This is a genomic window from Bacteroides bouchesdurhonensis (genome assembly GCF_900155865.1).
Lineage (GTDB): Bacteria > Bacteroidota > Bacteroidia > Bacteroidales > Bacteroidaceae > Bacteroides > Bacteroides bouchesdurhonensis.
Window position 1 is genome coordinate 2,383,591 of record NZ_LT707006.1, and the last position, 57,671, is coordinate 2,441,261.

At 36.9% G+C, this 57,671-nt stretch carries 57 protein-coding genes and 1 pseudogene (2 of these 58 only partly in view); 38 read left to right on the top strand and 20 right to left on the bottom strand.

Going from position 1 to position 57,671, the window contains the following annotated elements:
- From CZ225_RS09645 to CZ225_RS09660, 4 genes are all read right to left on the bottom strand, one after another.
- Nucleotides 1-1,431, bottom strand: partial view of a WG repeat-containing protein gene (locus CZ225_RS09645; protein WP_077153952.1) — the 5' portion only. The gene continues 417 nt to the left of window position 1, outside the view; only the first 1,431 of its 1,848 coding nucleotides appear in the window; it begins with the start codon at nt 1,429-1,431; its stop codon lies beyond the left edge, outside the window.
- A 145-nt stretch (nt 1,432-1,576) separates the two neighbouring features.
- Nucleotides 1,577-2,497 (bottom strand): fimbrillin family protein, encoded by a 921-nt coding sequence (locus CZ225_RS09650; RefSeq protein ID WP_159441766.1) that lies wholly within the window; start codon nt 2,495-2,497, stop codon nt 1,577-1,579.
- 29 nt (nt 2,498-2,526) lie between these two features.
- Nucleotides 2,527-6,021, bottom strand: a complete 3,495-nt coding sequence (locus CZ225_RS09655) for a leucine-rich repeat protein (protein ID WP_077153954.1) — start codon at nt 6,019-6,021, stop codon at nt 2,527-2,529.
- A 12-nt stretch (nt 6,022-6,033) separates the two neighbouring features.
- A complete protein-coding gene (locus tag CZ225_RS09660; protein WP_077153955.1) occupies nt 6,034-6,699 on the bottom strand; it encodes a fimbrillin family protein in 666 nt (221 codons plus the stop codon).
- 257 nt (nt 6,700-6,956) lie between these two features.
- On the opposite strand from CZ225_RS09660, the gene CZ225_RS09665 reads away from it, so the two are divergent.
- Nucleotides 6,957-8,192: a site-specific integrase gene (locus CZ225_RS09665; protein WP_077153956.1), complete on the top strand. Its 1,236-nt coding sequence runs from the start codon at nt 6,957-6,959 to the stop codon at nt 8,190-8,192.
- Between the two features lie 7 nt (nt 8,193-8,199).
- Nucleotides 8,200-9,426: a site-specific integrase gene (locus tag CZ225_RS09670; protein ID WP_077153957.1), complete on the top strand. Its 1,227-nt coding sequence runs from the start codon at nt 8,200-8,202 to the stop codon at nt 9,424-9,426.
- 259 nt (nt 9,427-9,685) lie between these two features.
- Here the strand turns inward: CZ225_RS09670 and CZ225_RS09675 are convergent, their stop codons facing one another.
- From CZ225_RS09675 to CZ225_RS09720, 10 genes are all read right to left on the bottom strand, one after another.
- Nucleotides 9,686-10,090, bottom strand: a complete 405-nt coding sequence (locus CZ225_RS09675) for a GNAT family N-acetyltransferase (protein ID WP_077153958.1) — start codon at nt 10,088-10,090, stop codon at nt 9,686-9,688.
- Nucleotides 10,087-11,007, bottom strand: a complete 921-nt coding sequence (locus tag CZ225_RS09680; RefSeq protein WP_077153959.1) for a DUF5712 family protein — start codon at nt 11,005-11,007, stop codon at nt 10,087-10,089. The genes CZ225_RS09675 and CZ225_RS09680 overlap by 4 nt, the downstream gene beginning before the upstream one ends.
- 4 nt (nt 11,008-11,011) lie before the next feature.
- Nucleotides 11,012-11,596: a BfmA/BtgA family mobilization protein gene (locus CZ225_RS09685; RefSeq protein ID WP_077155778.1), complete on the bottom strand. Its 585-nt coding sequence runs from the start codon at nt 11,594-11,596 to the stop codon at nt 11,012-11,014.
- A gap of 254 nt (nt 11,597-11,850) precedes the next feature.
- Complete coding sequence (locus tag CZ225_RS09690) at nt 11,851-12,201, bottom strand: helix-turn-helix domain-containing protein (protein WP_077153960.1); 351 nt, start codon at nt 12,199-12,201, stop codon at nt 11,851-11,853.
- A 147-nt stretch (nt 12,202-12,348) separates the two neighbouring features.
- Nucleotides 12,349-12,762, bottom strand: a complete 414-nt coding sequence (locus tag CZ225_RS09695) for a hypothetical protein (protein ID WP_077153961.1) — start codon at nt 12,760-12,762, stop codon at nt 12,349-12,351.
- 10 nt (nt 12,763-12,772) lie between these two features.
- Nucleotides 12,773-13,000 carry a hypothetical protein gene (locus CZ225_RS09700; protein ID WP_077155779.1) on the bottom strand — a complete coding sequence of 76 codons (228 nt, stop codon included), beginning with the start codon at nt 12,998-13,000 and terminating at the stop codon, nt 12,773-12,775.
- 109 nt (nt 13,001-13,109) lie between these two features.
- Nucleotides 13,110-13,760 (bottom strand): DUF1349 domain-containing protein, encoded by a 651-nt coding sequence (locus CZ225_RS09705; RefSeq protein WP_077153962.1) that lies wholly within the window; start codon nt 13,758-13,760, stop codon nt 13,110-13,112.
- Nucleotides 13,761-13,770: 10 nt separating this feature from the next.
- Complete coding sequence (locus CZ225_RS09710) at nt 13,771-14,388, bottom strand: HAD family hydrolase (protein ID WP_077153963.1); 618 nt, start codon at nt 14,386-14,388, stop codon at nt 13,771-13,773.
- 3 nt (nt 14,389-14,391) lie between these two features.
- Entirely contained in the window at nt 14,392-14,778 is a 387-nt protein-coding gene (locus CZ225_RS09715; protein WP_077153964.1) for a VOC family protein, read from the bottom strand.
- Nucleotides 14,775-15,941 carry an MFS transporter gene (locus CZ225_RS09720; protein WP_077153965.1) on the bottom strand — a complete coding sequence of 389 codons (1,167 nt, stop codon included), beginning with the start codon at nt 15,939-15,941 and terminating at the stop codon, nt 14,775-14,777. Before CZ225_RS09720 ends, CZ225_RS09715 begins: the two co-directional genes overlap by 4 nt.
- 129 nt (nt 15,942-16,070) lie before the next feature.
- On the opposite strand from CZ225_RS09720, the gene CZ225_RS09725 reads away from it, so the two are divergent.
- On the top strand, nt 16,071-16,643 hold the full coding sequence (locus tag CZ225_RS09725) for a Crp/Fnr family transcriptional regulator (RefSeq protein ID WP_077155780.1): 573 nt from the start codon (nt 16,071-16,073) through the stop codon (nt 16,641-16,643).
- Nucleotides 16,644-16,799: 156 nt separating this feature from the next.
- Here the strand turns inward: CZ225_RS09725 and CZ225_RS09730 are convergent, their stop codons facing one another.
- The 4 genes from CZ225_RS09730 to CZ225_RS09745 form a co-directional block, all read right to left on the bottom strand.
- On the bottom strand, nt 16,800-17,105 hold the full coding sequence (locus tag CZ225_RS09730; protein ID WP_129585783.1) for a fimbrillin family protein: 306 nt from the start codon (nt 17,103-17,105) through the stop codon (nt 16,800-16,802).
- Nucleotides 17,106-17,199: 94 nt separating this feature from the next.
- Complete coding sequence (bexA, locus tag CZ225_RS09735; protein ID WP_077153967.1) at nt 17,200-18,531, bottom strand: multidrug efflux MATE transporter BexA; 1,332 nt, start codon at nt 18,529-18,531, stop codon at nt 17,200-17,202.
- A gap of 94 nt (nt 18,532-18,625) precedes the next feature.
- On the bottom strand, nt 18,626-20,476 hold the full coding sequence (yidC, locus tag CZ225_RS09740) for a membrane protein insertase YidC (RefSeq protein WP_077153968.1): 1,851 nt from the start codon (nt 20,474-20,476) through the stop codon (nt 18,626-18,628).
- Nucleotides 20,477-20,533: 57 nt separating this feature from the next.
- Nucleotides 20,534-22,147 carry a CTP synthase gene (locus CZ225_RS09745; protein WP_077153969.1) on the bottom strand — a complete coding sequence of 538 codons (1,614 nt, stop codon included), beginning with the start codon at nt 22,145-22,147 and terminating at the stop codon, nt 20,534-20,536.
- A 219-nt stretch (nt 22,148-22,366) separates the two neighbouring features.
- On the opposite strand from CZ225_RS09745, the gene CZ225_RS09750 reads away from it, so the two are divergent.
- The 12 genes from CZ225_RS09750 (at nt 22,367) to galE (ending at nt 34,387) form a co-directional block, all read left to right on the top strand.
- Complete coding sequence (locus CZ225_RS09750) at nt 22,367-23,773, top strand: DUF3078 domain-containing protein (protein WP_392387516.1); 1,407 nt, start codon at nt 22,367-22,369, stop codon at nt 23,771-23,773.
- Nucleotides 23,774-24,055: 282 nt separating this feature from the next.
- Entirely contained in the window at nt 24,056-24,256 is a 201-nt protein-coding gene (locus CZ225_RS09755; RefSeq protein WP_077153971.1) for a WecB/TagA/CpsF family glycosyltransferase, read from the top strand.
- A gap of 103 nt (nt 24,257-24,359) precedes the next feature.
- The gene (locus CZ225_RS09760) at nt 24,360-25,286 is read left to right on the top strand and encodes an Rpn family recombination-promoting nuclease/putative transposase (protein WP_394334030.1); all 927 of its coding nucleotides are present in this window, start codon (nt 24,360-24,362) and stop codon (nt 25,284-25,286) included.
- Between the two features lie 489 nt (nt 25,287-25,775).
- Nucleotides 25,776-27,269: a phage tail sheath family protein gene (locus CZ225_RS09765; protein WP_077153972.1), complete on the top strand. Its 1,494-nt coding sequence runs from the start codon at nt 25,776-25,778 to the stop codon at nt 27,267-27,269.
- A gap of 191 nt (nt 27,270-27,460) precedes the next feature.
- A complete protein-coding gene (locus CZ225_RS09770; RefSeq protein ID WP_077153973.1) occupies nt 27,461-27,883 on the top strand; it encodes a SoxR reducing system RseC family protein in 423 nt (140 codons plus the stop codon).
- Nucleotides 27,884-27,889: 6 nt separating this feature from the next.
- Complete coding sequence (locus tag CZ225_RS09775) at nt 27,890-28,849, top strand: Fe-S cluster domain-containing protein (RefSeq protein WP_077153974.1); 960 nt, start codon at nt 27,890-27,892, stop codon at nt 28,847-28,849.
- Nucleotides 28,850-28,873: 24 nt separating this feature from the next.
- Nucleotides 28,874-30,211: an electron transport complex subunit RsxC gene (gene rsxC / locus CZ225_RS09780; RefSeq protein ID WP_077153975.1), complete on the top strand. Its 1,338-nt coding sequence runs from the start codon at nt 28,874-28,876 to the stop codon at nt 30,209-30,211.
- A 6-nt stretch (nt 30,212-30,217) separates the two neighbouring features.
- The gene (locus CZ225_RS09785; RefSeq protein ID WP_077153976.1) at nt 30,218-31,210 is read left to right on the top strand and encodes an RnfABCDGE type electron transport complex subunit D; all 993 of its coding nucleotides are present in this window, start codon (nt 30,218-30,220) and stop codon (nt 31,208-31,210) included.
- On the top strand, nt 31,207-31,941 hold the full coding sequence (locus tag CZ225_RS09790; RefSeq protein ID WP_077153977.1) for an RnfABCDGE type electron transport complex subunit G: 735 nt from the start codon (nt 31,207-31,209) through the stop codon (nt 31,939-31,941). The genes CZ225_RS09785 and CZ225_RS09790 overlap by 4 nt, the downstream gene beginning before the upstream one ends.
- Nucleotides 31,942-31,955: 14 nt before the next feature.
- Entirely contained in the window at nt 31,956-32,543 is a 588-nt protein-coding gene (gene rsxE / locus CZ225_RS09795) for an electron transport complex subunit RsxE (RefSeq protein ID WP_077153978.1), read from the top strand.
- 8 nt (nt 32,544-32,551) lie between these two features.
- Entirely contained in the window at nt 32,552-33,124 is a 573-nt protein-coding gene (rsxA, locus tag CZ225_RS09800; protein ID WP_073348993.1) for an electron transport complex subunit RsxA, read from the top strand.
- A 228-nt stretch (nt 33,125-33,352) separates the two neighbouring features.
- Entirely contained in the window at nt 33,353-34,387 is a 1,035-nt protein-coding gene (galE, locus tag CZ225_RS09805) for a UDP-glucose 4-epimerase GalE (RefSeq protein WP_077153979.1), read from the top strand.
- Between the two features lie 246 nt (nt 34,388-34,633).
- Here the strand turns inward: galE and ispE are convergent, their stop codons facing one another.
- A complete protein-coding gene (gene ispE / locus CZ225_RS09810) occupies nt 34,634-35,458 on the bottom strand; it encodes a 4-(cytidine 5'-diphospho)-2-C-methyl-D-erythritol kinase (protein ID WP_077153980.1) in 825 nt (274 codons plus the stop codon).
- Between the two features lie 133 nt (nt 35,459-35,591).
- Between ispE and dnaB the strand changes: the two genes are divergently transcribed.
- Entirely contained in the window at nt 35,592-37,145 is a 1,554-nt protein-coding gene (gene dnaB / locus CZ225_RS09815; protein WP_077155782.1) for a replicative DNA helicase, read from the top strand.
- A gap of 80 nt (nt 37,146-37,225) precedes the next feature.
- Here the strand turns inward: dnaB and CZ225_RS09820 are convergent, their stop codons facing one another.
- Entirely contained in the window at nt 37,226-37,750 is a 525-nt protein-coding gene (locus tag CZ225_RS09820) for a helix-turn-helix domain-containing protein (RefSeq protein ID WP_129585785.1), read from the bottom strand.
- Nucleotides 37,751-38,079: 329 nt separating this feature from the next.
- Between CZ225_RS09820 and CZ225_RS09825 the strand changes: the two genes are divergently transcribed.
- The 22 genes and pseudogenes from CZ225_RS09825 to CZ225_RS09930 form a co-directional block, all read left to right on the top strand.
- Nucleotides 38,080-38,508, top strand: a complete 429-nt coding sequence (locus tag CZ225_RS09825) for a DUF3791 domain-containing protein (RefSeq protein ID WP_077153982.1) — start codon at nt 38,080-38,082, stop codon at nt 38,506-38,508.
- Nucleotides 38,505-38,978 (top strand): DUF3990 domain-containing protein, encoded by a 474-nt coding sequence (locus tag CZ225_RS09830; protein ID WP_077153983.1) that lies wholly within the window; start codon nt 38,505-38,507, stop codon nt 38,976-38,978. The genes CZ225_RS09825 and CZ225_RS09830 overlap by 4 nt, the downstream gene beginning before the upstream one ends.
- Nucleotides 38,975-39,196, top strand: a complete 222-nt coding sequence (locus tag CZ225_RS09835; protein WP_077153984.1) for a hypothetical protein — start codon at nt 38,975-38,977, stop codon at nt 39,194-39,196. Before CZ225_RS09830 ends, CZ225_RS09835 begins: the two co-directional genes overlap by 4 nt.
- An 18-nt stretch (nt 39,197-39,214) precedes the next feature.
- Complete coding sequence (locus CZ225_RS09840; protein ID WP_234983028.1) at nt 39,215-40,009, top strand: hypothetical protein; 795 nt, start codon at nt 39,215-39,217, stop codon at nt 40,007-40,009.
- 93 nt (nt 40,010-40,102) lie between these two features.
- Nucleotides 40,103-40,390: a hypothetical protein gene (locus tag CZ225_RS09845; RefSeq protein ID WP_077153985.1), complete on the top strand. Its 288-nt coding sequence runs from the start codon at nt 40,103-40,105 to the stop codon at nt 40,388-40,390.
- Nucleotides 40,391-40,636: 246 nt separating this feature from the next.
- Nucleotides 40,637-40,813: pseudogene (gene cas2 / locus CZ225_RS09850) on the top strand (CRISPR-associated endonuclease Cas2); the annotation flags it as partial.
- A gap of 364 nt (nt 40,814-41,177) precedes the next feature.
- On the top strand, nt 41,178-41,435 hold the full coding sequence (locus CZ225_RS09855) for a hypothetical protein (protein WP_077153986.1): 258 nt from the start codon (nt 41,178-41,180) through the stop codon (nt 41,433-41,435).
- A gap of 310 nt (nt 41,436-41,745) precedes the next feature.
- Nucleotides 41,746-42,300: a hypothetical protein gene (locus CZ225_RS09860; RefSeq protein WP_077153987.1), complete on the top strand. Its 555-nt coding sequence runs from the start codon at nt 41,746-41,748 to the stop codon at nt 42,298-42,300.
- Between the two features lie 441 nt (nt 42,301-42,741).
- A complete protein-coding gene (locus CZ225_RS09865; protein ID WP_077153988.1) occupies nt 42,742-43,785 on the top strand; it encodes a hypothetical protein in 1,044 nt (347 codons plus the stop codon).
- Nucleotides 43,786-43,943: 158 nt separating this feature from the next.
- Nucleotides 43,944-44,174: an NVEALA domain-containing protein gene (locus tag CZ225_RS09870; protein ID WP_077153989.1), complete on the top strand. Its 231-nt coding sequence runs from the start codon at nt 43,944-43,946 to the stop codon at nt 44,172-44,174.
- Nucleotides 44,140-45,219, top strand: coding sequence for a BF3164 family lipoprotein (locus tag CZ225_RS09875; RefSeq protein ID WP_077153990.1), 1,080 nt, complete (start codon nt 44,140-44,142; stop codon nt 45,217-45,219). Before CZ225_RS09870 ends, CZ225_RS09875 begins: the two co-directional genes overlap by 35 nt.
- 268 nt (nt 45,220-45,487) lie before the next feature.
- On the top strand, nt 45,488-45,757 hold the full coding sequence (locus CZ225_RS09880; protein WP_077153991.1) for a hypothetical protein: 270 nt from the start codon (nt 45,488-45,490) through the stop codon (nt 45,755-45,757).
- A 94-nt stretch (nt 45,758-45,851) separates the two neighbouring features.
- On the top strand, nt 45,852-46,976 hold the full coding sequence (locus tag CZ225_RS09885) for a 6-bladed beta-propeller (RefSeq protein WP_077153992.1): 1,125 nt from the start codon (nt 45,852-45,854) through the stop codon (nt 46,974-46,976).
- On the top strand, nt 46,973-47,548 hold the full coding sequence (locus CZ225_RS09890) for a hypothetical protein (protein ID WP_077153993.1): 576 nt from the start codon (nt 46,973-46,975) through the stop codon (nt 47,546-47,548). Before CZ225_RS09885 ends, CZ225_RS09890 begins: the two co-directional genes overlap by 4 nt.
- Nucleotides 47,549-48,535: 987 nt before the next feature.
- Nucleotides 48,536-48,847, top strand: coding sequence for a BF3164 family lipoprotein (locus tag CZ225_RS09895; protein ID WP_083714624.1), 312 nt, complete (start codon nt 48,536-48,538; stop codon nt 48,845-48,847).
- A gap of 42 nt (nt 48,848-48,889) precedes the next feature.
- The gene (locus tag CZ225_RS09900; protein WP_077153995.1) at nt 48,890-49,573 is read left to right on the top strand and encodes a hypothetical protein; all 684 of its coding nucleotides are present in this window, start codon (nt 48,890-48,892) and stop codon (nt 49,571-49,573) included.
- A gap of 67 nt (nt 49,574-49,640) precedes the next feature.
- Nucleotides 49,641-51,650: a hypothetical protein gene (locus CZ225_RS09905; RefSeq protein WP_077153996.1), complete on the top strand. Its 2,010-nt coding sequence runs from the start codon at nt 49,641-49,643 to the stop codon at nt 51,648-51,650.
- A complete protein-coding gene (locus tag CZ225_RS09910; protein ID WP_077153997.1) occupies nt 51,641-53,566 on the top strand; it encodes a DUF5127 domain-containing protein in 1,926 nt (641 codons plus the stop codon). Before CZ225_RS09905 ends, CZ225_RS09910 begins: the two co-directional genes overlap by 10 nt.
- 8 nt (nt 53,567-53,574) lie before the next feature.
- Nucleotides 53,575-54,447, top strand: a complete 873-nt coding sequence (gene lepB / locus CZ225_RS09915; RefSeq protein WP_077155783.1) for a signal peptidase I — start codon at nt 53,575-53,577, stop codon at nt 54,445-54,447.
- A gap of 468 nt (nt 54,448-54,915) precedes the next feature.
- Nucleotides 54,916-55,983, top strand: coding sequence for a 6-bladed beta-propeller (locus CZ225_RS09920; RefSeq protein WP_234983029.1), 1,068 nt, complete (start codon nt 54,916-54,918; stop codon nt 55,981-55,983).
- A 500-nt stretch (nt 55,984-56,483) separates the two neighbouring features.
- Nucleotides 56,484-57,347, top strand: a complete 864-nt coding sequence (locus tag CZ225_RS09925) for a DUF1573 domain-containing protein (RefSeq protein WP_077155784.1) — start codon at nt 56,484-56,486, stop codon at nt 57,345-57,347.
- 57 nt (nt 57,348-57,404) lie between these two features.
- On the top strand, nt 57,405-57,671 hold the 5' end (the start) of the coding sequence (locus tag CZ225_RS09930; protein ID WP_077153999.1) for an O-antigen ligase family protein. The gene runs 1,416 nt beyond the window's last position; 267 of the gene's 1,683 nt are visible here — the first part of the coding sequence; its start codon is at nt 57,405-57,407; its stop codon lies beyond the right edge, outside the window.

Here is a 57,671-nt window from a genome sequence, read left to right on the forward strand (position 1 = left end):
TAAGAAGTCGATATCTTTGGTAGTGTATGAAGTACGTAGGTGTTCTACATAATTTAAAATAACCCTTCTGTTGTCCGCATCCGTTTCGGGTAGCTTACCTGATAATATTTTGCTGGCTTCAGCGTAAAAAGGATTCTGTTTGCTGATATTCTTCCACTCCTCGTTGTTGATGGTAGAAGTTGCATTTGTTTTCTCAACTGTTTGGACTGTCTTTTGTTTTTCTTTAGGGGAGATGGAAGCTGGGGGTATAGAAATCTCTTTTTTGTTCTCCGGTTTATCTTCTGCTTTAGCACTCTTTCTAGTGAAGACTTGAGGAGCCAGTTGTAATGCTGATAGGTCTTCTGCGATACGGTAGTATTGTTTGTTGTCGAGTGGTTTTCCTTCCCGATCAATCCATAAGCTCTGGTTATCAGAGTATGCAATTGCCAGCCCTGAAGGATAGAAAAACGTTATCCGGTCATAACTCTTATCCGTTCCTTTGATGTTACCTTTGAAGTCAGCCAATTGCCATTTGTTACCGTTCCGGAGACATATTCGGTCGCTGCCAGCAATGAAACCGTCTTCGTATTCTGGAGCAATAAGTAGCTCTCCCTGTTTGTTGATGAGACCTATTCCATGGTCGCTTTGTATAATGGCGGCATTATGGTAGAAACGGAATGACTCTTTGATGCTGTCCGGCAAAAATATGTTGGTTTCTCCTTCAGGATTCAAATAACAGCATTTTCCATTCAATAAGTTGCTATATTTCATTAGTCCGCAGCTGAACTGTTGATCCAGCAGGCTGGGAGTGATTTGAATGTTAGAACAGATTTTTCCAGAAGGATCAATGAGTTGATAGCACATTTCTCCTTTATTATTTATATTTCCAACCAAAGCCATACCTTCATGAAAGTCGTATGCTTGATCGTATATAGGAGGTATAGCAATATTTCCTTGTGTATCCATAAATCCATATTTACCTTTTCGTGTACAAAACAGTGATCTTCCTTCTGCGAAATTGTGTGCTAATACAATGTCATAATGTAGGCTGATACCGATATCATTGATAATTTTTCCTTTCCGGTTGATGATTAAGATAGGCGAATCCGGAAATTCTTGTGCAAGTGTGACTTCCTCAAAGAAGTGTCCGATTTGTGCGAAACGTTGGGCACTGACAGGTTGTGTCGGATGTTCCAGTTGATAGAGCCGGTAATATCCTTCTTCATCTGGTAAACTAAACATTCCGTTTACTACTGCTGACGGTTGCCAGGTAAAACTGCCGGAATGAACTTTAATTTCTCCATTGGTCGCTATAAGTCCCCAGTTATTTCCTTCACTTTCCTGAAAGGGTAATGCGTTGATTTCGATACTACATTGGCGGCATCCGTTGCAAAGTAACATTAATAAACTTGAAAGAATGGTAGAAATAATATGAATTAGTTTGCCGTTCATTTATATATAGCTTTTGATAATCCCCTTGCAAATATACTTATTATTATAAGATCCCTATATACAGTTGTGAAAAAGATGAGGCTATATCAAAAGCGAAATAAATATTTAGCACTTTTGATATAGCCTGCAACTCGTTAAAATGATTTTATGATTCCTGTGTTGGTTCCCAATCTTCAACTTCACCTCCTATTTCGATCTTCACTTGATCCGGATTCTTAGATATAGTCAGCGAGATAGTATGCTGTATGCCTGGTTTGAAAAGGAATTTGCTTTCCATCAGATAAGATACCCCTTTCATTACCACTTCTATCAGTGGACGTCTGTTATCTATTCTCTGCGGAACAAGAATGGCTGTATAACGATGATCACCTGCCGGCTTAGCCTTTATGCTGGCTTCTGTACCATATAATGCTTTAGTAGCCACTCCCACGCTAAGATCAATAGTGGCACTCGGTACAGTATTGTGAATATACACTGTTGCATCTTCCGCCAAATCTCCTTCATAGTCTTCTCCTTTGATGAGTCGTACTATGAGTTTGCTCATACAATGTCTGAATTTCAGTGGAACGGCAGCATTGCCAGCTGTTTGTTTTTTAGTCGATGCCCACAGGAAATCACTAGCTTCATATCCTCCTAATGTATTGGCTGTCTTTGTAGTACTTTGGTCTAAAGCCACATTGAACTCTGTTTCATCTACAGATAGAATGGGAGAGAAGTGAGGATAATAAGCATATACATCATAGGTGCCATCATTCCAGTAAATAGGTTTTGCCGGGATCCATGCTTCTCCGTTATAAGTTAGCGAGGCATTGTTTACATAATTACCCGCTATCTGCAAAGGTTCATCCTGTCCGGTAACAAATAAACCGATTTGGTCGTTTGTTTCGAAAGCAGTTTCGGTAGCACGGAGAACACTCTTTGATTGTTGTGACGGATGTATGATTTGGAATTTCATGATGTTATCCGGTTCCGTCTCCTTCTGTACTGTATCTTCCTGTCCGCATCCCGTCATGCAGAATACAAATCCGATACAGGTAGTATAGATAATATGAATACTCTTTTTCATTTTACTTTCAGTTTTAGTTTTACGTTTAATCATTTCAGCGGACTGCCTTTATGAATTTTAGGAGGATATTGGAACGAATGTACGCGACCTCCCATATAAGGTGTATTCATGGCACGTGCCTTAACCTCTTGAGCCATTTTATCATTAGCGACAAATTCCTCGAATGAATAAGTTTCACCTGCATACTGTTTGATACGTTTCACGATTGATTCACGACTGATGGTACTGTAATATGGAATATCATTATTCATACAACTATTCTGTTCCGAACGGAATACACCACGATTGTGCATAAATCCGCCTTCGTAGATATCTACCCGGTCACTATATCGGTCATCAAAGATCAAATGACTCCAAGGTACTTCGTGCATTTTTCCGGTAAGGGATAGATTGTCGTACCATCCTAATGATTTAGCATATTTGAATTCAAATACGTGTTCACAACAGGTACATGTACAGAAGTCGATAAATTCATTGTGATAAATATACTCGTCACCCAGTTTACCGAATCCATGTCCTCCGGCTTCGTGTTGGATTACTCCGCGAGTGTCAAGAGGATAACCGTAGGTACTCATCGGACAGAAAGCAATTGCCGAACCATCATCCCACATTTGGCAGATACCACCATAATCGGTTGTATTAGGAGTCATAATAATCAGTGTTTGGTTCAAATTTGCTTTTGTCACTGTCGGCATCCGTAGTGCGTAGTTGAATGCTGCGTCATAATCACATCTCAGTCCTACACCTCCGGTAAAGGTTGTTTCAAATTTCGCATAGCGGACCGTGTTGATAGTACCGATACCACTTTCAGGAGAAACAGCAATAGCGGTATACACATTAAAGTAATCACGATAAGACGTATAAGGTTCTATACCGAAGAAGTTTTCAACTTGTTCTTTGATTGCTTTCATATAGTCTCCTTTGGATATATCTTCCGCATTGTATCCGTCTCCTAAAAATACAAGATTGATACCGCCATTATTTCCCTTAGTAGCTTTTTGTAAGGTTATAATTTCATCTTCACCGTATGTGTAGTCGTATTGCGAAACTGAACATTTAGTCGTGTACTCTTTATCTTTCAGTTTGAATACAATGTCACCGGTACGTCCTTCAGTTGTACCTTGTGGCATATTTTGGATGGTTAAAGTCAGCTCTGTTTTTTTCGAACCACTAGTCTGAGACAAGCTACACCATGACGGAATACTTTCCACTTCCCAGTCACTTTCTGCATTTAATGTCAGCTTGCGTGTACATTGGGTGTTGATCGCATTAGCTATGGATGGGCGGCAAACTAATTCACGGTGTGCAGAGATCCGTTTGAAATCGTTCCAACCAACTGCAGTCTTATATTGCTGAATGGCGGATTCCGGTACTTCAAGGGTGAAATTATCTTTAGCTACTCCATTAAAAGCACCAACTTGTACATAGGCTGGAATAATTCCTTTACATACGATGGAGCTGATACCGAAACAATTAGAAAAAGCACCCCCTTCATCTCCCCACATGCTTTCGAAACGGATATTTTCTATTCCCTCCGGAAACACAATCCCTTCCAGACTCCGACAGTTGGCAAATGCACCTGCACCGATGCTTTGCACATCTTCAGGGATTTCGAGTGTTCCCATGAGACGCCAATTGTTTTTGAAAGCATTATTACCAATTGTGTATATTCCTTTGGGTAGTTTTAATTCACCGGAGAAATCACAATAAGCAAAAGCATTATCATTAATGATAGTTAGATTTTGAGGTAATATTAATTCTCCTTTTAAAGCAGTTCCATTGAAAGCATCTGGACCAATTGCTATTATTCCATCATGCATAGTTAATATCCCATTTAAACCAGAACTACGAAATGTTGAATTATTTATTTCTGTAACTCCTTGGGGAATAGTAATAGAACCTGTGAGATTTTTACAGTCTGCAAATGCCTCTTCTCCTATATATGTTACTTGAGATGGAATGTTAAGATTGCCATATAGTCCACTACATCCTTGGAAACATCTCATTCCAATTTCCTCCAGATTTTCAGGCAGAATTAATTCACATACGAAGCCACATTGTTGAAATGCTCCTTGATTACCAGAGAAATCACCACCATTTATTTTTTTTAAAGTTGTCGGTAGTGATAAACTTCCGGTTAATGAGCTACAACTATAAAAAGCATTGCTACCTATATATGTCACCCCTTCCGGTATAATCAATGAACCGGATAAATATTTGCAATCTGCAAATGCTGATTGTTCTATTCTTTCTAATTTATCGGGGAGCACCATACGAAGTAAAGACATCTTTTTGTTGAAGGCACTATTGGGTATAGCTAATTCTTCTCCATTTTCATATCCACCATATTCATTAATATATGTACCTTTTTTAATCAGAACTTCTTTGAGATTGATGGCTTGTAGTTTGCTCATTTTATCTCTCATAAAATAAAAATCATTTATATCAATCTCTCCCGTAATTTTTAAATTCTGTAACTTTGTATAGTCCTTGTTGGCGTTCTTGATACATTCTTTCAGTGTTCCTGCCTTTTCGACATTAATCACGATATATTCTTTAGCTGTAGCTTCATGAGAAGCCATATCATTCTCCCAAGCAGTAATTGACTCATCAATAAGTGTAAATTCATATTTACCACTTGCTTCTTTTTTGTCCACCTTGATCGTGAAATTATGCATTTTTCCAGCTACATAAGTAAATGCTTCATTCTTCTTGAAAGTATAAGGAACACCGTCTACTGTAATACTGAACAGTATTTTCCCCCCTTCTATAATTTGTGGGACAACAATGGCACGGAACTCATTATCCTTACAAAAAGGGATGGTTCCTGTTTTGGCCACTTCTCCTGTAGCTGTGACATTACCTGTGGCAAGGTCGATTACTGAATTACACTTGGTGTTTAGAACTAGAACTTGTTTCTCCAGCTTTGTCCAAGTTTCTTCAGTAAATCCCTCGCCTTCTACCAAGGTAATGCGGGCATTACTCATTTTATGCCGCAATGGTAATCGGATCACTTTCTCCGTAGGAGCTACGTCCGTTGCCTTTCCCCATAGGAAGTCACTTGCCTCGTAACCTCCCAATTCACCATTCCCATTAGTTTTCGCTTGATCTTTTTGTACTTCAAATTCGTATGCATTCACTTCTGACGGTGTGGCGACCGGATAATATCCATAGATATCGATGTGAGTCTTATCGTCTTTCCAATAGATGTCATAAGCTGAATTCCATTTATAGGCGGTCTCATCAAATGTGTGCCGTACATTATCTCCCCGGTTACCGCTATTTTCTAGTTTTCCCGGAGTGTTACCTTTGTAATCTACCACATACACCCCCATAATATCTCCGTCACAAAATCCGTTGTCATTGACGCGAGTCACAACAACCTGATCGATTTCTCCGGATAATGAAATAATATTTGAAGTTCCATTCAGAGAGTCGTCTTTTACAACCTCATTGTCGTAACATGATGTGAAAATTAGTGCCGACAGTAATGCGGTCACATATTGATACCGTTGTTTTTTCATAAGGCTATTCGTTTACTCGGCTGTACCGCCATTATCAATTTCATCATCTTCCCAAGCACCAATATTAACGTTGATTCCATAACTCGTTTTACTCACAGTGACAGGAATACTGTAACGTCTTCCTCCGACAAAGGTAATTTCCTTTTTCAGATTGAAATCTCTTCCATCCACATAGACTGTAATAAAGTTATCTGCTGAAATGGTTTGTGGAACAATTAATGCTTTGTAGGAATAAGAATCTCCTGTTTTTAATGGGGTAATGGTTTTACCTATTCCCGTTGCCGTTGCCGTTCCTTTTATAAGGTCTATCGATGCTCCTGTACGTATATTATTTATTTTGATACTGACATTGGCTTTTGCCAGACTTTCTGTTGTAAATCCATTCCCCGGTTGAACTGTTACTACAGCACAACTAAAAATATGATTTGTTGTGATGACTACTGCTTTTTCAGTCGGAGCTACCCCTGATGTCTTTCCATACAGAAATTCGCTATCTTTATAAGCTTGTTCCGTAGACTGATCTTCTTTGATTGAAAAAGCATACGAAGTAAGATCGGATGGAGTACCGTAAGGAAAATAGCAGTAGAAATCCGCTTTAGTCTTATCATCTTTCCAATAAACATCAATAATAGGTAAGACAGGAAACGATAAACGAAGCAACTGTTTATTTGTTAGCACTTTATGTCTTTTGATGGCATGATGGTAAGACAGGGTAAAATGCCAAGAACAGACAGAAATAGTCACCGTTCCGTTACCAAGTCATTACCTATTTACCATCAGGAACGATAAGGCAGAATAGCGGATTTCACAGCTAACAGACAAAGCAGAAAGAAGCGTTTCATCATTCGTCTTTTGATGGCGTTCTTCGGCTGTAGTTTCCATTCTTCAAGTAACTCACTTAAGGAATAATTTTGTAACTAATTAAAAGTGAGCGTATGAAAGAAGAATTAAAGGTATTATTCTACCTCAAAAAGAATCAGGTAAAAGCCAATGGGCTATGTTCCGTAATGGGGCGTATAACCATCGGACGGTCAATGGCACAGTTTTCGGCAAAGATAGAAGCCGAGCCATCAAAATGGGATGCCAAAGCAGGGCGAATGACTGGAAAGAGTAACCACGCTTTACAGGTAAACCGTCAGATTGATAAAATCAATCTAAGCATTAACGCTCGTTACAAAGAGTATCTAACTAATCGGGGGAGCGTAACAGCCGAAGAACTGAAAAACGCATTTCAAGGCATTGCCACCACACAGGAAACCCTACTGAAAGTATTTGCGGAACACAACGAGGTTTACGGTAAACGTGTCGGAATAGACAGGGTGAAAAGAACCTACAAGGGATATTGTAACGCTTACAGTCATTTGGCTGACTTCCTGCAAAAGAAATACCATGTTCGGGATATGTCATTTAATCAACTCACATTCTCTTTTATAGAAGCCTATGATTTTTATTTACGGGTGGGTTTGAAGATGAAGCCGAATACTGTATTAGGTTATATTATCCCATTCAGAAAAATAGTTCGTACTGCTCTCAACAAAGGATTTATTGCCCGTGACCCATTTACGGAGTACAAACCTGAACGTGGACAGAGCGAACACCGTACCCTAACGAGCGAGGAACTGCAAAAGATAATGAACGCTACATTTGATTCTCCCAACCGTACATTTATCCGTGATTTATTCGTTTTCTCCGCTTTCACCGGATTGGCATTTGCCGACATACGAAGATTAACAGAAAAGGAACTTGTTACAACCGAAGACGGAAAACAGTGGATTGTGATTGCAAGGAAAAAGACAGGTACGATTTCCCGTATACGGCTATTAGATATTCCCTTGCAAATTATTGAGAAGTACAAAGAGGGCAGATTTTGTGAGAAACTGTTCTCTGTTCCCGGATATTCAACCGTTGATATAAACCTCAAACGCATTGCCGAAATATGCGGAATTAGAAAGAATCTGACATATCACATGAGCCGTCATACTTTCGCTTCGGAATTGTGCCTCTCGCAAGGCGTACCTATCGAAACAGTTAGCCGGATGTTGGGGCACAAGGATATACACACCACACAGATTTATGCGACCGTTTCCACCCAAAAGATAAGTGCCGATATGAAGCAGTTATCTGAACGGATGGCGGGAAAGTTCTCTTTTGTCAAATCTCAAAACCAATAATAACATCATGCGTAGCACATTCAAATACCTGTTTTATATCAACAGGAACAAAGTAAAGAAGAACGGGCTTTGTCCCGTGATGGGTCGTATCACGTTGGACGGGGAAATCGCCCAGTTCAGTACAGGGCTGGAAACCAATCCTGATTTGTGGGATGCTAAAATAGGGCGTTCAACCGGAAGAACGGCACATGAAACAGGCGTAAACAAGGAACTTAAAAGCCTTTCGACTTCCATAGAAAAGCATTATGCCTACATTGTAGAAAAAGACGGTTATGTAACAGCCGAACGGGTCAAAAATGCGGTTATGAATATAGCCCAAGAACCAACCACGCTACTAAAGGAACTGGAAGAAGCAACCGAAGAAATACGAAAAAGTATAGGCATAAACCATACGATTGCAACCTATCGGGCGTATGTAAATGCTCATTTGAACCTGTCCCGTTTTATCCGTGATAAGTACGGTAAAAGTGATATGCCGTTTTCATCTTTGGAATACTCCTTTATTGAGAATTACGATATGTATCTGAAAATAGACCATAAGATGGCAACGGGTAGTGTGATGCAACATATTGTCTTTCTCAAGAAGTTAGTTAAACGAGCCATGAACAAAGGTATTATATCACGTAATCCGTTTTTTGGTTATGTACCCGACCAACCTAAGACATCCCGCAAATGGTTGTCTTGTGAAGAAATACAAAAGGTTATGACTACTCCGATAGAGCATCCGAGCGTGGCATTTGTACGGGATATGTTTGTTTTCGGGTGTTGGACTGGTTTATCGTACACGGACATCAAGAATTTGCAGGATATAAATATCGTGACGGATAGTGAGGGTAACCAATGGATAGATATTAAGCGACAGAAAACAGGTAGTAGGTCGCTGGTTCCATTATTGGATATTCCAAAGGAAATTATTAAGAAATATAAAGGTACTGGCGAAAAAGGAAAAGTATTCAAGATGTTATGTATGAATGTTGTTTGTCAATATACTAAACGTATCGGCAAACTCTGCGGATTGGATAAGAAACTCACATTTCACATGAGCCGACACAGTTTCGGAACAAGTATTTGCCTGACACAAGGCGTTCCGATAGAAACACTTAGCCAAATGATGGGACACCGAAATATCAAAACAACTCAGATTTATGCGGAAATAACAGGTGCTAAAATCGAAGAAGATATGCAACGGCTATCCCAAAAGATTGAGAACAAATATCAGTTGGTAAAATCCTGACATCATTCCCAGACCGTTCTAACGTATCATAGGGCGGTCTTTTTCTTTTATGCCCATCACTCAAACCAACATATTTTTCCTTTTTTTCTCTGATAAACATCTTCTATATGGAGAGAATAAATAAGGCAACACTTTTGATAAATTTACTCTTTTTGTGGAGCAAAAAGGAAGAAATTTATTAAAACCCGCAGGGCTTGGTGTTGCCGTTTTAGGCTCGGAATATACCTTTGTGTTCAGAGAAAGAAAGGATTAATTAAGATTATTCCATTGAAAAATAAGAGATTAGTTTGGCTATAGCTATTGCAAAGTTTTCACCATCTATGCAGTAAAAGCCTAATTTCTCGGCTAACCTACTACTTTTAATATTGGCACATTCAATGCCGATATGGTTAAAACCGTACTTTCGGGCTATTTCTGTCAGAAATCGGATAAAGTGCGTTCCGTGCCCTATCCGTTCTTTTGAGAAACCCAATCGGGCAATAATCAGGCAATCAGGGGGAAATCGGCTTTCAACCTTTCTAATACGCAAATACAAATCTACCCGGCTGTTTCTCCGGGTGGCTATAATCTTATCTACTGTCAGGAAAACGAGCGATTTACGATACTTGAACCGTTCCATCAGATAGCGGTCTATTTCGGCTCTTAGGTCTTCATACTCAATCATCGTCTTATTCCCCTTTTCTTTTTCTTCTTGCGTTTCTGTGCCTGTAATTCTTCTGTCGGTGTAGCATTGTTATTGTTGCCATCTCCTAATGAGAAAATAGACAAAAGAGAATCACCCCTACTATTGTGCTGCTGATTGTTAGAGTGTCTATTTTCTTTCTTGTTGTCGAGATTGCAAGAAATATTGTTTTCTTTTTCACTGGATTGGAATACTTCTTTTTTCTTTTCGCCAGTAAAATTTTGATTCTGTAATTCAAGCTGTTCGGAAATAGAACCGTTTTTCATTATGTTGTGGTAGTCAAACGATTCGGATTGTTGGCGGTCGTAGCCGAACAGTTTATCAAATCCCTGTTCTGCCTTTTGGAATAGGTTCACACGGTCAAAACCACCTGTTATTACTCCGTTTTTGGTATTTTTGTGGTTGGTAAGCGGTGATAGCTTCTTTTTATTAGCTTGGTCTTTTCGGCTCACAATCAAATGGCAGTGCATATTCAGTTCGTTGTCGGAACGGCTACGGTCAAAATGTATCTTCCCGTAAAACTTTATATCCGCTTCGGATAGTCCTTTGTTGAAGTTCTTGGCATATTCAGGAATAAACATTTCCCGGATATACCGTTTCATGGATTCGGCTTGTTCCTGTTCGGTGTTACCCATCGCTTGAAGTTCACTTTCCGATGGGCTGACATGAATAGCGTAAAACTTAGCATCGGTTTTTAAGAGTTGCCCGATATTAGTATCTATATCTTTTATAACCTGTGATTTATAGATGTTATCCTCTGTCAGATTAAAAAAGCCATCAGTATAGATTCCTTTCTCCATCCGTTCCAAATCCTCATGCTCCATGTATGAAGCTAATTGGCGGCTACTTCCTGCATTGTTATATGTTCCTCCCGATGGCGGGGCAAAATCTATGTGCATGGTTCTATGTATTTATCAGATTAACGATTTCCGCTTTAAGGTTCTCTTTCCGTTTACCGTCCATCACGCCACAAGTTGATAACTCCGAATAAAGTTGTATCAGTTGGAGCAGCTTCTTATAATCCCGTTGGTGTATCTGATACAGGGCGGTGAGTTGTTTTCCCTGTTGGTTGATTACATCAGCGTGCTTGCCGAACTGCTCACTTACTTTTTGCAGTACGGCTGTTTGCCTTTCTCGACTGGCTGCCAGTTGTGAAAGGATAAGGTTTTCCAATTCCTTGCCGATAGCATCGAAGCGAACAGCAATAGAATTTGCCGTTCGTATCATGGGATTCAGCTGTTCTTCCTCGTAGTGACGGATGAAACGAATTATATCGTCCTGCCGTTTATTTATCTTCGCCAGTTCCGATTTTACGGATTCCGGTGCTTCCGATGGGTTGATACACGCTTTATCAATATAGACAAACGCCAAACGGACTATTTCCCCTTTTTTCAGTGAATAGCGTTTGCAGAGCTTATCTATTAGCTTTCCCGTTTGCCGGTCTATCCCGATGGTGGTAAGGGTAGATATATTATTGGTCTTATCCATGATTATAACTTTTTTATAAGGAAAATGAGATTCATTCAGTTGATTATAAGCGAAATACATTTTCAGGTTATAATCACTGTTATAAACGGTTACGAATGTAACCTATTAAAGCCGAAGGCTTTGCCCCGCAGGGCAAGAGGGAAGAACAGGACTTGTCCAGTTCCCTCTTGCTTCATTTAGCGAAACGAGCCGAGCCACAGGGCGAGGCGGTTTCTGCTAAATGGGGTTTGTTAGCACTGCATCAGGCGATAGCATTACCCACCTTGTTTTGCGGTGGTTTGCCTATCGAGTTGGTTTTCCTTTTTGAACCGTTCGTAGGTCTTACAATCAGCGTTTTCTTGAATAAATGCTCGGATGTCGGCTGCACGGTAATAGGTTTTATGGCTTATCGTAAAGTAAGGAAGTTTGCCACTAGCCCGATACCGTTGTAGGGTTCGGAAAGATACTTTCAGCAGGAAAGCCAAATCTTGATTGTCGAGTATCTTATCATTTTCGTCCAGTACCTTGTCGGTATTGATAAGGGATTTCAGGTCTTGCCCGATTTCAGATAGCTTTTTCGATAGTCGTTCCATCCACTTGTCGAAGTTTTCGTTGTCTATATACATTTTGCTTCAATTTTTAGTTTAACATTTTTGTTCTCAACCGATTGATGAAGCAAAATTCGGCAGAATATAGAAATTAAAATAGAGGAGCCCGGTATTGACTCCTCTATTTGTTGAATGTAATTGATTATATATCAAATTGTTATAAAATCATCTTTTTTCATCTTTGTTCTTCAATGCTTCCGCTTCTCGTTTCTTGTATTCTTTAATAAGAACAGCTTTTAAGGCGTCCAGTGTTTTGGTAAGATTGTATGGCTTACGCTTGAAAAGTTCACTTTGACGGTCATAGATACCATTGAAACTAAATCCAAAAGCCTGTTCAAACACTTCTGAAAAAGCAATGATTGCAGGCTTCTTGCCAGCATTGTCTGTGATACCACCTAATAGCATTAGGGCTGAAAGAATTTCGGTCATACCCATAATTCCAAGATTTTGGAACTTTGGTATGACCGATAAAGGGGATTCAAAAGTTAATGGTGCTTCCGAAGAGAATGATTCGGGATGCGTAATTTTGAAATTCAGTAGTTCCAATTCTGCATTAATAATCGCCAGTGCTTTTTGCAAGAATAGCTTTTTAAGTGCATTTTTCCCCCTGCCCGTAAAGAGATGTTGTTTTAAGTGAAGCTAACTCAATACGGGTAGCTACCAAAGTTCGATAAATTTTTGAATAATCTTTCTCACAACTTACGACTTCTATTTTCCCGAAAAAATCATCATAGGCATCTTGCATTTCTTCATTTGTTACTTCTTGTGAGGGTTCAGCCAATAGACTGAAAAGTCTCCCTTGTAATAATTCATCCATAAGCATAAAATTTAAAAGTAAATATTAATAGTCAGACCGAAGTCCTGTTTTATGCCGAATGATTTTGTATTAATCTTCTGGAAAGAATCTCAATACTTCTCGTCTTTATTTACTCTGCATTATCTTGCAACCATTTCAATCTGCGTTGGTCGGGTAAATGCTTTACTGAAAAATTCTCAAATTTGGCATTAAATCCATTTCCGTCAGGACATGCACCCATAAATCCAACCATAACAGGACAATTGTCCTGTAACCATGCGTTTCGCATCATGATATAGTTTTTATCATCGAAGGAATAAAATACTTCTACTGCATCCAATCGCCTTACCGCTTTTATCCATATAAACGGAATCGGTTTTTCTAATGTGATCACACTCCAATCGCTTGTCTTATGGGTTACAACTGTACTAAGATTATATTTGCCATCGACAAACTCTATTCCCGCCTTAATATAGTTCTCATGGTCTATACGCAACATCAGTCCCGATTGGTCAAAGCGGATTTTATAATCGCCCGATATTTTCACCTTCACTTCAAATTCACCGCCATAGGTACTGTAAAGAAAAGGGGCGTCATCAACCGTAAACCCATAATGGGAAATACGCCAATAATCACTTTGAGGGGTTACATACATGGAAAGGGTATTGTTTTTAATTTCCCATTTCTCCGGCTCGTTGAACCATTGCATTTTTTCTAAACTCTGCGCCATTACATTGCTTGAAATTAAAATTGTAACAACAAAAAATAATAACTTCTTCATCTACTTGCTTTTATGGATTATTATACTGTAACACTGCTGACAATTGCCCACGTACATTGACAATATTGTCGAAAAGGATTGCTTTGAAGCCTAACTCTTGCGCCGTTTTTATATTGGCGTGGTTATCGTCAATGAATACGGATTCTTCAGCATTTAGCTTATGACGGTCAAGTAGCACTTCATAAATGCGTCTGTCAGGCTTAATCAGTTTTTCTTCTCCCGACACCACAATGCCATCGAATAGCTGAAAGAAATCGTATTTACGATAAGCTATTTGTATGGTTTCTGCCGACCAGTTTGTTAATCCCCATATACGATAATCATGGTCTTTCAGTTCACGCAATAGCTTTACACCATCAGGCAAGTCGCTTTTAAGCATATCTTCCCAGTTGTCCCAAAATAGTTGGATGGCATTTCTGTATTCAGGGTGTTGGGACTGTAAAAACTTTATTCCTTCCGAAAAAGAACGTCCTTTATCCTGCTCCGCATTCCATTCGCTGGTACAAATGTTCGCAAGAAAATACTCCATTTCGTTTTCATCCCAAAAGAATGTACGGTAGAAATATCTCGGATTCCAGTCCAAAAGCACACCGCCAAAATCAAAAACGATATTCTTTATTTCTTTCATGGCTTATCCTGCAATTTCCACGTAATTTCCTTCTGGGTCTAATACCGCACTTTCATAATATCCGTCGCCTGTGGTTCTCGGTTCGCTCGCAATCGTATAACCGTCTGCACGCAATCTTTCGGTAAGAGCGTTTACAACATCTTTTCCTCCTACCGAAATAGCAAAATGCGCCAATCCTTTCAAATTACCTCTACTGGCAGGACTTTTCATGTCCGGAACGTGCATGATTTCAAGGCGTGTTTTATCGTCCCCGAAAGAAAGGAAATAGGATGTAAAATTCCGTTTCATATTTACATACTTCTCTCCACAACTCATGCTAAAATACTTCATGTAGAATTGACGAAGCAATTCTAAATCTTCTACCCAAATTGCCAAATGTTCGATTTTCATATATTTCTATTTTTAATGGTTTGAAATTTCCTTGTAAAAAATACTATTAATATTCCGAATGATGAAGCTATCCCCAAAGCAACCCGTAAATTTGTTGCCTCCGATAAAAGCCCCATAAGTGGCGGTCCAATCATAAAGCCAACAAAGCTGATAGATGATACGATAGTAATCGCCACGCTGGCAGGAATATTTTGTAATCTTCCCGATTCACTATAACAAATCGGAACTATGGATGATACCCCTAATCCTATGAGCATAAAGCCTAATGTGGCTACAATCAGGTTCGGGAAAGCTGTCGCAAGCAATAAACCAGATGTAATCAGCAGTCCGCAAAACGTCAACACTTTCGGTGCTTGATAGCGATAAACAAACCTGTCTGCAATAAAGCGTCCTAATGTCATTGTCCCCATACTGGCAATGTAGCCTAAGCGTATAAATGCTCCTTCGGGTTTGATGACGGTTGCAAAATATACGCTGCTCCAATCGAACATAGTTCCTTCACAGAACATTCCCGCGAATCCGATTAACCCCAAGAGTATTAAAGGCAAGTCAAACCGGATAAGCCGCTTACGGCTTTCTCCATCGTTGCTTTTTGCCGTTGAGCTGTCAGAAATAAGGTTTTTACCTGCTATTAGTGCCATCATTACACTAACCACAGCTATAAAGGCAAAATGTGTAAGAATGGAATATCCGGCTTGAGCCAAAACCGCACCTACGATACCTCCCAAAAATCCGCCTAAACTCCATAATCCATGAAAGGAAGCCATAATATTCCGTTGGTATAATGCTTCTAATCCGCAAGCCTGTGTATTAAGGGCGATGTTTACGATATTTGCTGCTGTTCCGAAAAAGAAAAGGACAAGAAATATAGTTCCTGAACCGTTCGGGATAGCTATCAATAGAAGGGCTATAGCATACAATAGTATAGAGAGTGGCAGTATTTTACGACTGCCGAATTTGGTTACTGCATAACCGGATATAAGCATCATTGATAATTGTCCGGTTGGTATGGCAAATAAAATCTTGCCTAAATCGCCATCGGACAGACTTAATGAGGTTTTTATATCCGGTATGCGGCTTGCCCAACTGGCAAATATCAACCCTGCAATGAAATAAAAGAAACTTATTGCAATTCGTGACCTTGATAAATTTTTACCTATCATCTTGATTTCTTGAAATAATTATCTGGCAACAAAATTAGACATGTAACATTAGACATGAAATGACCTGCGTCAATTTCGTCTATTTCAATAAAAACCAGTATCTTTGATGACATAATAGAATTGTATGCCATGAATGTTATAAAAAAGATGTTAGATAAATACAATGTGAGCTTTTCCGAAAAATCAATTGAAAAACTTACAACTATACTGGAACGTAAAGAGTACTTGAAAGATGAAATCATTCTGAATCAGGGACAAATTAGCCGTTATATGTATATTGTTGAGAAAGGAATAATCCGCCAGTTTTACTACAAAGACGGGCGGAATATTACCGAACATTTTTCCTGTGAAGGAGATATAGCCACATGTCTTGAAAGCCTATTTTTAAAAGAGCCTACCAGATTGCTGGTTGAAGCTATTGAGCCGTCCGTAATATACCTGTTGGATTATGCTAAATGGGAAATGCTTTGCGACGAGTATCCTAATGAGTTTAATAAATTGTATCGCCGTATTATGGAATACAAATTAATTGTATCGCAAAGGAAAGCAGATTCATGGCGCTTTGAAAGTTCCCATGAACGTTATGAACGTTTTTGTCGGGAATTTCCTATTGTTGCCAGACGTGCTTCCATTGCTCATATAGCTTCTTATCTCTTAATGACACCCGAAACTTTAAGCAGAGTGAGAGCGGGGATTTTGTAATTGTGAAATTTATTATATCTTTGCATAAGTTATTTGAAGTAGTGGAAAAATACAGTAGAACAAAGAAGTTCACTTGTTTCTAAGTCATTACCTATTGTCTATTTTGAGTTAGATAAATCTTTGTTTTATAGAAGAATATAAAATTATCTCATTTTCTTAATGAATATCTACATCCGGTTCCCATGTACCATTATAGGTAAATCCTATATTGTCTACATGGTTACCAGTACTTTGCAAAGTACCAGGAGCATTTCCCTTATAATTTACTACGTATAATCCGATCTTGTCCTGATTTTCATATCCATAATCTGTAGCACGGGAACTTGCAGTAATTCCACAGTTTAATGTAATAGGAATCGGATCTGCAGGTTTCTCTTGATCTTTTACATGTTCTTCTTCCCCTGAAGAACATGCACTTGTTGCCATTAACAGGCAACCAATAACCCAATGGTGTGTTTTCATCCTTGTTTGCTTTTGTTGATTATATGCTACAAAGATAAACACTCATTTGAAAGAAAACAAGTTCATAATGGTTCATAAAAAAAGGAGATGAACCTTAGATTTTCTTCTTCTGCCAGTTTCCTTTTTTCATATACATATAACAGAATAAAAGCGTAAATATGCCATACACACTTTCCGTTGTCCAAGAAAAAGCAACGTCCATGCGTAGATAGAGTATAAAATAGGTAGCATAAACCATATAGATTGCTAATACTACGAGCTCCATTGCTAATGCTGTGCGAGTATTTCCTGTACCTGATACTGATTGGAAATATACATTAGCGGGTACTAGAACCAGGTATGCACAACATAACACCCACAAGGATGGTATGGAAGCTTCCCTTAAATCGGGCATATCTGTATAGATACTCAGAATCAGATTAGGGAACAAGCAGAAAATAATTAGTATCGGTAAAACAAAAGTATATCCGATGCGGATATGTTGCCGGATAGTTCCACGTACACAGTCTTGCTCTCCCGCACCGATCAGGTTGCTTACCAAAGAACCACAGGTCGCGGCAAAAGCCATTGCAATCATGAACGGAATACCAGATACATTACGGATGATATTTGCAATTGCCAAAGAACGTTCGCCCAGATGTTCTACGAAAAGGAAGAACATGAACCAGGTAGATAGAGAAACGAAGTTCTGAATCATTGTCCAAACGGATACATTTAGAATTCGCTTTAATGTCTGTTTCTGGAACTTAGGCAGGATATTCAGTGCATACTTCTTACAGTCAATTCTCTTCCATGTATAAATAATGAAGAAAATAACAGATACAAGTTCGGACAATGAAGAACCAATAGCTGCACCTGCTATACCTAGTTGTGGGAAACCAAATTTACCAAAAATCAGGATATAGTTGAAAACTACGTTTGATAAGACCATTACTATCGAGTTCAAAGTCAGCGTTTTGGTTTGTGTTGTCCCTACAAAGAATGCCCGGAACATTACCATTACAAAAGAAAAGAAGAATCCGTAAATACGCCAGTTAATATAACTCGAAGCCGCATCGTAAATATGTTCCGAAGATATAATACTCTTTAATATATGGGGTGAGAATATTCGTGAAATCGTAAATAAGATAGCAGCCATCACTAAAAGGAAATAGATACCCTGATAAAATATCGGTCCGATTTCTTTGTAGCTTCCTTCTCCATTACGCCGCGCGATTAATATTTGTGCTCCGATACTAAAGCCGAATGCCATCATGAAAATGGCAAGGTAATAAACACCTGCAATGGCAGATGCTCCTAGTTCAATTTCACCTACACGTCCCAGAAAAGCGGTATCTGTCATACCGATCAACTGTTCCATGATCAAACTGATCAGGATTGGGTAGGAGATTGTCCATATTTGTTTATACGTATATTTTGTTTTCATAAAAAAGTTTTTAAATGTGTTTTTAGCGAAAGAAAGCCGGACAAACCTTATGGCTGCCCGGCTTCCTCAGAATATGTTTTCGGAAATAAATTCCTTATCTTTTATTCTGTTTTTGCTGCTGTAATTGTTCCTGTTGCTTTTGCATAGCTTCCAGACGTGCAGCAAATCCGGTCTTTTTCATTTGTTTAGGGTCTTTCTTTTTGGCTTCCAAAATTGCCAACAATTTAGTTTCATCCGTTGTTTTGCGCAGTAGAATCATAGTTCCCACACTAATCAACGTTGATATGAAATAATAATAGTTCAATCCGGAAGGATAGTCATTCAACACGAACAAGAACATTATCGGCATCAAATACATCATCCATTTCATAGCTGCCATTTGCGGTTGTGCTCCATTATCCTGCATAGACATCGTGTATTTTGTATTCAGAATGTTGGTTATCGTCATCAGCAAACAGAATAAGCTAAGGTGGTTACCCAAGAACGGAATGTTGAATGGGAATGTAATGAACGCATCGTAGGTCGAAAGGTCATCTGCCCATAAGAAGCTCTGCTGGCGAAGTTCGATTGCACTTGGTACGAACATAAACAATGCCATCAAAATAGGGAACTGTAACAACATTGGCAAACAACCACCCATCGGACTTACACCGTACTGGCTATATAAGCTCATCACTTCTTGTTGTTTCTTCATTGCATCTTCCTGCTTCGGATATTTTTTGCTGATTTCATCAATCTTCGGTTTCAGTACACGCATCTTTGCAGATGACATATAAGTTTTCCAAGTAGCCGGATAAACCACAACTTTCACTATGATTGTCAGTATCAGCAATACGATACCCATGCTTAATCCCCAGCCGGATAACCAGTCGAATATATTGATGGTGATAAACTGGTTAATCCAGCGAATCAATGGCCATCCCAAATATACCAGTCTGGAAAGTTCCCATTTCTCATCACGTCCCTTATCCAATGCTTTTAGTGTCTTGTAGTGGTTCGGTCCGAAGTAGAAATACATTTCCGTCGGTTGCTTTCCTGCCGGATCGAAGAAAGTACTCATGTCCGCAGAATAATCTTTGATATATCCGCTTCCTTGTTGTTCCATTTTCGATTTAACGGAAACCTTGTTGAAATCCTGATCAGCAATGAATACAGAAGAGAAGAACTGGTTTTTGAAAGCTACCCAATCAATCGGCGTACTTTCCAGATTCTTTTCATCATCTTTTGCAGCCGACAAATTATCTACATTATCACCTTTTACCTTATAAGTCAGTTCAGCAAGACGATTTTCATAAGTGAATCCCTTTTCCAATTGGCGTGCACGTTGTGTCCAGTCGATATCAATATAATTCGTATTGACCAATTTATCCGCCATACCTGTTGCTTTGATTTCAAAGTTCATCAGGTAACTGTTTGGTTTCAATGTATAGATAAAATCGATATAGCTGGCACTATCAGCAGCTAATCGCATTGTTACACTACTATCAGTCTTGTTTACTGCTTCGAAATAACAATCTTTAGTCTGGATAGCTCCCTGTTTATTATAGAAATTGAAATTCATTGAAGCATCATCGCCATCGAACAAAACGACCGGAGTCTTTTTATCTTGAGACATATAATCCTTCAACATTGCAGAGTAGACACGTCCACCTTTTGTAGAGAATGTTATTTGTGCTACATTATTCTGGATGATAATCTTTGAATCGGTTCCATGCATTGTATTGAAGAACAGAGAAGAAGAGTCCGCTTGTACAGCTGTCTTTTCATGGGCCAGTGCAGCCTCTGTTTTCGCTTTCAGTGCTTCTGCTTGCTGTTGGACCAAGGTTATAGAATCATAGTACTTCTGTTGTGCAGCAATCTCCTCTTTACTTGGGCGGCTGAAAAAACTGAATCCTACCAATAATATACCTATTAAAACGAAACCGGTGATGGTGTTTTTATCCATTCTTTGTTATTTTTGAATTATAAATTTCTGAATTACGATATTGTGTATTATCACATTTCATTTCTTTTCGTTTTTTATCGCAGCTTTAACAAATGCTACAAATAACGGATGTGGATTCAGTACCGTACTACTATATTCCGGATGGAACTGAGTTCCCACATACCATTGCAATGCAGGGATTTCTACAATCTCTACCAGGTCGGATTCCGGATTAATACCTACACACTTCATACCGGCATCTTCATACTGAGTTTTGAAATCATTATTGAATTCATAACGGTGACGATGACGTTCCTGAATATGCTCTTCTCCATAAGCTTCGAATGCTTTTGATCCTTTCTGCAATACACATTCGTAAGCACCCAGACGCATTGTGCCCCCCATATTCGTAATAGCCTTTTGCTCTTCCATGATGTCAATTACGTTGTGCGGAGTTTTTTCATCCATTTCACGGGAGTTGGCATCCGTATATCCTAATACGTTCCGTGCAAATTCGATGGCAATACATTGCATACCCAGACAAATACCGAAAGTCGGAATATCATGTGTACGGGTATACTTAATGGCAACAAACTTACCATCGATACCTCGCTGGCCAAATCCCGGACCGATCATAACGCCAGCCATACCTTTCAGAGCTTCTCCAACATTCTCATCTGTTAGTTTTTCGCTGTTAATGAAGTGTACTTCTACTTTGCGATCGTTATAAGTTCCGGCCTGTGATAATGCCTCGCGGATTGATTTGTAAGCATCTTGCAAATCATATTTTCCTACTAATGCAATATTAACCGGTGCTTTGGTTTCAGCGGCATGACGACGTTCCAAGAATTTACGCCAAGGGCCAAGTCCCGGAGTCTCTCCAACGGGCAATTCCATTTTTTGAAGAATCGTTTTGTCGAGATCTTGCGCTTGCATTAAGATAGGTACTTCATAAATAGTAGGTGCATCGATTGATTGTACTACTGCTTTTTCATCCACATTACAGAACAGAGCAACTTTTTTGCGCAATCCGTCACTCAATGAGCGTTCTGTACGCAAAACCAATATATCAGGCTGGATACCCACACTTTGTAACTCTTTTACGGAGTGTTGCGTCGGCTTGGTTTTTAATTCTCCTGCAGCAGCCAGATAAGGAACATAAGTAAGATGCACGCAAAGTGCATTTTTACCAAGTTCTCTTTTTAGCTGACGGATACTTTCGAGGTAAGGGAGCGATTCGATGTCACCCACCGTACCACCTATTTCAGTAATTACAAAATCAAATTTGTATTTATTACCCAGCAATTTCACATTACGTTTAATTTCATCTGTGATGTGAGGAATGACCTGGATTGTTTTACCTAAGTAATCTCCGCGGCGTTCTTTGTCTATTACACTTTTGTAGATACGTCCCGTAGTAATATTGTTAGCCTTTGTCGTCTGGATGCCTAAGAAACGTTCATAATGTCCTAGGTCGAGATCGGCCTCATGTCCGTCTACAGTCACATAACATTCTCCGTGCTCATAAGGATTTAGAGTTCCCGGGTCGATGTTGATATACGGGTCAAACTTTTGAATGGTTACATTATAACCTCTTGCTTGCAGCAATTTACCGATGGACGATGAAATGATACCTTTTCCTAATGAAGAGGCTACACCACCGGTGACGAAAATATACTTTGTTTCTCCCACAGCTATAACTGTTTTAATTATTGTTTACTTAGTAGTCTTTTACGAACTTAAAAACCGCAAAATTATAAAAAAAAGAGGAAGTATATCGATTTTCGTTCCAACAAATTTATTAAAAAATGCAATTTTAAAAGAATCCTATGATTTCTGAACAAAATAATGTAGATTTGCAACAAATATAAGAATTTTATGAGAGGCAAATTTGTTTTATTAGCAGCTTTAATGATGAGCTTTACTGCATCGCTTATGGCGCAGACAGAGAAGCAACCTACCATAGCAGCGACAGCTAAGGTAGTGGAAGCAGATACGCTTTCTACGTTTTTACAGAAATATTTGATGTTGCGCTTAAATATGTCCGGTGATACCCCTAAATTGGATACTGTATCCTTCTTATATAATAAGTATATTGGTCAGCTGGATTATTTGAATGATCCGTCTGTACCACCGCGTTATATTCGGCGCGATCCGGATTATTATCGTCTGTTCACTCTGCCGGCTTATTATGATGATCCGATAAAGCAATATTCCACGATGGATTGGAAGCCCGCACAATTTGATTCTTTACCTAAAAATCTGACACCTGCGGCACTTTTACCGTACGACACTTCTCCATTTACAAAGGGTGAACGGACTAAAGTGATGGTCAATGAAGCATTGATGGGGCTTTATCTCAATCATCCTGAGTTAATCGTTACTACGGAAGATAAGATAAAGAGCAGGACCCCATTTCGTGAAGAAGCAAAACCCGAAATAGCACCTAAAGCAAGGGTACTTGAATTGTTCCAGCCGGAAGAAATGAATGCGAACGTCGGTAAGGCAAAAATGAAACTCAACAAACCTAATTGGTGGGTAACCGGTGGTAACGGTTCTTTGCAAATCACTCAGAATCACATTTCAGAGAATTGGTATAAAGGGGGAGAAAGTAACTTCTCGGGATTGGCTACTCTGTTTTTGAAAGCGAACTATAATGATAATGAAAAAATTCTTTTCGAAAACCAGATGGAAGCCAAGCTTGGTATAACTTCTACTCCATCTGATAAATTTCATAATTATTTGGTTACAACGGATCAGTTTCGACTATACAATAAGCTAGGCTTGAGAGCTATTAAAAATTGGTATTATACAATTTCTTCAGAGTTTAAGACTCAGTTTTGCAATGGTTATAAAGCTAATAACGAAACTCTTGTTTCTGCCTTTATGGCTCCTGCTGATCTTGCTGTCAGTATTGGTATGGATTATAAGTTAAACAAAAAGAAATTTAATCTTTCTGTTTTTATGGCTCCTTTAACGTATAATTTGCGTTATGTCGGTAACTCGGAGGTAAATGAGACTTCATTTGGTATTGAAAAAGGTAAGCGCTCAATAAATAGTTTCGGTGCTCAAGTGCAGCCTACGTTCAATTGGAGAATTATTGCTCCAGTTTCTTTTGAGTCTCGTTTAAACTATCTGACGAACTATGAGTGGGTACGTATTGAATGGGAAAATACATTCAACTTTGTATTGAATCGTTATTTTTCTACTAAACTATACATTCATGTCCGTTATGATGATACTTCGAAACCTAAAGATGACCAAAGTTATTTTCAGTTGAAAGAGCTGCTTAGCTTTGGTATCAATTATAACTGGTAATAGAAACTGTTTGTTCATAAATTCATTAGATCTCGGATAATACTTGTTTGAGTGTATTACACTAAAGTTGTGCCACCCTATTGGCACAATTGTGCCAAAGAGATGAAACGACTGTGCCACTAGGATGGCACAGCTGTGCCAATAAGGTGGCGCAGACTCCCAGTGTAGGACTGCATGTAATTGAGAGTTATTTTTTATTCCCATAATTTGCTGTTATTAAAAAGAGTGTTAAATATGGTTATGCGCCGCTTTACCTAAATTGGGTATAATTTTGGGGTAGCATTGGGAACTCCTAAGCTGAAGATATTTATGAGCCGCATGAAGCTATATCTGAAAGGGGGCGTCGGATTCGCTTTTAAGTTTTATAGTGGTATGGATGTGAAACGTGGTCCAAAGTGGATGGTAAAGATACATCGTGAATGGATTGTGTATACGTTGCCAAAGATTCTTTATGAAGAATGGAGAAGAAAATGTAGGCAGTAAAGGATTTGTGACGGAAACAATTCCAATTATATGCTTGGATTCCAACATTTTTCTGTTTACCTTTGTTCTCATGAAAGAAAATATAAAAGAAGGGGACGAACTTATGGCAAGTAATTATATTCGTTTCGATTGGGCTATGAAACGCTTATTGCGTAATAAAGCCAATTTCGGAGTGCTGGAAGGATTTCTGACAACGCTTCTAAATGAAACTATTGTAATCCAGAAATTATTGGAGAGTGAAAGTAATCAGGAGGAAGAGTTTGATAAATATAACCGTGTGGATATACTCGCGGAGAACTCAAAAGGTGAGCTTATTTTGATAGAGGTTCAAAACAATAATGAATATGCGTATTTTCAACGAATGTTGTTCGGGACTTCTAAACTTGTGACTGAGTACATTAATCGTGGGGAAGGATATGAAAAGGTGCGTAAAGTATATAGCGTTAATATCGTATATTTCTCTTTAGGAAATGGAAAGGATGTAGTGTATCATGGTAAGACGGAATTTCGAGGTATCCACCAGGGAGATATTTTGGAATTGACTCCTTTTCAGAAACAGACTTTTAAAGTGGATGCTGTTAGTCAACTTTATCCAGAGTATTATATCCTGAAAGTCAATGATTTTAACCAGATAGCTAAAAGTCCGTTAGAGGAATGGATCTATTATCTTAATACGGGAGATATCCCTGATAGTGCTACTGCTCCCGGCTTGACGGAAGCACGCGAACGTTTGAAATTAGATCGGATGACTAAGGATGAATTGAATGCTTATTATCGGCATCTGGACAATATTGTGATTCTTCGTGATAATATTTATACCGAACGTGCGGAAGGCCGTATGGAAGGCCGTATGGAAGGTCGTGCGGAAGGTCGTATGGAGGGTCTTGTGGAAGGTCGTAAGGAAGGTCAGGCTGAAGGACGTTTAGAAGAAAAAAAAACGAGTGCATCTAAGATGAAGTCTTTGAATATTCCTTTTGATACTATTTCGCAAATAACAGGTTTGACGATAGAAGAAATAAAGAAATTGTAAAATACGAAACAAGAAAACATGTTTGAAAGATGTACGTTGCTGTACTCATATTCAAAACTTTGTCGATGAACTGAAAAACTGTTATTGGAAGATAAGTCTGTCAATATTGAATGATGAGGGGATGATAAAGAGGAGGATAGTGGAGTATCAACGGATCCAACTTTGTAAAATAAATAGTTTAGTTGAACATGAAATGAATGTATGAAGAATACGTGAAGTATTATATTGAAAGTGATTATTGCAGTGACAAGTATATAGCTAGATTGCTTGGAATACAAATAGTATCTTTGTAAATATATAGTTGGTAAAAATGAATAAATCATAGTATGAGGTTATCTCGGTGTTAAATTCGAGATAACCTCATTTTTATTGAAAAATTGATTGGATAGCTCATTGATCATATTTGATTAAAAGTTTGTTTTTGTTGAAATGAATTCTTTAATTTGCACGCAGATCGTTTCTTAAATGAAATAAAAATATAATATTTATATGGGAATAATGAATACACTAGGCGTTTATGTTGCTGAAGATAACGTCTATCCTAATTCTGCTGTAGCAGTTGCTACGGCAATACCTGCTTTCATTGGCTATACTGAGAAAATGGTTAATGGTAATGAATCGTTGCTGAATAAACCTGTTAAAATTGATTCGATGTCTGAGTTCCATTCTTATTTCGGTGGTGCTCCGATGCCAATGTTTACTTTGGCAAATATTGAAGATGATCAGAAGTTGTTTTTGGAATGCGGCAGTCAAAAAATTATAGTAAAGCGAACGGATATACCTTTTATATTATATTACCAAATGCAGATGTTTTACAGCAATGGCGGTGGACCTTGTTATATCGTTTCTATTGGCGACTATACTGTCGATAAATTAGACGTGAATGCATTTAAGAAAGGTGTTGATGCACTTTTGAAAGTACAAGAACCTACTATGGTACTTTGCCCTGATGCAGTAAATATGACCGATAGAGATTCGTATTACGACTTACAGCGGTCAATGTTATACCATTGTGGTAATCAGATGCGTAATCGTATAACTATTTTAGATGTATTTGAGGGTTATAAGGATAGAAAAGATCCGTCTGGTGATGTTATTGATGAATTTAGAAATAAAATAGGAAATTCAAATTTAAATTATGGGGTGGCATATTATCCTTGGATAAATACATCGGTTGTTACTGAAAGTGATCTTTCATTGTTGAATATAGATGCTGATGCTTTGAAAATCGTTTTAGAAGAGGAACTTGCTTCGTTGGACACTCAAAGAAGAAAGATTAATAAAAAACTGGTTGAAAAGATAAATAAACAGATGAGTGTAGCTAAAAGAAGTATGCTTCATACTATGCTGTTGGAGAATTCTTTGATGTATAGAGAGATATTAAGGGAAATGAGACAAATCTTAAATTTGTTACCTCCTTCGGCAGCAATGGCAGGCATATATACAATGGTTGATAGTACATGCGGGGTATGGAAAGCTTCTGCAAATGTTGCTATTAATCAGGTGGTTAATCCGTCTGTTAATATTTCTTCGGAGGACCAGATGGATTTAAATGCTCCTTTAACCGGAAAGGCAATTAATGTAATTCGATGTTTTACGGGAGAAGACGTAAAAGTTTGGGGAGCTCGTACATTAGATGCCAACTCATTAGAGTTGAGTCATATAAATGTATGTCGTACGATGATTATGTTGGAGCAATCAATAAAGAATGCATTACATTCATTTTCATGTGAACCGAATGATGCTCAAACATGGTTGATTGTTAGATGTATGATTGAAAGTTTCTTAACCGAGATTTGGAAACATGGAGGTTTGGTAGGGACTGCTCAGGACGAAGCTTTCAAAGTTCATGTTGGGTTAGGTGATACAATGACTAGAGATGATATTTTAGCTGGTATTTTACGTATAAGAATATTAGTTGCCATAATAAGACCGTCTGAGTTTATTGAGATCGCTTTTTCATACCAAATACAGGAAGGCTGATAGATTATTGGTTTAGAGTATATTTAAAAGAATTCTTACTATGAAATATCAGATAGTAGGAATTCTTTTTTTGTGCACGATAACGAATACATGGAAAATAATATTTTATATGCAGAAAAAATACAGTGAATGCTTCGTAGTTAACAAATAATGCTTAAATTTGCCACGATTTGTAATGTTGAGTTTGCAAAATGACTAATACAATAAAGCATCAAGGTATTGTGGAAAACATACAAGGTTCTCATTTGTCGGTGAGAATCATACAGACGTCGGCTTGCGCAGCATGTAGTGCAAAAGGACATTGTTCTTCGGCGGATAGTAAAGATAAGGTAATTGATATTACTGACACTGCGGCATCCTCTTATCAGGTAGGAGAGCAGGTGATGATAATAGGAGAAACTTCTATGGGAATGATGGCGGTTGTGTTAGCTTTTGTAATACCTTTCGTACTTTTGGTTACTTCCTTATTTATATTTATGGCATGGATGGAGAATGAGCTGTATGCTGCACTTTCTTCATTAATAATTCTTATACCTTATTATTTCATTTTGTGGTTGAATAAAGCACGACTGAAACAAAAATTTTCTTTTACTATAAAACCAATAAATATTTAAAACACTATGAATTTGATTCTGATTGCAGTAATTTCATTGGGGGCGATAGCACTTGTTTTGGCTGCTATCCTTTATGTCGCTTCCAAGAAATTTGCCGTGTATGAAGATCCGAGAATTGCTCAGGTAGGTGAGGTGTTACCTCAGGCCAATTGTGGCGGCTGTGGCTATCCCGGTTGTAGCGGATTTGCTGATGCCTGTGTCAAGGCTGGTTCGTTGGATGGTAAATTTTGTCCGGTGGGTGGACAACCTGTCATGGCGAAAGTTGCCGATATTCTCGGACTGGCGGCTGGTGAAGCTGAACCAATGGTAGCGGTAGTAAGATGTAATGGGACCTGTGCTAACCGTCCGCGCATCAATCAGTATGACGGCGCGAAGAGTTGTGCCATTGCTGCTTCATTATATGGTGGAGAGACTGGTTGTAGCTATGGTTGCCTGGGATGTGGTGACTGTGTGGCTGCTTGTCAGTTTGATGCCATCCATATGAACCCGGAAACAGGGCTTCCTGAAGTGGATGAAGCGAAGTGTACAGCTTGTGGAGCTTGTGTGAAAGCTTGTCCGAAGTCTATCATTGAAATTCGGCCACAGGGTAAGAAGTCCCGTCGTGTATACGTACAATGTGTCAATAAAGACAAGGGAGCTGTTGCGCGTAAAGCTTGTACTGTAAGTTGTATCGGATGCGGTAAATGTGTCAAGGTATGTCCGTTTGAAGCAATTACTTTAGAAAATAATCTGGCTTATATTGATCCGTACAAATGTAAATCATGCCGTAAATGTGAAGAAGTTTGTCCGCAGGGAACCATTATTGCTTTGAATTTCCCTCCACGCAAGCCGAAATCAGAGGACGCATCTGCTGCTCCCAAGGTAGCTCTTACTAAAAAGGAAACGGAAGTTCCGGTAGCAGAAGCTACAAAGGCTGTAGAAACTCTGAAGACTACAGTGGATGAAGCTACAAAAGTAACAGAATAATAACAGAATAAAATACAGAATTGTATGTTAAAGACATTTTCAATTGGTGGAGTTCATCCACACGAAAATAAATTGTCGGCACATCAACCTATCATCACTGCGGAAGTTCCTGCAAAGGCTGTCATTTTGTTGGGACAGCACATTGGTGCACCTGCCAAACCGATTGTGGCTAAGGGAGATGTGGTAAAGGTCGGTACTAAAATTGCCGAACCGGCCGGCTTTGTTTCGGCTGCAATTCACTCTTCAGTCAGTGGTAAAGTAGCTAAGATTGATACAGTAATCGATGCTAGTGGTTATGCCAAACCTGCTATTTATATTGATGTGGAAGGTGATGAATGGGAAGAATCGATTGATCGTAGCACAACTCTGGTGAAAGAATGTGACTTCTCGGCAGAAGAAATTGTGAAGAAGATCGCCGAAGCTGGTATCGTAGGTTTAGGCGGAGCTTGTTTCCCTACTCAGGTAAAACTTTGTCCTCCTCCTTCTTTTAAGGCAGAATGCGTGATCATCAATGCAGTGGAGTGTGAACCCTATCTGACTGCCGATCATCAGCTGATGCTGGAACATGCGGAAGAAATTATGGTAGGTGTTTCCATCTTGATGAAAGCCGTAAAGGTAAATAAAGCATTTATCGGAATCGAAAATAATAAGCCGGATGCTATTAAGCTGATGACAAAAGTAGCTTCCAGCTATGCCGGTATCGAAGTTGTTCCTTTGCAAGTGAAGTATCCGCAAGGAGGCGAAAAACAACTGATTGATGCAATTACTAAACGTCAGGTTGCCAGCGGTGCATTACCAATTTCTACAGGAGCGGTTGTACAGAATGTAGGTACTGCGTTTGCAGTTTATCAAGCAGTACAGAAAAATAAGCCATTGTTCGAACGGGTGATAACAGTGACAGGAAAGTCTGTTGCAAAACCATCCAACTTTTTGGCACGTGTGGGTACGCCGATGAGCCAGTTGATTGATGCTTGCGGTGGTTTGCCGGAAGATACGGGAAAGGTAATTGGTGGCGGTCCGATGATGGGTAAGGCATTGATGAATATTGATGTTCCTACTGCAAAGGGAAGTTCTGGCATTCTAATTATGAATCAGAAGGAAGCAAAACGTGGTGAAGAACAAACTTGCATCCGTTGTGCAAAATGTGTTAGTGCTTGTCCGATGGGGCTGGAGCCATATTTGCTTGGGGCTTTATCCGAGAATGCCGATTTTGAAAGAATGGAAAAAGAAAGAATCATGGATTGTATCGAATGCGGATCTTGCCAGTTCACTTGTCCTGCAAACCGTCCGTTACTTGACTATTGCCGTTTGGGTAAAGGTAAGGTAGGTGCAATGATTCGTGCACGTCAGGTTAAAAAATAACGAATTATGGAAAATAAATTAATAGTATCATTATCACCCCATGTTCATGGTGGAGACAGCGTGCAAAAGAATATGTATGGCGTGCTGATTGCACTTATACCGGCATTTTTGGTGTCTCTTTATTTCTTCGGACTGGGTGCTCTGATTGTCACGGCTACTTCCGTGGCTGCCTGTTTGTTCTTTGAATGGGCTATCGTTAAATTCTTGATGAAGAAACCTGCTACAACAATTTGTGATGGTTCTGCTGTAATCACAGGTGTGTTGTTGGCATTCAATTTACCTTCCAATCTGCCTATTTGGATTATTATTTTGGGAGCACTGTTCGCTATTGGCGTTGGTAAAATGTCTTTCGGTGGATTAGGTTGTAACCCTTTCAATCCGGCATTGGCAGGACGTGTGTTCTTGTTGCTCTCTTTTCCGGTACAGATGACAAGTTGGCCGCTAGTTGGACAACTGACTGCATATGCCGATGCTACTACTGGAGCTACTCCACTGGCATTAATGAAACAAGCTATTTATGGTGATACCCATGCGTTGAGCCAGCTTCCGGATGCGTTTAGTCTGTTTATCGGACAGAATGGAGGATGTATCGGAGAGGTAAGTGCATTGGCATTGTTGCTAGGGCTAGTTTATATGCTTTGGAAAAAGATTATCACCTGGCATATTCCCGTATCCATTTTGGTCACTGTATTTGTTTTTGCAGGAATCATGCATCTGGCCGATCCGGAGAAGTATGTATCTCCGGTATTGCAACTGCTTTCAGGAGGTCTGATGTTGGGAGCTGTATTTATGGCAACAGATTATGTGACTTCTCCGATGAGCAAGAAAGGCATGCTGATTTACGGTGTTTGTATTGGTCTGCTGACGGTAATTATCCGTTTGTTCGGTGCATATCCTGAAGGTATGTCATTTGCCATCCTGATAATGAATGCGTTTACTCCGCTGATTAATACCTATTGTAAACCTAAACGCTTTGGGGAGGTAGCGAAGAAGAAATGAAAAAGTTACAATCATCTTTGAAAAATATGTTGCTGGTACTTACAGGAGTCACTGTTGTCTCTGTTGCATTGCTGGCGTATGTGAACGAACTTACAATGGGACCCATTGCCGAAGCGAATGCAAAAACGCTGAATGAGGCTTTGAAAAAGGTTCTTCCTGAATTTACCAATAATCCGGTAGCCGAAAGTGATACAATTTTCAGCGAGAAAGACGGAAAGAAAATTGTGGATTTTATAGTTTATCCGGCAAAGAACGGTGAGAGTCAGGTTGGTACAGCTGTAGAAGCTAAATCAATGGGATTTGGTGGAGAATTGAAAGTATTGGTAGGATTTGATGCAGAAGGCAAAATATATAATTACTCTTTGCTGGCTCATGCAGAAACTCCGGGATTGGGTTCTAAAGCTGATAAATGGTTTGGTGCGTATGATCCTGCTAAAGGTGAAAAAGCAATATCACACGACGAGAGCAATAAGTCTATCTTGGGCATGAATCCGGGAAAATCTCCGCTGACTGTTAGCAAAGACGGAGGTCAGGTAGATGCTATAACTGCTTCTACTATTACTTCGCGTGCCTTTTTGAAGGCGGTAAATGCTGCTTATCAGGCTTACAAATCCGGAAACGGCAGTGATGTGAATGGAACAACAGGAGCTTCTCAGAGAGCTGCCGGTACGGATGCAGCTTCAGGAGCTACTATTAGAGTTGAAACTACTGATTCTGTCAGTGCTAAATAAGAAAGGAGACAGCTATGAATAACTTTAAAGTAATGATGAACGGGATTGTCAAAGAGAATCCTACATTTGTGCTCCTGCTTGGTATGTGTCCTACATTGGGTACTACTTCATCGGCTATCAATGGTATGGGAATGGGACTAGCCACTATGTTCGTGTTGATTTGCTCGAATGTGGTAATCTCATCCATAAAGAACCTGATACCGGATATGGTACGTATTCCGGCATTCATTGTGGTAATTGCATCGTTTGTTACCCTACTTCAGATGATAATGCAGGCTTATGTTCCCGGTTTATATGCTACGCTCGGTCTTTTTATTCCGTTGATCGTAGTAAACTGCATTGTATTGGGGCGTGCAGAAGCTTTTGCAGCTAAAAACAACCCGATTGCTTCTATGTTCGATGGTATCGGTATGGGACTTGGTTTTACTATAGCCCTGACTTTGCTGGGTGCTGTTCGTGAATTTCTCGGAACAGGTAAAATTTTCGATTTGACTATTTTACCCGAAGAATATGGTATGTTGGTATTTGTATTAGCACCGGGTGCTTTCATCGCTTTAGGATACCTTATTGCCTTGATTAATTGTTTGAAAAAGGATAAATAATTGAAGAAATGGAATATATATTGATATTTATCTCGGCAATCTTTGTAAACAACATCGTGTTGTCGCAATTCTTAGGTATCTGTCCGTTCTTGGGTGTATCTAAGAAAGTGGAAACAGCTATGGGAATGAGTGCGGCAGTAGCTTTTGTGCTGACCATTGCAACCATTGTAACGTTCCTGATTCAGAAATTTGTATTGGATGCTTTCGGATTGGCATACTTGCAGACAATTACATTTATATTGGTAATTGCCGCATTGGTTCAGATGGTGGAAATCATTCTGAAGAAAGTGTCTCCGGCATTATATCAGGCTTTAGGTGTATTCTTGCCATTGATTACAACCAACTGCTGTATATTAGGCGTAGCTATTTTGGTTATCCAGAAAGATTATGATTTGTTGACAGGAGTTGTATATGCATTTTCAACAGCAATAGGCTTTGGATTGGCATTGGTATTATTTGCCGGATTGCGTGAGCAAATGAGTTTAGTGAAAGTTCCAAAAGGAATGCAGGGAACTCCGATAGCCTTGATTACAGCCGGATTGCTGGCTATGGCGTTCATGGGATTTTCCGGAGTAGTGTGAATATTTGATAAATAGTTTTAATAGAAGAGTTGGAGACCACTTCTGTATGCAAGTATACAGATCGTGTGTTCCCGACTCTTTTTTTGTTCCTTTTCCCGAATTATTGTTTTATTATTCCCCTGAGGAAAATAAATTTATAGTTGATTATTGCATTCTAAATTTTATTTCCATACATTTGTAGCTCAAACAAATCGGAAACCAAAAGAACTAACCATATTTGTAAAGTTTATGAAAGAAAGAATTTTAGTAACGGGTGGAACCGGCTATATTGGTTCTCATACTGTTGTGGAGTTACAAAATAGTGGATATGAAGTAATCATCATCGATAATTTGTCAAATTCAAGTGCAGATGTTGTTGATAATATAGAGAAAGTATCCGGCATTCGGCCTGCTTTCGAAAAATTAGATTGCCTTGATTTAGCCGGTCTAGACGCCGTATTTACCAAATATAAAGGAATTAAAGCTATTATTCATTTTGCTGCCAGCAAAGCTGTTGGTGAATCTGTACAAAAGCCGTTGCTTTACTATCGTAATAACTTGGTCTCTTTAATCAACTTACTTGAACTGATGCCTAAACATGGAGTAGAAGGCATTGTATTCTCTTCTTCCTGTACAGTTTATGGTCAGCCGGACGAACTGCCGGTAACAGAGCAAGCTCCGATCAAGAAAGCAGAATCTCCTTACGGAAATACAAAACAGATTAATGAAGAAATTATTCGTGATACAATAACATCCGGAGCTCCGATCAATGCTATCATGTTACGCTATTTTAATCCGATTGGTGCACATCCTACAGCTTTGTTAGGTGAACTGCCCAACGGTGTTCCTCAGAACTTGATCCCATACCTCACTCAGACTGCTATGGGTATCCGTGAAAAACTGAGTGTATTTGGTGATGATTATAATACTCCTGATGGTTCTTGCATCCGCGACTTTATCAATGTTGTGGATTTGGCTAAGGCCCATGTGATAGCTATACGTCGTATCCTTGAAAAGAAACAAAAGGCGAAAGCAGAAGTATTCAACATTGGTACAGGACGTGGAGTTTCTGTATTGGAATTGATTAATGGCTTTGAAAAGGCTACAGGCGTAAAATTGAATTATGAAATTGTTGGTCGTCGTGCCGGTGATATCGAAAAAGTTTGGGCAAATCCGGATTTTGCAAATCAGGAATTGGGCTGGAAAGCTGTAGAAACATTGGAGGACACATTACGTTCTGCATGGAACTGGCAGTTGAAACTCCGTGAAAGAGGAATTCAATAATATTATATAAAATGTTATTTTGATATAACCTTAGACAATTGAAAGAAACTGTTTGTTTAATTCTTTGCAATCCACTCTGACGCTTCTTAGTGTGTATGTGAATATACCTATTTAGTACATATATCTCCCCGGTATAAACAGGTGATTGCATAGTAGTTTTGTCGTGTTTTATTTTGTGTTTGTGTTGTGACGGTACTACGACGGGAGTCGTGGTACCGTTTTTTGTACATATAGCTGAAAATACTTTTATAATCTTCCTGTGTAGCAGAATGTCCCCTCTTTAAAATTGAAATCCGGGATACAACATTCAGGTCTGAACAAACCGAACACAGAGGATCCGGAGCCACTCATGGAAGCATAGATAGCCCCTTGGTTGTAAAGTTCTTCTTTGATTTCTCCAATTATCGGATGTTGTGGAAATACACTGGCTTCAAAATCATTAACGAGTAATTCTTTCCATTCTTCAATCGGCCTTCGGATCACTTCTTTTACCGGAAATTCCGGATGATGAGGATGAATTTTAGAAAATGCTTCACGGGTAGATACAAATACATCCGGCTTAATTATGGCAATTTGATATCCTTTTAATGAAAGCGAAATAGGAGAAAAAATATTCCCAATGCCCTCAGCGAAGGTTGGCGCATTTTTGATAAAGAAGGCACAGTCAGCTCCTAAGGTAGCTGCATATACTTCCAATTGACTTTCAGTCAGTTTCAGCTGATAATACTCATTGAGCAATTTTAGCATAGAGGCAGCGTCTGCCGAACCACCTCCCAATCCTGCTCCTGAAGGAATATGTTTGTACAAATGAATTTCGATAGGAGGAAGGTGATACTCTTTGTCGAGCAATAAATAAGCTCTGACTACTAAATTATCTTCCGGATTACCGGTTATTTTTAGTCCATGCTGATATAAAGCGAACTTTTTATTTTCTTGCGAATAAGTATGAATTTCTAACGCATCTTCGAGAGCTACAGGATAAAAAACTGTTTCCAGGTTGTGATATCCGTCTGGGCGTTTTTCCGTGATAGAAAGTCCGAGGTTTATTTTTGCATTCGGAAAAGTGATCATTTTGTTGATTCATTAAGAGGTTAGTGATTCGTTAAATTACCATTGTGTGTGCAAAGTTACTAAAATCTTCATTTTTCCTTATCCATTCTTCGCGATTATGTTTTATCTTTGTCATCCCATTAACAAAGAATTCATGGCTGAGCAAAGAAAAAATACTCGAAATACTAAATCAACCAAAGTACAACCGGTCAATGATTATGGTCGTGTTCAACCTCAGGCACCCGAGCTGGAAGAAGCTGTTTTAGGTGCTTTGATGATTGAGAAGGATGCGTATTCATTGGTAAGTGAGATACTTCGTCCGGAATCTTTCTATGAACACCGACACCAATTAATTTATTCTGCGATAACAGATCTTGCTGTAAACCAGAAGCCGGTGGATATCCTGACGGTAAAAGAGCAGCTTAGTAAACGTGGAGAGCTGGAAGAAGTGGGAGGTCCTTTCTATATTACTCAGTTGAGCAGTAAGGTGGCTTCTTCGGCACATATCGAATATCATGCCCGGATCATAGCTCAGAAGTCCTTGGCTCGTGAATTGATCACCTTTACAAGTAACATTCAAAGTAAGGCCTTTGATGAAACACTTGATGTAGACGACTTGATGCAGGAAGCGGAGGGTAAGCTATTTGAGATTTCACAGCAGAATATGAAGAAAGATTATACGCAGATCAATCCGGTGATTGATGAAGCTTATAAATTGATACAGAAAGCTGCTGCGCGAACAGATGGTTTAAGTGGTCTTGAAAGTGGATATACGAAACTTGATAAGATGACTGCCGGTTGGCAGAACTCCGATCTTATTATTATAGCTGCCCGTCCTGCTATGGGTAAAACAGCTTTTGTGCTTTCCATGGCAAAAAACATAGCGGTAAATTATCGTAATCCGGTAGCGTTGTTCTCTCTTGAAATGAGCAACGTTCAGTTGGTCAATCGTTTGATCTCGAACGTTTGTGAGATTCCTAGTGATAAAATCAAGAGTGGACAGTTGGCAACTTATGAGTGGCAGCAGCTCGATTATAAATTAAAAGATTTACTGGATGCACCTTTATATGTAGATGATACTCCATCTTTGTCAGTATTCGAACTTCGTACCAAAGCGCGTCGTTTGGTTCGTGAACATGGAGTACGAATCATTATTATCGACTACCTTCAGTTGATGAATGCTAGTGGTATGGCCTTTGGTAGCCGTCAAGAAGAGGTTAGTACTATATCCCGTTCGTTGAAAGGATTGGCGAAAGAGCTGAATATTCCTATAATAGCTTTGTCACAGTTGAATCGTGGTGTAGAAAGTCGTGAAGGTATTGACGGTAAACGTCCTCAGTTGAGTGATCTTCGTGAATCGGGAGCCATCGAGCAGGATGCCGATATGGTATGTTTCATTCATCGTCCGGAATATTATAAAATTTATCAGGATGACCGTGGAAATGACCTCCGTGGTATGGCGGAAATCGTGATAGCTAAACATCGTAACGGTGCGGTAGGCGAGGTGCTTCTTCGATTCAAAGGAGAATTTACTCGTTTCTCCAATCCGGAGGATGATATGGTTATTCCTATGCCTGGAGAATCATCGGGAGCTATGTTAGGTTCTAAGGTGAATGCTGGGGCTATGCCTCCACCACCGGCACCGGATTTTGCTCCACAAACAGATAACCCGTTTGGAACACCTGCTGAGGGACCTCTGCCGTTTTAAAATTTATTTGTACCTTGCGGAATTGAAACTTCGGAGAATGATGCAATCTTAGCTTATATTGAGGTCCATATTGTTTTTCTTCATCTCTTCCACTTCTTTTGCGGAACGATATCCTTGATGTCCGTCAGAAAGATATTTGTAGTGTTCATAGAAAGGAGTGGTACTGCCTTAAAGCCCTGAATTGTAATTTCTCTATGTATTTTCCTCAGGTCTTTACCGTGCCTGTATTCATTTTCTACGTATGTGTCATATTCATAGTGTCCATTTCGTGTCTTACCTGCGCGGGGAGGCAGGCTGTCATAAGCCATGTACTTTCTGACCGTTTGCCTGGCAATCCTAAGTTGGGTTGCTATTTTATTTATCTTAAAGCCCTTGGCTTGTAGCTCTTTAACCTCTTCAAACATCACCTGTCGGGAATCAGTTCTAACAGGTTCGTTTTTTACTGATTGATTCTCATCTCCTTTTACAAGAGTATGGTAGTCGGCATAGTTTTCAGAAATAACCTTGGTCACACAGTCTGACATGTTTTTTATTAAATGGAACCGATCTGCCACTTCCGTAATATCCATACCGGATGAAAATATTTTCAACTGAGTTGTACTCATCTATATTCATTCTGTGTATATCCCGGAGTACAGTAGTATTACATAAGGGAACTCCCATAGTGCTTATAAGATCTTTAGCCTTTTTGGAGGAGCAGTATACCCCATGTTTGGCGACAAGTATTTCGCACCGCCTTGTTCTCCTGCGGTAGCGGAATACTTCATTGCCGGGCTGTTTTGCTAAAGTTCTTTTCTTGCATTCTTCATTAAGGCAAAAGAATTTCCGGCTTTCCATATGTAGGAGCAGGGCTTTTCCTAAAATCGGCAAATTATTGCTATAAAGTTGCCTAAATTGGAAACTGTTTTTTATCTTTGCAGAAAAAGAGATAACTATGAATATTGAAATTAATAAAATAGGTGCACTGATTCGGGACGAAAGAATGCGTCGTGGGATGACTCAGGAAGAACTTGGGGCAAAAGTCGGTGTAGGCAAGGCACAGATTTCTAAGATTGAGAGCGGCAAGGGACTGACTATAAAAACAGTCACTAAGGTTCTTGATGCGTTGAACCTATCGGCAAGTGTTCGTTTGGTTAGCTCTCGTAGCATCGACAAGCGTGTTATCGGTTATATTGTTGCTGTCATTAGCGAATTTGCGGGTGCATATAATATGACTATCCGGGAGGCAAGTAACTATCTGAATCGCTATAAGGGATTGGAGTTTCTTATGGAGCACTACGAAGCTGAACATCAGTTGTCGCTGGATGATAGTGTGCAGGATTTGGCTCGTGTGTGCTATAATAACGGAGGAGGTGTGTTATGAAATTATATCACGGTTCTAAGATGGACATAAAAACCATCGATTTTGCTAAATGTAAACCTTATAAGGATTTTGGGCAAGGATTTTATCTGACTGAGTTAAAGGAGCAGGCTTCCGGAATGGCAAGACGTACCGCTTCCATCTATGGAGGTGAAGCTGTTGTTACTTGTTTTGAATTTGATGAGACCGCATTGAACAACCCTTCATTATCCATTAAACGTTTCGAAAAACCGGATGAAGAATGGGCTTTATTTGTGATGGCCAACCGAAGCAGGGAACGGCAGCATCCGGTTCACGAGTACGATATTGTTATTGGTCCGGTAGCTGATGACACAATTGCAACTTTGTTCCGTAACTTCGACGATGGCATTATTGATTTGCCTATGTTAGTAAATGGACTTAAGTATAAGAAAATTTCATCTCAGTATTTCTTCCACACACCCAAAGCGGTGATATATCTGAAAGCGTTATGAATAAGAAAGTACAATATCTCGTAGAAGGCATAACCAAAGACATCATCGCTTACTTGATGCAGGATAATAATATGGATTTACTTTCGGCTGTTAACCTGTTCCATAACTCAGAAACATTTGAGAAACTTTCCGATGAATCCACAGGACTTTATATTGAGAGTTCCGCCTTTGTTTATGAAATACTTAAGTCTGAAATTAAGATGGGGAAAATATTATAAATTATAAACAGGACTGTCATGGTTATATCTCCAAAAACAATAGAAAAACTACGGAATTTAATAAATGAAGAAACTGAATATCGGTCAGGGCCAAAACTTGTTGAATTCTTTAATAAATATGGGTTTAAAGAAAGTTACCCCTATGGACGGGGAGGATTTCCTTCGAGGTGGGAATACACAGATATAAAATTAAACGCGATAAATGGTTCTCCTAATTTAGAGAAATGTATCAAAGATCTATTTGCTCCGGTCAACTTCATAGAGAGATTCGATGCCTTAGACAAATTTATCGGAGAATTTAACCAATATTTAGCGTTTGATGGATGGCAAGTCGTCCGTAAAGGGACTGAGATTACATTTGCAAAATCCACAGGTGTTGATATTGACGCTGAGATAAAAGCAACGAAAACGGAGAAAGAGACTGTTGATGATTTTCTTACCCAAGGATTTAATGACATATCTATTACTGATTTACCTATCGATGGGTCATTAACCACTTTTTTAGAAGTCAGGATAGAAGAAATTAAGAAGTGCCTAAGTGCCAAAGCCTCATTGTCCGTAATTTTTCTTGCAGGCAGCACACTTGAAGGAATTTTACTTGGAGTCGCATCAAAGAACCCTGCTGCATATAATCAGGCTAAATCTGCTCCTAAAGATAAAGCCACAGGTAGAACCAAGTCATTTAATGAGTGGACTCTCAATCATTTTATCGACACTTCATGCGAAATTGGATACCTTCGTGAAGATGTGAAGAAATTCAGTCATGCTTTACGAGATTTCAGAAATTATATTCATCCTTATCAGCAGATGTAGATAGGTTTTCATCCAGATGAGAATACTGCTAAAATCTGTTTTCAGGTATTAAAAGCCGCCATCTTTCAGATTAAACAAAAAAGATAATATATTATGAGCAATCTATTTACAAACAGAATGGGGATTTACGTCCCTGCTGCCGAAATAACTATTAGAAATGACGCTCCTGATTCTTTAAGAAACGATCTGCTCGTTATTATGAAGCAATTTTATGGACTAAAGAAAATCAGAAATGTGGTCTGTGTCGCAACCAAGGAAGCACCAGACCCTAATAATTGGGGTGAAAATGAATTTATGAATAGTGAAGTGTCCGCTCTGATGATGGATTGTCCTTGGTATAGAATATTTTATCGAAAAAGGTATTGGATGGAAATTATCTGACGGACAAATTGAAGTTCGTGGTGATGAAACATTTGAGACGGCTGTATCTGAAATAGAAACCGTTTTAGAAGAAAGAAAATTATCCACATCAAAAACAGAAATTAAAGAAGCGATTGTGGATTTATCCAGAAGACTGGTTCTTGAAGTGACAGGTGCAGTTCAACATTCCTTGGCAGCCTTGGAATGTATTTGTAGAGAAGTGACAGGAAGAGTATAAACCGTTTGAAATGTATTGGTAACTATGTTATTATTCTAGTATATGATTTTGGCGAAAAACGGGTTGCAAAGATGTTGAAACTGTGCCGTAAATATTTGAACTGGATACAAAATTCTGTTTTTGAAGGAGAAATATCAGAAGTACGTTTGAAAGAGCTTCTGAATTTAGCAAAAAGCTTTATGAATGAATCAGAAGATAGTGTGATTTATGGGGTTTATCGATAATAGTATGATTTTTTCCAAGGATACAGTTTGTCTAAATGAAACATATATAAGAAGCTTTCAAAAGATGTACAAGAGTTATCAGAAAGATGTAGAAGAGTTGTATGAAACATATAGGAGAATGATGAGAAAGATGTAATAGACTTGAGCGAAAGAAGTACTTGAAATTGAGCGGTTGATTTAGTATAATTGTACGGAAAATCTGTAAAAATTAAGCGGTTAATTCGTAGTAATTAAGCGGTAATTTTATAGAAAAAGAGCGGTTGATTGTAACAAAAGATACGGTGATTTTAATCTATTAGAAGATTGTTATTATTCTCTTAAGTGTTTGTTTTAAACATTGGGATGTTTGAAAACAAACATTGTGGTCTTTTTCTTGAAAAATACGCTTTATTTTGCAAATGAAATCACTTTTGCTTCATGTCATATTTTTCGATATCTCTCTATTTATCAGCGAAATAAAATGAACGAAGTGGATATGTTCAAGTATCTAACAGATATTATTAATCGTACGGCTAACTGGCAACCCAATACTCCAATTGAGAAATATAGAGATCTATTTCCGGATAGATGGAAAAAAGACAGACTAATGACTAATACCAATTAGTCGTTTTTTAGAGTTAAAATGTAGAATCGTAGAGACGCTTACCTACACTGAAAAGTATTAAGAAAAGATTCTTCATTATATTAAACTGTAGCATAAATAGATATACAAAAACATGAAGCTGAAGCAATGTCGTTTGCAAATGCAAAACTTACTTTAAATCCAGATTATACAAAGTATTAATTTTGATTAGACTCACATTATTTTGTAGCAAATTCTTTTTGCAGTTCTATTCTAATTTTATTAAATACCCCGATAAATATCCCCGATGCAATAAACCAATTGGTACCGTTTAGATAACGGTAGTTATATAATGAATGGCCTAATTTCAGGAGAAGGAAAAGAATATCTCTTATATAAGGATGGGGAATATACTGATTTTGGAGAGTATATAACAGATGATTATCTGGACGATATAGAACTTGCAGTTTTTAATTATAAATTAACTGCAGGTTTAAAAGGTAAAGAAGTGATTTTGGATTTTTATTTATATCGTAATTTGATTCGACAATATAATATTTACGGTGATTTACTCAAAGAAATATGCTTGGGAGGTATTGAAAAAAGAGGAAATACATTTGATGGAATTATTGACGGTAGCATTCAACCGTATAGAGGAAATGTTTTTGCTACTAATGATGAAGTGTATTCATTTTATTATGAACATGTAACAAATCATCAATTACATAATGAAAAAGATAAAGTGATTCCGGAGTTGCAAATTTGGATTTGGGAAGGATATAGTTACTTAGAAGAATTCGTTTTAATAGACCATTTCGTAAATTTACAGTTACCAATAATAAACTATATGCTTACGATAGTTATCAACTTCTTGTATAGGTTCTATGATAGAATAGAATTATTTTAAATCCTCAATGAAATGAGGTATTTTGAATAAAAGAGATAGGTGGTCGCAAATGGTCACCTATTTTTGGAGGTATCTAAGTGGTTGTTTCTTACTTTTGTTTGACAAATATTCATGTTTAAGGATTTGGTTTCATAGATATGATTAAAATAATGTGTATTTACACCTTTGATAATAATGTTATTATAAAATAGTTCTTATTGAAATTAATCGATGTGAAGTCTCAAAGTGTTGCGGCTTGAAATAAAGCTATAGTAAAAAGTGAAATTAGCTTGTTTCTTAATTTACATTATTGAATAGTTAAATACATTATTTGTATTGACTCTAATTTACTGAGTATGATTTATAATATCCGGTAAGTTGGGTTTTTGTTTGATAGTATTTGAGTGAAATCAATTACTAAGTGTTATCTTTGCGGTACAAATAGCGTAATTTTAGAACATTATGAAACATACGAAAATTATTCTGTTATCTGTAATAATCTGTATAGGAGGGATTTTCTTCTTTAGTATCGGCAGAATTACTTATGAATCTAAGAAGTCTCAGACTAAGGAAAAGGCAAGAGAAGCATTTTTTAAGGCATTAGAACAGGAATTAAAAGGTAGAAATTCTGATAGTAACAATTTGTTCTTTTTTGATATAAAACCGACTTTAAATGCAAATATTCCAGATTCTGTTTGTATTCAGGATTCAGTTGGAAAACACTGGTATAGATTAGATCCTAAAAAGCATTTTATGAATATAACTGATGATGTAAATTTACGTTTTATGCATTCTATAACATTTGATAAAAATCCGATTATTCTTGATTCATTAAATAATATTTGGAAGAAATATTTATTGAAATCTGATATTTCTCTTAAGTCTGCATTGTGTCTTTCAGTTACAGGCAGAGATGGTGAGATTAACTCAAAAATGACCTCTCATAGTGAATGGTGTAATTCTTATAATCTGATGTTTACTACTTATATAGGTTATGCCTGTGAAATTGAGATAATAGGTTATCTTGATTATTCTTTGTGGCACATATGGCACATGATATACAAAGAAATTTTATTAGATTTACTGCTATATCTTGTTATGGTATATGGTCTTTATAAGATTTCTATCATTATTATTATGAAGATAAAAGTGATGAGACAAAAGGAAATTATAATAGTACAGGGAGTAACCAATACTCCTGCTCGTTCTTATATGTTACATGATAAAATTATATTTTATGCAGAATTGCAAATAATAGAGAAGGAGGATGGGACACAAGAGAAACTTCAACATCAGACTAGTTTCTTATTAGAGTTGTTTTTAAAGGCAAAAGATGATGGATATGTTTTAGAGGATAAAATTATTAAGGATAATTTGTGGCCTGACGGAAGTGGTAATCATGTTCGACTTCATAAAGCTGTGGGACGACTACGTTCTTGCATTCATAAAATAGATTCTTCATTGGATATAAATAGGTGTGGAAGTGCATATCAATTACTCATATAGTAATTTTTGTTTCATTCATCATGATAATAATAATCGATGAAATCGCTATTTTTTTTCAAAAAAATAGCTGGTCCGAAATGGTCAGACTTTTTTCTTTGCATTCTATTCTTTGTTTTTTATTTTTGCCCCATCATTTAATTTTATAGATGAAAAATAATATGAAAAAACTGATTATTTTTATTATTTTCTTATGTGTTATTGCTGTTTGGACAACTAAAAGGTTTCACAAAGATGACATGAATCCATTAATTTTGAATAATGTGGAGGCTATAGCTAGTGATGAGAGTCCTAATATTGGGAGGTGTTATGGACAAGGCTCTATAGATTGTCCCGCGGGTAATCGTAAAGTTGAATATGTTGGTATTGGATACAGTCTTGAAATACAATAATATAAGTCTTTTATTCCTTTTATTTTTAATTTCGTGTGGTACGAATAAGAAAGAATATGCAGAGAATGTATATCCTTATTCTAACTTTCCACAAGAAAAAGAAATTAAAGGAGAAGTCATAGAACTTGACTCTGTACTGCTTCGTTATCCATTCAGGATACATGTAGAGGGGGATAAGGTCATTATCATGGATTTACATGGTCCTGATTATTATGGCCATCTATTTAAATATCCTAATTTTGAATATTTATGTTCCTTTGGAAAGCATGGTGACTCACCTACAGATATGCTTTCTATGGAAAATGTCCGGTTTGGTGAACATGCTGTGTGGACATTAGATGCAAATAAGAAAGAATTAACTAGGTTGGGGTTTTCTCCATCCTGTGATTCACTTCTTCGAGATGAAACGGTGACATTGGATGGAGATTTATTAAGACCTCTTGAATTTGCTATATATAATGATACTACTTTCATTATTCCAGACTATTTAGGTGAAAAACGTTTATGTTGGGTTCATCGTAATGGAAGACTTATAAATAAGATAGGTGAAATACCGTCAGCTAATAAAGAGGCATTGCAAGATGCACGACCTGCTTTGGCTCAAGCATGGCGAAGTTTCTTGGATTATAATCCTAATAATGGCGTATTAGCAGCTGTTACTCAATTGGGAGAAGTCGTAGAAGTCTATAATTTAAAAGATACTACTCATATTGTTCGTATAGGTGAACATGGTGAACCTGAATTTCAAGTATCAGGTGGGTATGGAATACCTACAGGAATTATGGGATTTAGTGATGTACAAGTGACAGATAGTGCTATCTATACAGTATTTAGTGGTACTACTTTTAAAGAAATAGCAAGGAGTAGTGGTGCTTTGCCTAGTGGAGGAAAGTATATATATGTATTTACTCTTAAGGGAGAACCATTATGTAAATATATACTTGATCATTATATATCTGGTATTTGGGTTGATGAGATTAATAAAACAATAATCGCAACAGATGTAAATAATGACCAACCAATAGTGAAATTTCGCTTTGGTTAAGAGTAGTAGATAATTAACTGGGTTTTTGAAAGGAGCATAATGATGAGTCATGGGTGTTGCCGGATCTATTTCACACTGTTGGCTCCTTTTTAAAGCATTGTAAATAACATGAAAATACTGATGTATAATGTTTGTCTTTTACATTAAAGTGATTGATAACTATTTATACATTCTAATTAAGAAAGTGGAATAAAAAAGGGTAGCTACGTGCTGCTTCCGGTGAAATGATATAAACGGAAACTTCATTGTTTAATTTAATTTTTTTTATATGAAACTCATATTAAAACTTACTTTTATAATAGGGCTGGCTCTATTTGCATTATTTAATGTATTTAATGCGAGAAATATTGATAGGATTTGTGATTTAACTCTTTATAATGTTGAGTCATATGCAAATCCTGAAGATGAAAAAGTTTGTAAATGGAAAGTGATTGATTGTCCTGGAATTGGAACTGGAGATTATGAAGCATGTTTGGAAAATGGGGATGGTAATAATTGTTCCTGTGGTTCAGTAACAAGAGAATGTCCTAAAGACTAGGCAAGTTTGAAAGTCCTTATAAACATAGAAATATGATATGGAATATTAATGTTTGTATCATTATTTCTATGTTTTCTTAATTTAAAATTATATTATGAAGATAAAATATTTCTTGTTATTGGTGGTTTTTGTAATGTCGTGTACTAATACTGAAACAGAGTTTACTTCTATTGTCGATGATAAATCTATAAAAATAGAAGAGGATAAAACATTAATGTCATCAGTTGTGAAAATTGACAATATTATTCCTCTTGAAACAACCGATTCTTGTTTGATAGGTCAGATTGATAAAATAGTAAAAAAGAATGGAAATATATATGTAAAATCAACAAATAAATCTCTATTTTCTTTTTCAGAGACGGGTAAGTTTTTATGTAGCATAGGGAATTTGGGAATAGGTCCTGAAGAATATTCCATAATTTTGGATTTTGATGTAGATACAGAAAATGTTTATGTTTTGACTACTCAAAAGATACAGATCTATTCTTTATCTGGTAAATTTGTTAAGTCAATACCTTTAACATTTAATGCTTCTGGTTTCCATGTTTTAGATGGTTGTATATTATTATTTGTTTTAGGTGATAATTACGTAATACATATTGTTGATTTAGATGGAAATACGATACAAAAAACATTAAAAAGAAATCAAGCTTTAAGGTTATGTAAGACTATTCCTTTTGTGAGTTATACTAATAAATATTTGTTGTTTGCTCAGGGACGCTCTAATGATATATTAACATATGATGTTGAAAAAAAGAGTTTTGGTAATATGACTTACTTCTCATCTTCTGATAATTTGTCTATACAGGATGAGAACTCATTTTTAGAATCTAATATTGGTAAAAGAATGAGACTTAATAATTATAAAACCTATTTTGATGGTCTCTCTTCTTCTGAAGAATATGTTTACTTTGCTTCAATTGATGATAATAAAGTCGTTTTATGGATTAAAGATCTTACTTCGCAGAAAGTTAATGCATACTTATTTTCTTCTTTAGTAAATGATTTGACTTTTGTTAGTGCAGATTCTTTCTTTTATGATAATATAAAAAGTGAAAAATCTTTTTTGTCTTATGTGATGCCTTATCAAATAGTCGAAGGATTGGAAAAAAATATAAGCTATGCTAATACTGATTATTATTTAGAAATGCAAAAAGTAATAGAAAGTTTAGATGTTGAAGAAGCTAACCCTATTATTATCGAATATAATTTTAAATGAAAAACTGGTTTTATATATCATTGATAATTATTTCATTAGTAATTGTTATACAAACTTCTGTTATTAAATATAAGCTTGAAGATCAGGTTTGGAAATTAAATTCAGCATTCCTAGAAAATAAATTTAGATTATCAGATATTACAGAAAATCAACTTTTAGCTTTAAATACTGAAGGCTTCTCTTTATCTGATTCTATTAGAAAAATTATTCCTGATAATGCGTGTGTATTACGATTACATACCGGAGTTTGTTTGAGTTGTTATGCAGAGAATCTATTAAGATTAAAAAAAATGTTAGATAGCCAGAAGAAAATAAAGCTATTTGTACTTGGTTCTTATAGTTTTGAAGCAACATTAAAAGAAGAGTTGTCTGCAATTAATTGCAGGAATGTTGAGTTTGTAAATATTTCAACTTTAGAAATAATTCCAGCTGATGAATCTGGACAACCATATTTGTTTGTTTTGAACGAAAATGGTCTAATAAATAATTTGTTTTTTTGTCAAAAGGCAGAATATGATTCCCTTGAAGGATTTTTGCATTCTATTGAAAGAATTAATGGATCTCAAAAATAGTTTGTTATGGGTATAAAAATAGTTTTTGGATATAGATAGATGGCATATTTCATAGATATAGTATAAGTATATTAATTTATAGTTATTTAAATATGTCGATGAAATGGGGGATTTTTAGATAAAAAGCGTTTGGTCCGAATTGGTCAGGCTTATTCTTTGGTATTCGTAATTTTATCCCCTAAATTTGCATTCATAGAAGATATGATATTCGTATAATTTAATTTCTGAGGGTATATTGAAAATTGTAAATTCTATAATTTTTTAGTTTTTTAAAGAAAAGGGGGCTGTTTGTTACCATTGATTGGGAAAGTAATGGTAGTATTCAGTTTGCTCCTTTTCTTTTGTAATTACTCCACATATGTAATATACAAACAGGAGAGAAATGCAGTTGTTATATTAAATACTTTAAGAGGATGAGTATCTACAGTTTGTAATTGAAAAGAGTTTTAGGGTAGACGGTCTATCAAAAACTTGTTCGACTACGAGGGAAAATGCAATAAAATCCGGAAAATATTCGAAGAAAGGACGATGAAAAGGAGATTTTCATCTATAAATATGGTTGGTCCGAAATGGTCAGCAACATTATTTTGCATTTTCGTTTTTATCCCCTACTTTTACCACTGAAAAAATTAAAAGTCGTTGAAGTATAGATATTGCAAGAAGGATAATTATTAAATCTGATATTGTATTATGTGGTAAAAGTGTAATTCAGTTATATAATGGATGAAGCTACAAAAATAAAAATATTAATGATCTCAATCTAAATTTCATGTGAACTAAAAAAGAGTATTAATATGATTAAAAAAGATACAGAATGATTACTTGTTTAAATCTTACTGGATTATTGGTATCACCTGTTCCAGTATCCTTATGAGAAAGGTAGAAAATAAATATAAAAAAGAGAAGTGAAAAGAATCAGACTTTATTTAAAAATAAATCAAATTTTTTTTCTTCTCTTTTTGGGATTGCCAAATATTATGCTTTTATATGAAAACAAATATATGTATATTTATTCTTGTTTGTCTTTTAGCTAGCTGCCAAGAAAAAAAGAAAGATAATCTTCAAGTACCTGTGAAAGAAATGGTGTGTGAATGCCAGAAAGAAATACAATGCTGTGATTCAGTGGAAATTTCTCAGGTTTTTCGTTTATATCATTGGAAGATTATGGATGATAAAATTGTTTTTTGTTCTAATAATTTAGATGATTTTATTTCTGTCTATTCTTATCCTCAACTAAAATTCCTATATAGTTTTGGGAAAACAGGTCAAGGACCCGGTGAATTTGTTACAAAAAATTAGGGGAATAATAAAGAACCCGGTTTTATTACTTTATATGATATAATGAAAAGTTCTTTATACAAATATAAAATTGAAAATAGTGAGTTTGCTTTAGAATGTAAATATTCGCTACTTAAAGATGACGATAATCTTTGCAGACCGTTTACAAAAATTATTCAAATGAATGATTCTGTTTTCATTATGAAAGAAGATGGAAGAGATACAAAACTCCATTTAGCTAATTTGAGGAATCAACAAGATTATGATACTTACCAGTGCACGCTTAGAGAGCAATGTGCACTTAGGAAAGGAGAAAGTGTATCATATACTGCTTTTAACTACGATTTTGATGTAATAGGAAATCATATTTTGTTAGCTTATAATTATATAGATAGATTAGAATTATTACATTTAAATGAAGGAAATAAGATAGTACCACAGCTTATTCTAGGCTCGGATGAAGATCAAATGGATTCGCCTGATCCTGATCTAAAATGTTATTTTCTAGATATAGGTTCATATGATAACTTATTTTTGTGTTTAAAGACTAAAAATGGAGTAGAGGAAGAAGGTAATGTCATCTGTATTTTTGATATAGATGGTAATTATAAGTCTCAAATTATATTAGATCAATGTGTGAGTTCAATTGATATCGATAAAATGGGAACCCTTGTTGCTTATAAAGAAAAGGTTGATTCGTCTACATTTTATCGTTATAATTTGAAAAAGATACTTAATGACATATAAGATCAGGTTACGTTCGATTTGTAGATATTAATCCGGAAAAGATATATTAGATATTGATGAGAAAAAGATGGTAAAACGGTATGGATTTCATATTGTTTTTGTAGTATTGCTAATCGTGTTGGGATGGCAAATTATGGATTTATTGACAACTGAAAAGGTTGAACCAATATCTCCATTGGAAGTTTCTTTGCAGTTGGCCGGTGATAATAGATATGAATTGGAGAAAGTACTTCGTTATTACCAAAAAAATCCGTCTGATAGTCTGAAATATAAGGCAGCTTGTTTCTTGATTGAGAATTTACCTTATTATAAGTATTCTACCGGAGAACAACTGGAGAACTATAAAATGTATTACGTCTGGTTGAAAACTTATCCCAAAAGGGCACCGGAGGAGATTGCTGATTCTGTGAAAAAGGTATTTGGACCGATTGGACAACTGGAAAAAAAATGTGATGTAATGGAAGTTGATTCCGCTTATTTGTGTAATAATATAGAATGGGCATTTAAAGTATGGCAGGAGCAGCCTTGGAACAAGCATGTGACATTTGATGCTTTTTGTGAATATATATTGCCGTATCGTATTGATGATGAACCTTTGACTTATTGGCGTGAAGAGTACTATGAGAAATATAATCCATTGCTTGATTCATTGCGTATGTCAGATAAGTTGGATAAGGAGAATCCCATTGTTGCTGCAAACTATTTGATTAGTAGGTTACCGGATAAATTTCGGCGTAACTCTACAGTTGCTCCATATCCTTTTGGACATATAGGACCGAAATTTGTTCCTAATATGACGGGCACTTGTCGGGATCGTACCGATTTTGGAATGTACCTGCTTCGGGCTTTGGGTATTCCTTGTGCAATAGATTTTATTTTAGGGTGTGATCTTGCAAATGCAGGGCATTTTTGGCTGACAGCATGGGATCAGAATGGGAGAGATTGTAAAACGGAGTTTCCGGGTTCTTTTGTGTATACTTGTAAGGATGATTGGTACAATAATGACGATGCGGTAAAAGTCTATCGTTCTACGTTTAGTGTAAATAGAGAGTTATACAATGAGATGGCCGAGCTCACTCTTGATCTATATCCTTTTTGGAAGCTTCCGAAGTTTAAAGATGTGACTTATTCTTATGCCCGGTATTATATGGGGCAACTACGAATACCATCGTCTAAAATAGATAAGGATAAAGCAAAAGGAAAAATAGCCTATTTATGTATTACCGATCGTGACAGATGGGTGCCGGTGGATTGGACAGAATATGACGCGAACAAATTGGAATTTAGAGATATTAGAAAAGGAGCAGTCCTGCGTGTCGGCACTTATGAAAAAGGGAAACTATCTTTTATCACTGATCCTTTCTATATAGATAGGATGAGCAATAAGTTACATTTTTATTCGTGTGAGGATGAAACGGAAGATGTAGTGCTATATGCAAAGTTCCCAATTGAAAAGGAGAATTTATTTAGGGAACGATTAATTGGTGGTGTGTTTGAGGGCAGCAACAAGGCTGATTTTTCAGAAAAAGATACTTTGTTTATGATTCAAAGTAAACCTAACCGGATGTATACATCTGTAAAAAGTTGGAGTAACAAGAAATATAGATATATAAGATATTACGGATATAAAAAGACACATTGCCAGATTGCTGAGATTGCTTTTTATAATGTGAACGATACTGTTCCGTTGAAAGGGAATCCTATAGGTACTAGTGGCTGCTATCAACAAGATGGCAGCCATGAATATCCTAACGCTTTTGACGGGCAAACTTGGACATGTTTTGATTATTTGGAAGAAGATGGTGGTTGGACTGGTTTGGACCTGGGTGAACCAATGCAAGTGGATAGGATTGTTTATACTCCAGCAAATCGGGATAATTACATTCGTCCCGATGATATGTTTGAATTATCTTATTGTGATGGTGACTGGAAATCGGCTGGTAAAATAAAGGCAACTACGGATTCTCTTGTTTATCGGAATGTTCCTCGAAATGCGGTTTTGTTATTGCGTAATCTCACACGTGGGGTTCAGGAAAGAATTTTTGTATATGAAAATGGTCGTCAGGCATGGAAATAAAAAGAATGACATATTATAATGGCAAATTGCTAATGATATTTGTATATATCATTGGTTTGCTGACTACCTGTGATTCGTCGGAGCGCATTGAGGTATTAAGAAATGATATATATCCGTCTCGTCATATATTGGTTCCTTTGGCTCCGACTTTCTCGGTTGAAGTGGCTGGAGATACGTTGTATCATCAATATTTGCATGTGTTTAAAGGAAAGGATTTTCCATTAATGGGTATTTTGTATGTGGATGGTAAAGGATATCGTTTCATGGGAGGAGACTCATTGCGTATCCGGGCTCTAGCTCCTTTGGCAGGAGATAGCTGTGGATGGAAAGGAAAATATTTCTTTTTGCGTCCAGAAGAAGGTTGGAATAAGGTGGGATATGATGATAGCAAGTGGCAGGAAGGGAGTGCTGCTTTTGGAACTGAAGGACTTTGGTATGCTACGAATACTATTTGGAGTGTTGATAATATTTATCTTCGTAGGCATGTAACCTTAAATAAAGAGGCGTTGGGCAACCACAAATTGTATATTCGGTTTCTATGCGATGATATTGCCACTATTTTCTGCAATGGTGATGAAGTGGTACATTCCAACTATACAAACAAGTCAGTTGGGTGTAGGCAACTACCTGATACGATTGTAGATAAAATAAAAGAAGGAGATAATTTGCTTGCTGCTCATTGTTATAATATTTCGAGTAATGCGTTGCTGGATTATGGATTGTATATAGAGAATAAGGAGTATATAGATGTTGATACTGCATTCTTTAAATCTGTAGATATACAGGCAACTCAAACACATTATTCTTTTCAATGTGGGGATGTGGAGCTTCAACTTAGTTTTGTTGCACCTTCCTTATTACAGGACCAGGAGTATATGGGATGTCCGGTGGGATTTCTTTCTTATCGGATAGTGTCTACGGACGGTCAGCAACATGATGTTGATATTTCGTTCGATATGGATATGGAATGGATGTTTGATCGAGTGAAAATAAAAGAGTCTGTAGAAAAAGATTGGAGAATAATACAGGGAGACAGTCTGTATGTGGCGGTAAAAGCGGAAGATGTACAGTCTGTATGTAAGGATGGTCGTATTATCCTGACGCAGAAGAATATGATGCGTAAAGGTGCGGATAGTGGTGTAGTGCTTTTGGGATATGAGGAAGGAGAGGTTTTACAATATTTTGGTGAGAATTTACCTTATTATTGGCAGAGAAATAAAAATGCGAGTATAAAAGAGGTCTTGAGGAATATAGGGGACAATTATCAGACATTGCAAAGGAAGTGTGATGAAACAGATATGTATTACTCGCAGAAGTTATCTCTGGAAAAGGGTAAAATAAAGGCTGAGAAGATGTTTCCATATTATCGAAACTTTCTCGCGACGCGTAGACTTTCGGTGGCTCCGGATGGTGAATTGTTATGCTATAGTAATATAGTGGGTAGAGTAAGAGATGCTTTTGATAGTTTTCCTTATCTGATGTTTTATGAACGTATGGATTGGATGAAAGGCACATTGAAACCTGTTTTTGATTTTTGTGAGAATGGTCATTGGGTTAAGCAATTTCCTCCTTTTGATATTGGATTCTTTCCGATTGCTATTCATCAGGAGAGTGTCAATGATTATGGGATCGAAATGGCAACCAATATGTTGATGATGACTTTGGCTATAGTGAAGACGGATGGAACTTTTGATTATGCGGAGAAACATTGGAGACATATATCTCAATGGGGAAATTATTTGGAAAAAATGGTGAAGAAACAGCAAGAACTTATGGCTGAGCAACGGAAAGATTCTGTTAAACAGCAAGAAACTTCTGCAGTGGAACAGATACCTGCAGCACATAAAGAAGAGGTTAAGGCTATTTTAGGTTTAAAAGCGTATCAGGAACTGATAGAATTACAAAAGCAACGATGAATATAGGAATGAATCGCATAAAGAAGTGGCTAAATACTGTCCTGAATATTGTATTCTGGGGGATTTGTTCTTGTGTTATATTGTTTCTGCTTCAACTTTTTTGTTTTGCATCCTTCAAGATTCCTTCGGATTCAATGGAGCCTACTTTGCTAGATGGTGATTATATTCTAGTAAATAAGTTGGTGCATGGAGCCCGATTATTTGATGTGTTTGCTGCATTGAGAAATGAGGAGGTACCAATTTACCGGCTTCCGGGTTTTGGAGATTTGAAGCGTAATGATGTGATAGTCTTTAACTTCCCTTACCGGAAAGAATGGAGTTGCATTCGAATGGACATCATGCGTTTTTTTGTGAAGCGTTGCATTGCACTTCCCGGAGATACACTGGAAATAAGAAACGGACTGTATGCAATACGTGGTTGTAATGAGATATTGGGAAATAGAGAGGCTCAAATCGAACTTGCCGATTTGGAGAATCCCGAGGAATGGGGAATTGTGACAAAGACTTTCCCTAATGACAAGCATTTGGACTGGAATATCCGGGAATTTGGACCACTGCCCATTCCTAAAAGAGGACAATCTGTATTACTTAATGATACTAGTTATCTTCTGTATAGGCAATTGATTGGCTGGGAACAGAAGAAAAAGTTGCGTTTCAAGAATGGGAACGTTTTATTGGGTGATAGTGTAGTACATCAATATCGGTTTATGAAGAACTATTATTTTGTATCTGGTGATAAGATGGCTAACTCTAAGGATTCTCGTTATTGGGGGATGTTACCGGAAGAGTATATTGTCGGAAAAGTGACTCGTATTTGGTACTCAAAGAATAAGAATACAGATAAAACGCGTTGGGAACGGATAATGAAGAGAATTGAGTAAGAAAATACAGATATAGCTAGGTAAACTATTTGTCTATATAAGGAAAGAATAAGAAAAGGGTGTTTCTTAAAAGCCAAAGGATTAATAAATGGAATTGCTCGTGGTGAAGGATTTCCTGAGGATCCAAATAAAGGTGAGAATTTAGGTGAATTAAAGTATGAAAGAAGAAGTGAGACACAATTTTATAATTATGAATATTATGAAATTCCTGATAAAAAAATAAATGGTGAACAAGTGTATATAGCTTATAAAACTCCTGTCACCCAAGTTATTTGTAAAGGGCATGGTAGTGTAGCTTGCTATGAAGGTATTTACCATGGAATGTCAGAGTTTATTGGAGAAGTAAAAGAAAGTGACAAAAATAATAATTACTAAATATAGATAATAATGAAATGTTTTTTGTATATATTATGTTTTATCCTTTTTATAAGTTGTAAGAATGGACAATTAGAGGATAGTATTTATAATGTGGAAATATTGACATTTAAAGAAACAGCTGGTGTGTTGGAAGATACTACTTTTTTTAAGTCAATGTTTATGGTACCATTGGAAATAAATAATTCAGCATTAATTGCTAGGATTAATCGTATATATATGGCTAATGATACTCTTTTTATCCTTGATACTAATTATCGAAGTATTACTATTTTTAATAAAGAGGGGAAATATATAAATTCAATTCAAAACTTAGGAGTAGGTCCTAAAGAATATGTTGATTTAGGAGATATTTGTTTAGATAGTAAAAATAAGGAACTGTTAGTTTTGTGTACGCGCCCTTCTAAATTGCAATTCTATAATTATCAAGGTGAATTCTTAAGAGAGAAAGGATTAGGGGATAAATATTACTCTTATGTGGCTGCAGATGGTCAATATATTTATTTACAAGATGATACAAATGTGAATAAAAGTAATAAAGAAGTAGATATTTATGACCAGCATTTAAATTTTATATCAGGTACATTAGATCATGGAGAGGTCTTTAAAAATAAAGATTTTCATACGGTAAATCATTTTGGACATGGAAATACTATGACTCAAAATTCATTCATTTATATTGCAAGAGAATTTGATAATATAATATATGAAGCGCGAGAGGGAAAGGTATATCCTAAATATCAGTTAGATTTTAAAGAACATAGTTTGCCAAAAGAATTATTAAATAGTAAAATGAAACCTTTTGATTTTTTGGATTTTTGTAAAAAGAAGCAATATGTTATCTCTTTGAAAGAAATAGTTGAAGTTGGTGGAAAAATACTATTTGTAACTAATATTGGTATTTTTATTTGTGATAAGCAAAGTGGAGACATGATTCAATATACTTTCATGTTGGATACAATGTCGGGAATGGGAAGTAGTGATATACAGGTTATTGGAAATACTAATAAAATTGCAATGATTTGGTCTGTTAATAGCTTGAAGCGAATGACAGAGATGGTTGCTAAATATTCAAATTCTAAAATTAATTTGGATTTTATTAAGAGAATAAATGCAATGGATGAGGAAGATAACCCTGTTTTATTTATTTATGAGTTTTGATTTTTCTATTTTGTAAATAACCATGAAAATGGATTTTTGTTAGATTTGGTACAGGATCATTTTTTGAATGCAATTAATTCTGTTTTTATTAATTTTGGAACTGTCCTGTTTTTTTTGATCTATTTGTCATGGATGCAAAGAAAATCTGGTTGTACTGAATTTGACGCGTGAACTAGGTTTATGTGTAAATCGTCAAACAGTGGTGGATATTCTATCAAAGACTCATTTGAATTATAGTGGAGCTAAATGTAAATCAGTCCAATTATAATTAGAAATACCATGATCAAAAGGGCATTAAGGAATAAAAATATTCTTGGTCCGAAATAGTCAGCCAATTTTTTTTGTAATTCAGCTTTAATAGCCTACTTTCGCCACCGATAAAAATATAGGGATTGTTGAGGTTTGAATCTTGAAAAGAGATGGAACTAATATGGGATTGTATTTAGGAGATCATTGCTAATAATGAACTGAAAATGCATTTAATGATAATGAAACAAATGATGAAATATAGTATTCTATTATTGTTATTCTTTTTATTTTCTTGTAGTGATAGTAAAAAGAAAAATATAGCATCCATATTGAAGGAATGGGAGCATAAGGAAATATTGTTTCCCTGTAATCCGATATTCTCGATACAAGGAAAAGATACGGTTGCTTATCCGAAGGGAGGTGAGTATAAAGTATTCTCTTATGTCGATTCAATGGGATGTATAAGCTGTAAGCTAAAATTGGATGAATGGCAGAAGTTTATAACCGATGTTGATTCTTTATGTCCTAATACTGTACAGTTTTTATTTTACTTTAATCCCAAAAAACGAAGCGAAATTTGTCGAATTTTGCAATTTGATAAGTTTAAATATCCGGTTTGTATAGATGAACAGGATTCTATTAATAAATTAAATCATTTTTCTTCGGAAACAATGTTTCAGACTTTTTTGTTAGATAGGGAGAATAAAGTGATTGCTGTTGGCAATCCGATACATAATTCAAAAGTGAAAGAGCTTTATTTAAGTGTTATTTTAGGCAAGGAATCTTCTAATGAGTCAGATAACCAGCCTCAGACAACTGCTAAGTTATCTGAGGCTCAATTGAATCTTGGAGAATTTCCATGGAAAGAGAAACAAAGACAGGATATTCTGATCACAAATACGGGAGATAATCCCTTAGCGATAAATGAAGTGGTTACGTCTTGTGGATGTACGACGGTGGAATATGATAAACAGCCTGTTTTGCCTGGTAAATCGATACCAATTAAAGTATACTATCAAGCGGGATATCCGGAGCATTTTAATAAAACAATTACGGTGCACTGTAATGCAAAGAATGCTCCATTTATGATAAAGATTAGTGGAGACGCTAAATAATATAGTAAGTTTACATGATTATTATAGGAAAACAACCATAAACCTTAGCTATAGATTATGAAAGAGAGAATATATTATGTGAATACTAGTTGGATTAAATTGAGAGTCATTGTTAGTCTAATAGTATTCGTAGGAGTGATCTCATTTCTGGGAGTAGTCTTAATTTCTCCAGATCATTTTGATACGGGAGAAATGGCATCTCAGAAAATGTGGCTTAGCCGAATGGCTGTTGTGTTTGCGGTATGTTCTCTTTTTTCTCTCAGTATTAATGATAAAAAAGAAGATCGATTTTATCATTCAGTTATTTGGAGTCTTATTTTATTA

Excerpts from the sequence above, each read along its gene's own strand:
- CZ225_RS09785 (WP_077153976.1), top strand. The coding sequence starts at position 30,218 with ATGGAAAATAAATTAATAGTATCATTATCACCCCATGTTCATGGTGGA.
- yidC (WP_077153968.1), bottom strand. The coding sequence starts at position 20,476 with ATGGATAAAAACACCATCACCGGTTTCGTTTTAATAGGTATATTATTG.
- CZ225_RS09825 (WP_077153982.1), top strand. The coding sequence starts at position 38,080 with ATGAATATTGAAATTAATAAAATAGGTGCACTGATTCGGGACGAAAGA.
- CZ225_RS09770 (WP_077153973.1), top strand. The coding sequence starts at position 27,461 with ATGACTAATACAATAAAGCATCAAGGTATTGTGGAAAACATACAAGGT.
- CZ225_RS09905 (WP_077153996.1), top strand. The coding sequence starts at position 49,641 with ATGGTAAAACGGTATGGATTTCATATTGTTTTTGTAGTATTGCTAATC.
- CZ225_RS09835 (WP_077153984.1), top strand. The coding sequence starts at position 38,975 with ATGAATAAGAAAGTACAATATCTCGTAGAAGGCATAACCAAAGACATC.
- CZ225_RS09730 (WP_129585783.1), bottom strand. The coding sequence starts at position 17,105 with ATGAAAACACACCATTGGGTTATTGGTTGCCTGTTAATGGCAACAAGT.
- CZ225_RS09685 (WP_077155778.1), bottom strand. The coding sequence starts at position 11,596 with ATGGATAAGACCAATAATATATCTACCCTTACCACCATCGGGATAGAC.
- CZ225_RS09910 (WP_077153997.1), top strand. The coding sequence starts at position 51,641 with ATGGAAATAAAAAGAATGACATATTATAATGGCAAATTGCTAATGATA.
- CZ225_RS09720 (WP_077153965.1), bottom strand. The coding sequence starts at position 15,941 with ATGATAGGTAAAAATTTATCAAGGTCACGAATTGCAATAAGTTTCTTT.
- galE (WP_077153979.1), top strand. The coding sequence starts at position 33,353 with ATGAAAGAAAGAATTTTAGTAACGGGTGGAACCGGCTATATTGGTTCT.
- CZ225_RS09840 (WP_234983028.1), top strand. The coding sequence starts at position 39,215 with ATGGTTATATCTCCAAAAACAATAGAAAAACTACGGAATTTAATAAAT.
- CZ225_RS09830 (WP_077153983.1), top strand. The coding sequence starts at position 38,505 with ATGAAATTATATCACGGTTCTAAGATGGACATAAAAACCATCGATTTT.
- CZ225_RS09715 (WP_077153964.1), bottom strand. The coding sequence starts at position 14,778 with ATGAAAATCGAACATTTGGCAATTTGGGTAGAAGATTTAGAATTGCTT.
- CZ225_RS09690 (WP_077153960.1), bottom strand. The coding sequence starts at position 12,201 with ATGTATATAGACAACGAAAACTTCGACAAGTGGATGGAACGACTATCG.
- rsxC (WP_077153975.1), top strand. The coding sequence starts at position 28,874 with ATGTTAAAGACATTTTCAATTGGTGGAGTTCATCCACACGAAAATAAA.
- rsxE (WP_077153978.1), top strand. The coding sequence starts at position 31,956 with ATGAATAACTTTAAAGTAATGATGAACGGGATTGTCAAAGAGAATCCT.
- CZ225_RS09700 (WP_077155779.1), bottom strand. The coding sequence starts at position 13,000 with ATGGATGAATTATTACAAGGGAGACTTTTCAGTCTATTGGCTGAACCC.
- bexA (WP_077153967.1), bottom strand. The coding sequence starts at position 18,531 with ATGAAAACAAAATATACGTATAAACAAATATGGACAATCTCCTACCCA.
- CZ225_RS09750 (WP_392387516.1), top strand. The coding sequence starts at position 22,367 with ATGATGAGCTTTACTGCATCGCTTATGGCGCAGACAGAGAAGCAACCT.
- CZ225_RS09705 (WP_077153962.1), bottom strand. The coding sequence starts at position 13,760 with ATGAAGAAGTTATTATTTTTTGTTGTTACAATTTTAATTTCAAGCAAT.
- dnaB (WP_077155782.1), top strand. The coding sequence starts at position 35,592 with ATGGCTGAGCAAAGAAAAAATACTCGAAATACTAAATCAACCAAAGTA.
- CZ225_RS09790 (WP_077153977.1), top strand. The coding sequence starts at position 31,207 with ATGAAAAAGTTACAATCATCTTTGAAAAATATGTTGCTGGTACTTACA.
- CZ225_RS09655 (WP_077153954.1), bottom strand. The coding sequence starts at position 6,021 with ATGAAAAAACAACGGTATCAATATGTGACCGCATTACTGTCGGCACTA.
- CZ225_RS09870 (WP_077153989.1), top strand. The coding sequence starts at position 43,944 with ATGAAAAAACTGATTATTTTTATTATTTTCTTATGTGTTATTGCTGTT.
- CZ225_RS09665 (WP_077153956.1), top strand. The coding sequence starts at position 6,957 with ATGAAAGAAGAATTAAAGGTATTATTCTACCTCAAAAAGAATCAGGTA.
- lepB (WP_077155783.1), top strand. The coding sequence starts at position 53,575 with ATGAATCGCATAAAGAAGTGGCTAAATACTGTCCTGAATATTGTATTC.
- CZ225_RS09875 (WP_077153990.1), top strand. The coding sequence starts at position 44,140 with ATGTTGGTATTGGATACAGTCTTGAAATACAATAATATAAGTCTTTTA.
- CZ225_RS09670 (WP_077153957.1), top strand. The coding sequence starts at position 8,200 with ATGCGTAGCACATTCAAATACCTGTTTTATATCAACAGGAACAAAGTA.
- CZ225_RS09675 (WP_077153958.1), bottom strand. The coding sequence starts at position 10,090 with ATGATTGAGTATGAAGACCTAAGAGCCGAAATAGACCGCTATCTGATG.
- CZ225_RS09865 (WP_077153988.1), top strand. The coding sequence starts at position 42,742 with ATGAAACATACGAAAATTATTCTGTTATCTGTAATAATCTGTATAGGA.
- CZ225_RS09765 (WP_077153972.1), top strand. The coding sequence starts at position 25,776 with ATGGGAATAATGAATACACTAGGCGTTTATGTTGCTGAAGATAACGTC.
- CZ225_RS09890 (WP_077153993.1), top strand. The coding sequence starts at position 46,973 with ATGAAAAACTGGTTTTATATATCATTGATAATTATTTCATTAGTAATT.
- CZ225_RS09760 (WP_394334030.1), top strand. The coding sequence starts at position 24,360 with ATGGCAAGTAATTATATTCGTTTCGATTGGGCTATGAAACGCTTATTG.
- CZ225_RS09680 (WP_077153959.1), bottom strand. The coding sequence starts at position 11,007 with ATGCACATAGATTTTGCCCCGCCATCGGGAGGAACATATAACAATGCA.
- CZ225_RS09895 (WP_083714624.1), top strand. The coding sequence starts at position 48,536 with ATGAAAACAAATATATGTATATTTATTCTTGTTTGTCTTTTAGCTAGC.
- ispE (WP_077153980.1), bottom strand. The coding sequence starts at position 35,458 with ATGATCACTTTTCCGAATGCAAAAATAAACCTCGGACTTTCTATCACG.
- CZ225_RS09845 (WP_077153985.1), top strand. The coding sequence starts at position 40,103 with ATGAGCAATCTATTTACAAACAGAATGGGGATTTACGTCCCTGCTGCC.
- CZ225_RS09725 (WP_077155780.1), top strand. The coding sequence starts at position 16,071 with ATGAATGTTATAAAAAAGATGTTAGATAAATACAATGTGAGCTTTTCC.
- CZ225_RS09775 (WP_077153974.1), top strand. The coding sequence starts at position 27,890 with ATGAATTTGATTCTGATTGCAGTAATTTCATTGGGGGCGATAGCACTT.
- CZ225_RS09900 (WP_077153995.1), top strand. The coding sequence starts at position 48,890 with ATGAAAAGTTCTTTATACAAATATAAAATTGAAAATAGTGAGTTTGCT.
- CZ225_RS09820 (WP_129585785.1), bottom strand. The coding sequence starts at position 37,750 with ATGAGTACAACTCAGTTGAAAATATTTTCATCCGGTATGGATATTACG.
- CZ225_RS09885 (WP_077153992.1), top strand. The coding sequence starts at position 45,852 with ATGAAGATAAAATATTTCTTGTTATTGGTGGTTTTTGTAATGTCGTGT.
- CZ225_RS09650 (WP_159441766.1), bottom strand. The coding sequence starts at position 2,497 with ATGAAAAAGAGTATTCATATTATCTATACTACCTGTATCGGATTTGTA.
- CZ225_RS09880 (WP_077153991.1), top strand. The coding sequence starts at position 45,488 with ATGAAACTCATATTAAAACTTACTTTTATAATAGGGCTGGCTCTATTT.
- CZ225_RS09925 (WP_077155784.1), top strand. The coding sequence starts at position 56,484 with ATGAAATATAGTATTCTATTATTGTTATTCTTTTTATTTTCTTGTAGT.
- CZ225_RS09860 (WP_077153987.1), top strand. The coding sequence starts at position 41,746 with ATGAATGGCCTAATTTCAGGAGAAGGAAAAGAATATCTCTTATATAAG.
- rsxA (WP_073348993.1), top strand. The coding sequence starts at position 32,552 with ATGGAATATATATTGATATTTATCTCGGCAATCTTTGTAAACAACATC.
- CZ225_RS09710 (WP_077153963.1), bottom strand. The coding sequence starts at position 14,388 with ATGAAAGAAATAAAGAATATCGTTTTTGATTTTGGCGGTGTGCTTTTG.